Origin of the sequence: Elizabethkingia sp. YR214 (assembly GCF_003058195.1) — a bacterium.
Taxonomy (GTDB): Bacteria; Bacteroidota; Bacteroidia; order Flavobacteriales; family Weeksellaceae; genus Elizabethkingia.
The window spans coordinates 57672-115342 of sequence record NZ_QBUH01000010.1; the positions used below are offsets into that span (position 1 = coordinate 57672).

Here is a 57671-nt window from a genome sequence, read left to right on the forward strand (position 1 = left end):
GCACCACCAAGTTCAGGATCGGATCCTGTTCCGAATTCATCAATTAACAATAATGTATTATCATCTGCCTCACGGATAATACCTGCCATTTTCTTCAAACGCGAAGAATAGGTGGATAGATGATTTTCAATAGATTGATTATCTCCAATATCCGTACGTATTTTATCGAAGAAGAACATCTCCGATTTTGGATGTACAGGTACCAGGATTCCACTCTGAATCATTAATTGTAATAATCCTACAGTTTTTAATGTAATGGACTTTCCTCCTGCATTTGGTCCGGAGATACAGATAATTCTGTTTCTCTCGGAAAGTTCCAGTGTCTGTGAGTAGATAGGCTTTTGCTCTTCCTGATTTCTCATCCATAATAATGGGTGGAAAGCATTGATAAGTTTTAGTCTCTTCTCCTCATTAATTTCAGGAAGTATACCATTCACTTTATGTGCGAATCTGGCTTTTGCCTGTGTAAGATCAGTATCAAAAATATAAGCCTGGTATTCTTCCAGCAAAGGTTGGAACATAGCGATCTCTGCAGTAAGCTGGCGCAGAATTCTGTCTATTTCTTTTTTCTCTTCTTCTTCATTCTCACGGAGACGGAACTGATGTTTCACAACACTTTCCGGCTGTATATAAGTAATAGAACCCGTTTTGGATACTCCAAGTGTTCTGCCCGGTATTCTTTTCTTAAATCCTGACTTTACAGCTAATACTCTTTGATCGTCTATAATAGTTTCACGAATGTCATCCAATAGATCCGATTGTCCGTACATTGTTAATGCCCGGTTGAAATTTTCCTGAATGGCTTTTCTTGCATGGCTGATCTCTTTACGGATAATTTCCAAATCCGGAGAGGCATCAGACTTCACCTCACCATAGCGGTTAAATACATTATTAATCTTCTCAATAATTTCTTTAGTCAGTTCAATTTCCTGAGACTCACTAAAAAGTACAGGATAATATTCATTGAACTTTTTGAAGTAAACCACCAGTTTTCCTACCATCATCGAGATATTCTTTATCTTCATGAAAGATGCAGCATCCAGGCGATAATTTTCTATAGCCATTACCTTTAGTTCAGCTTCTATATCCTCATATTCATTGAAGGGGATTGCATTGTCATTCTCATATGACGATGCATATTCCGATACCTTAGTAAGACTTATTCTGGCCTCATCCAAAGGCATAGGCAGTATATGGGTAATCTGTTCTGCTATTTTCGGAGAAAATGCAAAAGGAGTGATTTGTTCTAAGAGTTGCGGAAATTCTAATTCCGATAAATTGTCTTTTGTTACTTGCACAATGCAAAGATAATCAATGATAAAAGAAATTTCACTAACTTGCTTCAAACTAATTAACCGAAAACCTCAATATGAGAAAATTATTTTTTTTCATAGCCTGTGTTGTATGTATCAGCATAAGTAAGGCCAATGAAATAGATCTTATTAAGCACAGGATTGCCGAATGGCACTGGGAGAAAGGAGTGGATAAAGCTGCAACAGTACGAAATGCACAAAAATGGCAGCAAACACTACAAGATAATCAGCAGTGGAAAGATGTAGATTATGTAGATCCATCTCCAAGTGTGTGGAAAGGCATAGACCACTTGAAGCGCATCCATGACATGACGGTTGCTTATACTGCACCGTGGAGCAGTCTGAAGAATAATCCGGAAGTTTTCAAAGCCATTGAAAATGCTCTTGTCTACTGGAACAGAAATAAGCCTAAAAACAAGAACTGGTGGTGGAATGAAATTGAGGCACCTAGGGTATTGGGTGTCATCCTTATTATGCTTAGTGAGAAGGATAATCAAAATAAGCTTTCCGGTGAGCTGTTTGCAAATCTGGTAAAGCAAATGGAATATAAACGCTATAAAGGCGATACAGGAGTAAATATGGCGGATTATGATACGCACATTTTCTACAGTGGATTAATCAATAATGATGAATCTCAAATCCAAAGCGGACTGAATAATATATTCTCTATTAGTAAGCCAACAGTAAAGGAAGGAATCCAGTTCGATAATTCTTATGCACAGCACGATATCATGCTGCATATCTTTGGCTATGGAACCGAATATCTGAAAGTAGAAACCTATATCGGTGCTATGGTTGCCGATACAAAATTTGCCATGAAAGGCGAACACTTACGAGTATTCACTGATTTTATCACTAAAACTTTAATTCCACAGATTCGTGGTCGCTATACCAATTCAACATCCTTTGGCAGACAAATTTCACGGGAAAGCTTTACTGATCTGGAGTGGCTGGTTCCTTATCTGGAAAGCCTTATTCTGATGGATAAAGCCAATACTCAGATTTATAAAGATGTTATATTACGTCTTAAAGGCAAGAAGAAACCGAATTATCATATTGCAGAACTTCAGAAACATTACTGGAATACTGATTTTTCGTTTTATCAGGATAAAAACTATCAGTTCTCAGTTAGGATGTCTTCTAAATTTACAGAACAGGCAGAGACCAATCTAAATGGAGAAAACAAACTTGGAGGTTACCGTTCTATAGGCTCTTATTCAATATTACAGGACGGGACAGAATATTTCAACATATACCCTGTGTGGGACTGGAAAAAGATTCCGGGAACAACCACTTTGGATCAATTACCGATTCCGGATACCTATTGCCTTACACCCGGAGTTTCTGGTTTTGCAGGCGGGGTAAGTAACGGTAAGATAGGTGCATCTGCATTTATGCAAAATCAGTTTGGTGTGAGCGCTGAAAAATCATGGTTTATGTTTGAAGGTGCAGTTATTTGCTTGGGCAATAATATTTCTGCTGAAAGAGAAGGGAAAGTCTTCACGACTGTGGAGCAAAGTTTTTTCAAAGATCAACTGGTTTATCAGAATAATGAAGAAACTAAAAAAGTTGCAGCCGGACAGCTTATGAATAATACTGGAGAGCAGGTACTTATTCATAATAATATAGCTTATCTTTTTCCACAAAAGACAAATCTAAATGTCAGTACACAGGTTCAGAATGGCCGTTGGAAAGACATTAACGATGTAGGAAGTAATGAAGAACAGAAAAATGCAGTATTTAAAGTGTGGATAAATCATGGTGAAAAAGCCGATAAAGCAGCTTATCAATATCTTATTATGCCTGGGATACACAAACCTGCAAAAGCAAGAAAACTGGCGAATAATTTTGTGATACTTAATCAGACAAATGTACAGGCTGTGTATAGTAAATCTGCTAATAAGCTAATGTTGGTTTTCTTCAGACCTTCGGAAACAGAGATTGAAGGAATAAAGATAAAAGCAGATCAGGCATGTATTATACTAATTGAAAATCCGGGATCCGGTAATCCGGAGCTATATGTAGCAGATCCTTCCCGGAAAGTAAAAGAGGTGAATATAGAATTAGGAACTGAAAAAATTAATATTCAGCTCCCAATTACATTAGATTATGCAGGTTCGTCCGTTCACTATAAAAAAACTAATCCATAATTATAACTCAACATGAAAAAACTCTTACTAATACTATGCTGCTTTGTTTTTGTGGGATTTTATAAAGCTGACGAGATAGAGGTAATAAAACAAAGAATTGCGGAATGGAACTGGTCTAATGATATTAACCGAACCGAGATAATCCGAGATGCACAGAAGTGGGAGCAGACACTACAGGCGGATCAACAATGGCAGGATGTAGACTATAAAAATCCTACACGTGCTATTTGGACAGCATTTCAGCACCTGAAAAGAGTAAAGGAGATGACCATTGCGTATACGGCTCCCTGGAGTTCATTGAGAAATGATGAGAAAACTTTCGAAGCTATTCAAAATGGATTGTTATTCTGGAATAGAGCCAAAATAAAGAATATTAACTGGTGGTGGAACGAGATAGAGGCTCCGAGAACTATTGGTGTAATATTGATTATGCTGGAACGAAATAATGGAAAACAGTTGCCCGGTGAACTTTTCAGTAGTTTGGTAAAACAGATGGATTATAAACGTACGAACGGTGTTACAGGTGTTAACCTTGCCGATTTTGATACCCATATTTTTTATAGTGGCTTGTTGAATAAGAATGAAGAAGAAATTCGGAAAGGATTAGAAAATATATTCTCAATTAATAAAGCAACGGTAAAAGAAGGAGTACAGTTTGATAACTCGTATGCCCAGCACGAAATTATGCTGCATATTTTTGGTTACGGAACAGAATACCTGAAAGTGGAAACTTACATCGGTGCTATGGTGGCTGATACCAAATTTGCGATGAAGGGGGAACAACTGAGAACTTTCAGCAACTTTATTGCGAGAACATTGATTCCGCAAATCAGAGGACGTTATACCAACTGGACATCATTCGGGCGACAGATTGCCCGTGAAGATTTTACAGATATGAAATGGCTGGCTCCTTATTTTGAAAAGCTAATCTTAATGGATAAGATGAATACAGGTGTTTATCAGGATGCAATTGAGAGGATTAATCAAAAGAAAAAACCAAATTTTCATATCGGAGAACTCCAAAAGCATTATTGGAATACAGATTTTACCTTTTACCAGAATCCTGTTTATCAGTTTTCTGTAAGAATGTCATCTAAATATACACAACAAGCGGAAACAGACCTAAATGGTGAAAACAAAAAAGGCGGAAACCGTTCTATTGGTTCTTATGCATTATTGCAGGATGGCACAGAATACTATAATATCTATCCTGTATGGGACTGGAAAAAAATCCCGGGAACGACTACGCTGGAAAATTCCCCTTTACCGGATACTAAATATTTAACTCCGGGAAAATCTGTATTTGCAGGCGGGGTAAGTGATGGTAAAACCGGAGTGTCTGCATTTTTGCAAGATCAGTTTGAAGTAAAAGCTCAAAAATCGTGGTTTATGTTTGGAAGAGAAGTTGTTTGTGTAAGTAGCCAGATTTCCACGGATAAAGATGATGAGGTGCTAACAACGGTAGAACAGAATTTCTTTAAAGATAAAGTTACTTATCGGAATTCTGTTGGTAAGTACGAAGTAAGAGAAGGGCAGTTGGTCAATAGCAATGATCAGCAGATCCTTTTACACCGGAATACAGCTTATATATTTCCGGAGAAAACTAATCTGACTATTTCTTCTCAGATACAAAAAGGAACCTGGAAAGAACTGACGGAACTGGGAAGTACAGAAGAAAAACAATCAGCTGTATTCAAATTATGGATTAACCATGGTAAAAAAGTGAGTAATGGCAGTTACCAGTATTTTATTGTACCCGGCATCCGCAATGTGAACAAAGCGAAGAAAATTGTTGCTGATTTTACCGTATGGAATCAGAAAGATGTACATGCAGTGTATCAAAAATCTTCTAAAAAGCTAATGTTGGTTTTCTTCAGACCGGCAGAGATTGAAGTGATGGGGCAGGCGATTAAGGCTGATCGTGCTTGTACGTTATTAATCGAAAATTTGGATGCACAAAGCCCTGAAGTTTTCGTTTCCGACCCTTCAAGAAAAGAAAAAGAAGTAAATTTGGGGATCGGAAAAGAGAATATTCATATTAATCTGCCTACCGACAGAGCTTTTGCTGGCTCTTCGGTACACTATAAAAATAAATAAGAAAAATGACGTGGTCTGAGGTTTTAGCTCCTATTAAAAGTTCTGAATACTTTGAAACCTTATGGAAAAAGGTGAATGAACAGTATAAAACACAAAAATGCTTTCCGCCGAAGAATCAGATCTTCCGGGCACTGGAGCTTACTCCGTTCGATAATGTAGAAGTGGTAATTATAGGGCAGGATCCTTATCATAACGATGGTCAGGCGAATGGTTTGTGCTTTTCCGTATCCGAAAGTGTAACTGCACCCCCTTCTCTAAAAAATATATTTACAGAGCTGAAAGATGATCTTGGTATTACCAGAACCAAAAAGGAACTGGATGACTGGGGACAGCAAGGGGTTTTGCTGCTTAATGCAACACTTACCGTACAGGCGCATCAACCCAATTCGCATAAAGACTTAGGATGGGAGAAATTCACAGACTATGTAATTCGTCAGATTTCTGAGAAAAAAGAAAATGTGGTTTTTGTACTCTGGGGAGCTTTTGCACAGAAAAAAGCTACGCTGATAGATACTTCAAAACATCATATTCTGGCATCGGCACACCCTTCGCCTTTTTCAGTATACAGAGGTTTTTATGGAAGCAAGCCTTTTTCTAAAATCAATGAATATCTGGAAACAAAAGGGAAGAAACCCATTGTCTGGGGATAGTAATCAGTAGTTTTCTGAACTTAATATATAAACCTCATAGATATTAGAAATCTATGAGGTTTTTTAATGCTTGATTAATAAGTTTTTTTCTTATTTATTTCCACTCTTCTAATGGTTGTACTTTAGTTTCGAAGCGTTTTTTCATTTTACCTTTTGGAATTAGTTGTACAGCAAAAGTACTTTTAGTATTGGCAGGCAACTCAGTTTCAAACCCTACAAGTACAGTTCCCGGATTAGGAGCGTCATAAGAATTTGTCGGGGCTGTGCTCCATGTTTTAAGTGTAATAGAAGTGGCGGAATTGACTTTTAAGAGTAACTTCTTATTATCTTTCTTTAATAAAATTTCAGTTGGAGAAATAATTTCTGCATCAGCAGGAGTCAGCATTCTCCAGCGCACTGTTGTAGGGGAACTTCCTGTCTGCACTTCATCCTGAATAAGTGCATAATCCTGATCTTTGAGTGCGACACCTCGGACAACCTTAGGAACTTTGTTTTTGTATATATCGGAAAGATCTGAGGTTGCGAAGCTGAAGTTTTTATTATCTGATTTTTTCAAAAATGTAGCTTTTCCTTTTGAATATTGTTGATCGTTGTCAAACGTAAGCATGTTATGAGACAGGCTGTTGTAACGGAAGACTGTCCAGCGTTGTGCATTTTGTCCATAACTCCAAAGGTCAATGTTCTTAGATTCAAGAGATTCATATTCTTGTTGTCCAAAGTCCATAGCCCATCGTATGCCATCGGAATCAAAAACAAAAGAACCTACATCCATATGTCCATGTTCAACACTGGGAGACCCTAGTTTGAAACCCAGGAATAAAGCCTTAGGATTTTTCCAGCTGCTGCGCATCATAACTACAGGATTATCACCCTCTCCGGACCAGAATAATTTTTCCGGGCGCTGAGGTGATAATTTTTGTATATCTTTTCCCCAAATAGGAATAAGAGGAAGAAAGCGATCAGAAGCAAGTTGTTTAGCTTTATCAGGATTTCTTATGTACTGAAGATCGTTCCATACCAATGACGGATTATTAAGATTTTTAGCGAACCAGAAAGTTGCGGAACTCATTTCCGGAGATGACATGCTGTCGGAATAATTAAAAGATAGTCCGGATGTACCCATTAAATGCTGGAAATATTCTGCTGTAGCTGTAAAGCCAGGAGCATGTCCTAAGCCATAATCACTTTTGGTTAATTTTTTCAGTACATCCAGAAATATAACATTGTACGTCGTTCCGTAAGCCCAATAAGAATAACCTTCCGGGTAAGTTCCGCTAGGCTCATATCTTTTCATAGGAACTTTGATAGATTCTATTGCTCGTGAAATAATTTGAGAAGCCATTGCCGGATCATTTTCATATACAGCCATAGCACCTAAAGAAACTCCGGCATTGCAGACCTGATTCCAATTGTTTTGTACTTTTAACCAGCTGTTGTATTTTTTATCCAGAGAAGGTTTTAATCCTTTTTCTATGATAGCATTTCTTATTTTCTCACGCGAGGTGTCCGACAATTTATCATACAGCCAATCGTAGCCTATAGATACAGCGAGTGTCATTTCTGCTACATCCAGAAAATGAACAGGGTTCCAATCTGTAAACGATGACAATTGTAACAGCTCTTTTTCAGCAGCATCAAAATACTTTTGTTCTTTAGTGGTACGGTATAAATAAGAAAGAACAAAAACTCTTCTCAATGCTTCTCTGGAAATATGTAACAGCCTTTTGCCTATTTTATTGTGCTCCAGCACAGGAAGGTTTATTATTGAATTTCCGGATTTTTTCAGGGCAAGATCTACCGTTTTTAAATCGGAATTGTGAGTAATAGCATTGATTAATGTTTTTTCTTCATCCTTTTGCATAAATAGCCGTGGATGAGAAACAGAAGTAATTATATCAAAGCTTTGCTGTGCATTTACACAGCCAAAAGACATTAACAATGTAAATACAATAGAAGTAATATATTTCATGATTAATTAGTTTAAAGTAAAAATAATTAAAAAGAAACGTGATACTCATTTTTAACGAAAACTATAGCGAAAACGTTTTCACTGATAAGTATTTACACTATAATACTGCCGTAGCTTTTGTCGCTTGCTGAAGGTGTCTTTCGTTGTGGTAAATAAAAAAGCGAAAAGTATCACCCAGTTTTAATTTTAAATGTTTGGAGATGCTGATAGAAACCTTGGTTTTGCTTAAGCTTACCGCTTTTGATTGCTCCAACAAGGTTAATGTTTGATGAAGTTGCTCAAGAAAATTATCCAGAGTAAAGCTATCCAGCTTACTGCCCAAGGGGTTCATGTTTTTGGGAGATTTCATTTTATTTAGCTTCTCTTTAGGCTTTATAAGATTAGTGAAATAGTTGCCTAGTATTCCGCTTTTGAATGTGTTTTCAGGAGGATAGGAAGAGTTTTTTATTCTATTTTCAATTTCCGGTAAATAGAAGTTACCATAACGGTTGAGATGTTCAATACATTCCAAGGCACTCCAACTTTCAGCAGAAGCTTTCTGATTTAGTTTGGTTTCTGTTTTCGATTTCAGCTCTTCTGTAATCTGGATATGCGATTGTACGAGTGTGGTTAATTCATTGTAAAACTGATCAAACTGAATTTTCATTTCTTATTTTTTAATACGATTTTGGATTAACACAAAGCCACAAAATAATTCATACTATACTAACTGTTTTTATGGCACAAAGATTTTATCTTACGATAAAAATTGTGATTTTAAGCAGGGAAATCAGAGATTTTCCCTTTGCGCCTTAAAAAAAGGATTAATATTCTAAGCTAAATTGTGCCATTGTGTTAATTGATCTAATGACTGTATATAGAAAAGAATAGTCCTACATGGGCTTTGATACTTTTAGCAAAATTCAGCAATTGGTTCTTTTAAATCCTTGATTGAGATCAAGATTTTTTAATGCGTGAGAGGGTCTCTGGGGTCATACGCAAGTAATTGGCAATATGCTTATTTGGAATCTGTTGGAAAACCTGTGGACTTCTTTTTAGCAGGCGATGGTAACGCTCGCGGGGAGATTGGGTGAGAAGGTCTATTTCTCTTTCGAACTGCTGCAGATTCAAATCTTCCAGAATACTATTCCATAGTTGAAGATGTTGCAAATCTTTACTAATTATTTGCATAAAGGAGCCTTTGGAAGCTACAAGAATTGTAGTCTTTTTTAGAGCCTGAATATAGAGTGGTGAAGGTTTATTACTTAAAAACGAATCAAGAGAAACAATAATGTTTCCTGAATAGCCAAAACGAACGTTGCGTTCTTCGGCATTGTCGGAAATAAAGATTCTTACACTGCCTTCCCGTATGAAGTAGATATTGGTATCAGTGCTGCCTGCCTCTTTCAGGTACTCATTTCTATTTAAAATAATAACCTTCTCAAACAGATTTTCATCTTTGAGAAGGCTATTAATATCTGGCTGGGATGACATTTATATTGTTAGTTTGTTTTCGAAACTTTTTCGACTCTTACGCTAATGTTGTAATCACTCTTTTTAAGCTCGATATTGGTGACTCTGTCTGGCTGAATGCTTTCCAAGGTGTACAGATATCCACCCAAAATCTGAGTTTTTGCATATTTTCTGTCCGGCATATCCTGGGTGTCCAGTATAAGAGTCTGATTATTTACTTTCAGCTTTATTCTGGCATTGCCAATCCATACGCATCTGGCATTCATAGGACAGCGGGAATCTTCCGGAACGTCCACAAATTTTATTTTTAACTTCTCCTTTTGCAGAGATTTTTCCTCACCCATTTTCAGGGTGATAACTGGTCCTTCTGTATAACTGGTATTAGATGTTGCTTTACAGGATGACAAAGCACTTAGTCCTAATAAAGCGGTGAAAAGATAAGCTTTCATATGATGTAATTTGGTTTGTTTAAAATAAATCAATTATTACTACAATAAGCATAGCACAGCCTACTACAAAACTAAACCCGGTTCCGTAAAGAAAACCGATTAAAGCTCCTTTAGTAGAGTTCCATGCTTTTTTATAATCTTTACGATCGTAGAGTAATTCACCAACAAAAACACCGATTAACATCCCGATTAAAAATCCGAATATTACCGGTATAAAAAACATACCCAATATAGTGCCAATAAATGAACCGATACTTCCCCAGCGGGTACCACCGTATTTTTTATTTGTTTTGGCAGGGATCACATAGTTGAGTATTGCCGAGAGGAGAGTCAGTATTCCGAAGATCCAGATATATCCCATGGACATATCGGAATTGGTGCCGAATTTATAAATCAGAAGTCCGGCATAACTAACAATAAGTCCGGGTAATACAGGTAGAAAAGTTCCTAGTATTCCAACGATCAGTAAAATAATACAAACAAATGCTATAAGCCCATCTTCCATATCGCAAATATCTGGTTTAAATGTAAGGAATTTAAAGAAAGTGAAAAATAAATTGTTAATTTTGTGTACTAAACGAAATTCACATTCCGCTACATGAACAATGATTTACAGGAAACAAGAGATTTTCTACAACAAATCAGTTATGACATTAATGTATTCTTTGCCAAGTACTTTGATGGCAGCGTTGCGTGGATATTTCAGGTAACCAGCAAGATTATAGTTCTTCTTGCATTTTACTTTATTGTAGACATAGGGATAAGGCTTTTCTTTAACTTTCTCTATAAGATTATAAAGAAAAATAAGTATCCGTTTGTAGAAGCCCTTTATCAGTCCAAATTTCCCCGCGCTATGGCACATGTTATTGCATTGGGACTCTGTAGTTTTGCACTGGACTCTATTTTCTATAAGAATATGCATCCGGCTACCAAATCTATACTGGATATAATCGTTCAGATTGGGCAGCTAATTGTAATTGGGAGTGCGGGACTTCGTTTGTATAAATCTGTAGAGATCTATTATATCCTGATCAAGGAAAATTATAAGCTTATTGCTTTCAAAGCAGTATCCCAAACACTAAAAATCTTCGGTGGTGTTATTTTGTTTTTTATTGCCATCAAGATTGTCTTCAAAATTAATAGTGGTACTATTCTGGGAAGTCTTGGGGCTATAACAGCTGTAATGGTATTGGTTTTCAGAGATACCATTTTGGGATTTGTTACCGGGATTCATGTGGCTACTTCCAAAAACCTGAAAGTGGGTGACTGGATAGGAATTCCGAAATACAATATTGAAGGGAATATCACAGATATTAGCCTGCTGACTACCAAAATTATAAATTTTGATAAAACAGTATCTACAATTCCTACCTACGATCTGATGTCTACGGAGATCCGGAATTATCAGGTAATGACTGAAGGTAACCTGAGAAGGATAAAGCGTTCCATGATTTTCAATATCAAATCCTTCCGGTTTCTGACCAAGGAAGATTATGAGAGATTGGAAAAAGTAAATCTAATCTCTGATTATATCATTACCAAAAAGAATGAGATTGATTCCGAAAAGCTGGATCTTCATAATGCAGATAATATGCTGAATGGTCAGCAGTTAACCAATATCGGAGTTTTTCGAAAATATGCTGAAAATTATCTGCGCAACAATCCCAACATAGAACAGAAAGAGATTATATTGGTACGCCAGCTGGAAATTACACCACAGGGAATGCCATTAGAAATATACTGTTTCACCATTTACTCTAATCTTGAAGATTACGAAAGAGTACAATCCGATATTTTCGATCATTTGTTAGTTGCTACACAAGACTTCGGTCTGGAAGTAATACAGGTGAACAAAGTTTAAGAAAGTAAATTACATACAATAAAAGAACATGACTAAATTAAGCGTCAATATTAATAAAATAGCAACATTGCGAAATGCGAGAGGGGGTGATGTACCGAGTGTAACACAAATAGCTGTTGATGCACAAAAATTTGGAGCACAAGGAATAACAATACATCCGAGACCGGATGAAAGACATATTACCAGGAAAGATGTTTATGATCTTAAACCTTTGGTAACCACAGAATTTAATATAGAAGGAAATCCGCACCGCTCATTTATCGATATGGTATTGGACGTGAAGCCAGAGCAGGTAACATTAGTACCGGATGCAGACGATGCAATAACTTCTAATGCTGGATGGGATTGTAAAACTCATCTGGATAAGCTAACTGATATTATTGCGGAATTTAAAAATGCGGGTATCAGAACTTCCATTTTTTTAGATCCGGATCCGGCGATGGTAGAATATGCCGCTAAAACAGGAACAGACAGAATAGAGTTGTATACCGAAGCTTATGCTACAAATTATCCAAAAGATAAAGAGGCCGCTATAAAGTCTTACTATGAAACAGCACTAAAAGCAACGGAATTTGGTTTAGGCATCAATGCCGGTCATGATCTAAGTCTTGATAACCTGAAATATTTTGCAGATAAGATTCCTAATTTATTGGAAGTTTCTATTGGACATGCACTAATTTCTGAAGCCTTATATTTGGGATTGGAAAATACAATTCAGTCTTATCTGAAGCGTTTAGCGCAGTGGTAGATTCTGAACACTGAAGGTTAGAATAATGTTGAGAATTTAAATTTTATTATTTAAAATTAAAGAAGTGGAAATTTTACATTCAAAAATATACGGACAAGATAAAACCGGAACACCATTATTGGTGTTTCATGGTTTATTTGGAATGCTGGACAACTGGGGATCTTTCGGACGAGAATTTGGCGAACTTATGCCGGTACACCTTATCGATCTTCGTAACCATGGGAAAAGTTTTCATTCCGAAGAGATGACGATAGATACAATGGTGAACGATATCCAGGCTTATATGGATCATTACAGAATGGAAAAAGTGTATCTGTTAGGACATTCTTTAGGAGGAAAAGTAGTGATGCAGTATGCGATCACCAATCCCGAAAAAGTAGAAAAGCTTATAGTAGCTGATATGGCACCAAAAGCATATCCGCCACATCATCAGGGGATTTTTAAAGCACTGAATAGTGTGGATTTGACTCAGGTAACCAGCAGACAAGAGGTAGAAGAAGAGCTGAAGAAATATATCCCGGAGATTGGTGTTATCCAATTCCTTCTGAAAAACCTGTATTGGACAGAAGATAAGAAACTAAACTGGAGGTTTAACCTTCGGGTACTTACGGATAAGTATACTACTTTTGTAACTAATGCTGTAAAGTATGGAGTTTATAACGGACCTGTTTTATTCTTAGCAGGAGCAAACTCCAATTATATATTACCACAGGATGGACTCCTGATCAGACAACAGTTTCCGGATTCTGAAGTCAAAAAAATCGCAAATGCCGGACATTGGGTACAAGCAGAAAACCCAAAAGATTTTAATGCGGCAGTAAAAGAATTTTTAACACAATAACATGGTTTTAGTTACCGGAGCAACAGGGATATTGGGAAGAGTCATTGTACTGAAACTTTTAGAAAAAGGATTCAGTGTAAAGGCCACGAAACGTCCGTCGAGTAATATAAACGATGTGAAGCATTCCTGGTATGCCTATACAGATAAGGTAGAAGAATATTTTAATAAAATCCAGTGGGTTGATACTGATTTTGATGATGCAAATTCTTTGCAGCACGCATTAGAAGGTGTTACAGAGGTGTATCACTGTGCCGCAAGAGTCAGCTTTAACCCTAAGTTCAGAAAAGAACTGTACCACACCAATATTGATGGTACCAAAAACCTGCTTTATGCCTGTGAAGGTTCTTTGGTAAATAAATTTTGTTTTATCAGTTCTATAGCTGTTTTAGACGGATTTAATGAAAATGGAGAATTAGATGAAGAGTCCGATTTTAAACATGCTTTGGAGCACTCTGCATATGCAAAGTCCAAACATTTTTCGGAAATGGAGGTATGGCGCGCTTCGGCAGAAGGACTAAACACCGTGATCCTGCTTCCGGGAATTATTCTGGGAACAGGAAATTGGGAGGCAAGTAGTGGCAAGCTATTTAGCTCTTTCGAAGTAACCCCTTACACATTTTCCGGCAGTTCTGCCTATGTAGATGGCAGAGATGTTGCGAATATTGCGATAGAGTTAATGGAAAAAAATATTTTTGGAGAACGCTTTATTACAGTAAGCGAAACCCGTACTTATAAGAGTTTCTCTGAAAAAGTACGCAGCAAATTAGGCCTTTCTGCTCCTAAGATTATTCCGGATGGTTTGTTACATTTTTCCAGAATTTTCGGAAAACTAGGTTTCCTTATTCCAACTCTTAAAATGCTCAATAAGGCCAATATAGAGGCAATAACGGCACATAATAAAATATCTAACAAAAAAATAAAGGACCAACTGGGATATCAGTTTATCCCGCTTGACGAAAGTATAGACTTTCACCTGAATAATTATATTAAAGACAAAAAACTGAAGTCTTAACGAATGAATTTAGCACAATCAATTATAACCCGAAACCTGGAAAAGCATGCGCTGAAGGCTGCTATTGGTTTTAAAAAAGAAAACCAATGGAAAGAACTTAGCTGGAAAAAATTTAGCGAAATGATTGCTAAAACAGCTAATGCACTTAAAGCAGCCGGGGTTCAGGAAAATGACAGAGTCGCTATTTATTCAGAAAATTCAGCTGAATGGATAATTTTTGATCTGGCTATATTATCTATAGGTGCTATTACTGTTCCTATTTATTCTACTAATAATGCGGAGCAAGCTGGATATATTATCAACGATTCACAGTCTAAAGTTATTCTGGCAGGTAATCAGGAGCAGTATAATGCTTGTTATGAGCTGTTACAGCGAAATGAGTACCTGAAAACGATTGTTGTTGCCAAGAATAAAGTAATCGGAAAAAAAGAGAATACTGTTTTTCTTCGTGAGTTTATTGCGGAGCAATCTTCTGTTTTTGAATTCTGTCCGAAAGAAGATGACGATACTGCTACGCTTATTTATACTTCCGGAACAACAGGAATACCAAAAGGTGTAATGATTACACATGGGAATTTTCGTAAAGAATTCGATGCTCATTTTGAATTTTTCAAATTCAAAAACTTTGAAGACGAACTTTCATTGGCCTTTCTTCCGCTAACACACGTTTTTGAGAGAAGCTGGTCGCTTCTAAGTTTGTATGGCGGTGCAAAAGTTTATTTTCTGGAAGATCCTAAAAATATTGCCCATGCATTAACGGAGGTAAAGCCGACGATGATGTGTACAGTTCCAAGGTTTTTCCAAAAAGTATACGCAGGTATTCATGATGTAGTAGAGAAAAGTTCTCCGACAAAGAAGAAAATCTTTAACTGGGCTGTAGGTGTTGGTAAGCAACATGCAGAACTAAGAAGAACTGAAAAAGAAATTCCTTTTGGATTAAAAGCCAAATACGGATTGGCAGATCTTCTGGTATTCAGTAAAATGAAAGAAAAATTGGGTGGAAGATTATGGTTTACACCTTGTGGTGGAGCCTCTATTTCACCTGAGGTTACAGAGTTTTTCGATGCTTTAGGACTTCATCTTACTGTAGGCTATGGTCTTACAGAGACTACGGCAACGCTTTCGCTTTTCCCTTTTACAAAATACAAGTATGGAAGCTGCGGTAAAATATTACCGGGAGTAGAGATAAGGATTGGAGCAGAAAGCGAGATTCAAGCCAGAGGAAGCGGTATTATGAAAGGCTACTTCAACAAACCCGAAGAAACAAAAGCTGTCTTTACAGAAGATGGATGGTTTAAAACAGGTGATGCCGGAAATATTGATGACCAAGGAAATCTTACAATTACAGAAAGAATAAAAGATTTATTAAAAACATCCAATGGAAAGTATATAGCACCTCAGCAGGTAGAAAATATATTATCCAATAACAATTATATCCAGCAGGTAATGGTAATTGCAGAAGGAAGACAGTTTGTTTCTGCTTTAATTGTACCAAATTTCGAATTTCTGAAAGGTGAGCTGAGTAAAATGAATATTCCTTTTACCAACTGGAGTGAGATTGTGAAAAATGAAGAGATTAATAAGCTGTACAAAGCTAAAATAGAAGAATTTCAGACTTCTTTGGCATCATTTGAGAAAGTAAAGAAATTTACACTGATGTCGGCAGAATTTGAAATCGGAAGTGGTGAGATAACGCCAACATTAAAGATTAAAAGAAAGGTTGTTTCAGAGAAATATAAAGACCTTATTGAACAGATGTACAGCTAAAATGAAGTAATTATGGAAAAAGAATTTTTAGGAAATACAAATTTTAATATCAGCAGTCAGACTGTTACAGAAAGCTGCCCTTCTAATATAGCATTGATTAAATACTGGGGAAAATATGAAAATCAGATTCCTGCCAATCCCAGTATCAGTTATACACTTAATCACTGCAGAACAAATACTACAATGGAATTTTCGGAAGGAGAGGGATTTTCTGTACAAACATTTTTAGCCGGAAATGAAGAGCAAAAGTTTGCAGAAAAAATTGAAAAATACTTTAAAAATATTGAACAGTATTTACCATGGATTCTGAAAGGTAAATATGTCATCAGAACCGAAAATACTTTCCCACATAGCTCAGGTATTGCAAGTTCGGCTTCAGGATTTGGTGCGATAGCAAAATGTCTGATGCAGTTGGATGCTACTTTTTCAGGGAGTATATCAGAAGAAGTATCACTGGAAAAAGCCTCGTTTTTAGCAAGACTGGGAAGCGGAAGCGCATGCCGTAGTTTATACAATGGACTGGTGGTATGGGGAAATACAAAAGAAGTAGAAGGAAGTTCTGATTTGTATGCGGTACAATATCCAAACGATGAAATTCACCCCGTTTTCAAAAATTTCAACGACTGGGTATTATTAATTCATGAAGGAGAGAAAAGTGTTTCTTCCACAGTAGGACATGGACTAATGAAAACAAATCCATATGCTGAAAGACGTTTTCAGGAAGCACATGAAAACTTTGCTACGCTTAAGAATATTCTGAAAACCGGAGATCTGGAAGGTTTTATAAAACTGACCGAACACGAAGCGCTTACCCTTCATGCAATGATGATGATGAGTGATCCTGCTTTTATATTAATGAAAACCGGAACTCTGGAAGTTATCAACAAAATATGGGACTTCCGCAGAATTACAGGGCTGCCATTGTTTTTCACACTGGATGCAGGAGCTAATGTTCATTTACTGTTCCCGAACGATATAGAAAGTGATAAAATAAAAATATTTATAAAGCAGGAGCTTTTACCGTTTACTCAAAATGGAGGAGTAGTGAAAGACGAAATGCACTTCTAAAACTGTTATCCAATGAAAAGAATAACGACTTTACTTTTTCTACTGGTTTGTTTTGGCTGGAATGCTCAGGTTGTAAAAGAACCTGAAAATACACCAAAAGAATGGTCTCAGAATTATGAACCATTCAGAATTGCAGGTAATCTGTATTACGTAGGAACTTATGATTTGGCTTCTTACCTAATCGTTACAGATAAAGGAAATATTCTGATCAATACAGGACTAACAGGCTCTCTTTCTACAATAAAAGAGAACATTGCTAAATTAGGATTCAATTATAAAGATATCAAGATTCTGCTTCTCACACAGGCTCATTATGACCATACAGGTGCATTAATGGACTTTAAAACAGAAACAGGTGCAAAATTTTATGCAGATGCTGCAGATGCAGATGTTCTGAGAACAGGCGGGCAGTCTGATTATGAAATGGGAAAATATGGTGCAACTTTTAAACCTATTATCCCGGATCGAACGTTGAAAAATCTGGATAAAATAAAATTAGGAAATACAACGCTTACGATGCTCCATCATCCTGGGCATACAAAAGGTTCCTGTAGTTTTGTGTTTAATACAAGAGATGGAAAAAGAAAATACAGAGTGCTTATAGCCAATATGCCTTCCGTAATTGTTGATAATAAATTTTCTGAAGTTACGGCATATCCAAATATTCAGTCCGATTATGCTTACACCTTTAAAGCCATGAAAAAGCTGGATTTTGATATTTGGGTAGCATCGCATGCAAGTCAGTTCGATCTGCATGAAAAACGTAAGGAAGGGGCTCCCTACAATCCACAATTGTTTATGGATAAACAAAGCTATTTCCAAAACCTTAATGATCTGGAGAAAAGCTATCTCGACAAAATTCAAAAAGATTCACAGGATAAATAATATGAAAACTATACCTTCCTTTTCTGCATTAATTAAGCAGAAATTTGATTATACCGACGTTTATTTTCAGGAGGTGAAAACTGAAAAAAATATTCGTCCGGAAGATTTAGGAAAAGCTTTCTTTACAAGCAACATTCCTTGGGTTAAAAAACTTTTTACACTGCGCAATAAGGTGGTTGCTGTATTTGGACTGAAAGGATCTGATAAGAAAAGTAAAATTATGCAACAGGCAGAACAGTCTGATTTTGCAGTGGGGGAAAAATTCGGATTGTTTAAAGTACTGGATAAAAAAGAGAAAGAAATTATTCTGGGAGAAGATGATAAGCATCTGGATTTTAAAGTATCCCTATGTTACAATAAACCAGAAAATAAAATCTACATTTCTACTGGTGTGCAATATCATAATTTCTTCGGAAGACTTTACTTTTTCTTTGTTAAACCTTTCCACAGATTAGTTGTAAGATCGATGCTGAACTCTATGGTAACAAGTTTTGGCTAATATTAATAGAATCTATAACTATCCTCCGCTACCAGATAAAAAAGGATGGAAAGAAACAATAACGGAAAGAAGACTTCTTCGCAAATTAAGGTTCAACTGTATGGATCAGTTCCCGGAAAAAGCAGTATTTAGAAAAACAAATATTCAAATCTGGTTTATTCTGATTGTGGCAGTAGTTATTATTCCTGCTGTACTAATGATGGATAAACAAAGTCAGAAATATGTATTAAGTATAAGGCTTTTTGTGGCAGCTATTTTTGTTATTGGAGCCCTTATAAGACTAATTCTAGGTTATATATTTCCTGAATTGACATTGAGTGATAAAGGTGTGAAAATCTTCGGTAGAGAACTAATTGTCTGGAATGATATCAAAAGAATCAAAACCGCCGGGCTATATGCCGGAAATATGCAGCTAATTATTATCAAGAAAAATAATAAAAGGATTACAGAAGACTTTAAGCATCTTAATACAAATAGCTATAATCTGGCATTGATAGTTCGCTCTTTTGCCAAGAAGTACAAAACAAGGGATGTTCTTTTGCCTCTAAAATAATACTAAACAATAAAACCTGCCCGAAAGCTTACAGGATGAAACCAAAAAACATCCCATAGTTTTCAGGCAAGTTTGTTTATTATAAATTACCGTTAACTTTTACCAGTCTTTAGAATATGGTGTATTGGAATATACCAGTTCATCTCCGTATAATTCTTTTGCGATAAGCTTAAGTGCTGGAAGCTGACCAGAAGTAAAGTTACTGCGGTTAGGATCCATTGCGAAGATCATATGACCTCCATAACCTTTTGTCACGATATTTCTCAATGCCTGAGCTGAGGCATATCTGCCCAGGTTAAATTCCTGAGAAGACATAATCATCCCTGACTTTGAAAGTCCCGGATAGTTACTTGCCAAGTCATAGCTATTACCATAATCATGAATAGCGTAGTCTACATAACTGCCAGCATTTACACCATCAACAGCAGTAGGGAAAGAAGATGTTCTGCTGTATACATATACAGTTACCAACTTATTTGGCATAGCTTGTTTAGTTTCGTAAGCCAGGCGCGCAGCGGCATTATTGGACGGTGTTACAAAGCCGGAAGGAGGTGGAGTTTGATATGCAGAATATTCATCATCGAAAAATACACCATCCAAATTATACAGATCACATGTATTCTTAAGCTCCTGCGCGAATGCTTTTGCCCGTGTTGTTGAAAGGTTGGCAATTCCCGATCTATCATGGTTTCCTAATATACTTAGTATAACTTTTATGCCTTTGTCCTGTAAAGGTTTCAGGTATTTTGAACGGTTGGTTAGTAGATGTTGTACATTGGGATTGTTGCTTACAAAAACTTTATCAGTAGCAGCATCATAATTGATATTAGCAGAAAACAAAACAACCATGTCTACCAATGGTTTTCCACTATTTTTTAATGTGAAATTCAGATTATTAAGAGGATTTGTGTCATTTACTTCTGTAAAACTGAATAATTTAATATTCGCTTTTGTTGTACCAGTTACCGCTGCTCTTACTGCAGCATTTGGTGAGATGTTACTATTTTCAGAAGAGAGTGAATTGTCTCGTGCACACGATGTCCACACAAGGGGGAAAGCCAGGAATACTAAAATATTATTCTTCAGGCTGGCCGAAAATTGGTTAATAAATTTTTTCATAGTGATATATTTTATGTTAATTTGGTTTTTATATTTTGACGGGTGTCATAATATTTATTCCCTTGTTTAGGAATTTTAATATAGATTTACAAGTGTTTAATGTAAAATTATAAATTAATCGTAATATTGAATCTGAATCAGTGTTAATTTTTTAATTAAAATAAATATTTGTTGAATTTGTAGTATCTATGTACGATGTGATTCTTGTAAATAATCAGAATTAATCATAAAAATTTTAAAATGCATATTCATCATATTGCTATTATTTGTTCGGACTATCAGGTTTCCAAAAAGTTTTATACAGATATTTTAGGACTCAATATTATCCGGGAAGTTTACCGTGAAGAAAGAAAATCTTATAAATTGGATCTTGCAATAGGAGATCTCTATGTTATAGAATTGTTTTCTTTTCCCGATCCACATAAGCGTCCGTCCAGACCAGAAGCCTGCGGTTTGAGACATCTAGCCTTTGCGGTAGAAGATATAAATTCCAAAAGAGAGGAATTAATAAAAAAAGGATTGGTATGTGAAGACATCCGGGTTGACGAATTTACCGGTAAAGAATTCTTTTTCACACAGGATCCGGATCAGTTACCGTTAGAATTTTATCAAATCTGATTTTCAGAGAAGCAGAATATTTCACTATTTTTGCAAAGAAAGAGCTATGAAATTATTCTATGTAATCCTGGGTGCTACTCCTGAAGGAAGAAATATCGAACAACACGACGTATTTTTCGGAATTGCAGAAACACTGGATGAGCTTATTCCTGAAATGAAAGAGTTTTGGAAAGAAGCTAAAATTCATATCGATTGTCATCAGGAAGTAAAATTTGCAGATGGTTACGAAGTGAAAATAGTGGAAAGAGGTACTCAGAAATCCGAAGATCAGTTATACTTTATTAATCTGGGAGGCTATAAGCCAGGCTTCTTCGAGGAATTTCATGAGCAACACCTGATGGTAGGAACTTCGATGGGTGAAATTGTGAAAAGAGTGAAGCAAACCGAGTTTTATCAACAAATGGGGTTTGAAGGAGCTGTAAGCCATATCGATGATAAACATGGTGTAGATATCGACGATATCTTTAATGTTAGCGATATTCTTCCGAAGAAAATGAAAGAAAAGTATACCATTGTTCTGGAAAAAAGTGACGCTGAAGTCCAGGAAAATGAAATGCATTTAGGCTATTTTAAACTTAAATAATATTATGCGCAGCAGCTTCATACTTATACTAGGACTAAGTTTTAATTTATTTTTCTCTCAGGTTTCAGAAACCGAAGCTGTGAAAGCGGGAGTTAATAAACTCTTTACAGCAATGAAGAACTCTGACTCGGCAGGTGTCAAATCAAGTTTTACCAAGCAGGCAATTTTACAGACTATAATGAAAAATGGAGAGGTAAAAACGGAAGATATTTCTGCGTTTGCCAGAACCATAGCAAAAACTGAAAAAAATACACTGGAAGAAAGAATCACTTTTTCAGCCATTCATATTGATGGAAATTTGGCATCTGTATGGACTCCGTATCAGTTTTATTTTCAAGGGAAATTCTCGCATTGTGGGGTAAACAGTTTTCAGATGATTAAAGAAAATGGAGACTGGAAAATACAGTATATTATAGATACCCGAAGAAAAGATGGCTGCATTCAGGATGGTAAAACTGAATCTGTAAAATAGAAATATCAATCTTCGCATTGAAGACTTAATATAAAAGTAAATCTAATAAAGTAAATAATGAAAATAGGAATTTTAGGAGGCGGACAGCTTGGAAGAATGTTGATCCAAAGTGCTCTGAAATACGATGACGAATTTTATACACTAGATCCGGCAGCCGATGCACCATGCCATAATATATCCTACTTTACGCAAGGGAACTTCAATGATTATCAGACAGTCCTGGATTTTGGAAAAGATAAAGATGTTGTAACTATTGAAATTGAACATGTAAATGCAGATGCACTGGAAACATTAGAAAACCAAGGTGTAAAAGTTGTTCCTAACTCAAGAATTATTAAAATCATTCAGCAAAAAATTCTTCAGAAAGAATTTTACAAAGAAAATAACATTCCAAGCCCGGATTTTCAGACCGTACAAAGTAAATCAGAAATAAGCTTTCCTCTTCCTTTTGTACAAAAAATGAATACAGGTGGCTATGATGGAAAAGGAGTACAGGTAATCCGTACAGAAGAAGATCTTCAAAAGTTGTGGGATGCTCCGTCTGTATTGGAAAGTCTGGTAGATATAGATAAAGAGCTGGCAGTAATTGTTGCCATAAATGAAGATGGTGAAACCAAAACTTTTCCGGTAACCGAAATGGTGGCAGATCCTAAACTTAATTTATTAGATTTCAATATCTGTCCGACGATACTAAGTGAAGATATACAAAATCAGATTTCAGCAATTACAGACAAATTTCTGCAGACAGTTAATTCTCCGGGTTTATTTGCTATCGAATTATTTTTGGATAAAGAAGGTAAAGTTTGGGTAAATGAAACTGCTCCAAGGTTGCACAATTCCGGACACCAGAGTCAGGAAGGAAATGCTAATTCCCAGTTCGAACAAATGTACAGAGTTGTAAAGAACCTGCCATTAGCAGATACAGATGCTGTTGCCTTTAGCGGAATGCTGAATTTGGTAGGAGCAGAAGGCTTTTCCGGAAAGGTAGTATATGCAGGGTTGGACGAAGTGCTGAGATTACCTAAAACATATATCCATTTGTATGGTAAAACTGAAACCAAACCGGGTAGAAAAATGGGACATATTAACGTATTAGCGAAATCCCGTGAAGAGCTGATGGAGAAGCTGGTGAAAATAAAAGAAATGGTGCAGGTAATTGCAGAATAATACAGAAAACTAAAGATTTGGAAAAAACACGTATCAATAAATACCTGTCAGAAGTAGGCTATTGTTCCAGAAGAGCAGCAGACAAACTACTGGAAGAAGGCAGAATTACGATAAACGGAAAGCTTCCGGAAATGGGGACTAAAGTTTCGGATGAGGACGAAATTTTTGTGGATGGAGTTTCTATTCGCAAAACGGATGAGGAGCATGTTTATATAGCTTTCAATAAGCCTGTGGGTATTGTTTGTACAACCGATACTAAGCGTGAGAAGAATAATATTATTGATTATATCAACCATCCTAAACGTATTTTTCCGATTGGACGACTGGATAAGCCGAGTGAAGGATTAATCTTACTGACATCGGATGGTGATATTGTTAATAAAATCCTGAGATCGAGAAATAATCACGGTAAAGAATATCTCGTAAGAGTAAACCAGCCAATAACATCTAAGTTTCTGGATAAAATGAGAAATGGAGTGCCTATTCTGGATACGGTTACTAAGAAATGTGAGGTAGAGCAGATTGATAATTTTACGTTTAGAATTGTTCTTACACAGGGGCTTAACCGTCAGATTAGGAGAATGTGCGAGTTTCTAGGGTATGAAGTTAAAAAGCTGAAACGTATCCGTATTATGAATATCAGACTGGATCTACCGATTGGTAAATGGAGGGATTTAAGCATACAGGAATTAGCAGCACTCAATAACCTGCTGGAAGATTCCCAAAAAACAATAGATTAATGATAAAAGAGCACTTGCGGAATTATGCCCAAGTGCTCTTTTTATAAATATAGCGAAGCAATTTGTGTCCTAAAACCAAAAGAAATTAAATATAATTTGTGTATTGGTGTTAATATGTTATGCCAATCTGCGTTCAGATTTTGGTTTATAGTTCGTAATGAATACACCACAGATAATCAAACATGCTGCTATAATAAACTTTGCAGAAATTTCTTCGTCCAAAAGCAGCCAACCCAGGAATATAGCAATAATTGTATTGATATAGGCCAGTATGGAAACCTGTATTGGGGTAATTTTTGTAAGTGCATAATGAAAAGCAAAAAAAGCAGTTACAGAGCCAAAAACAGCAAGATAAACCATAGCCGATATGCTTTTTAGTGTCCAGTTTCCAAAATTGTAATCGTCTGAAAATATGAAAGCCAGTATAATTTGTACAATTCCTGCAAAGGCGAATTGATAAAACAAATTCAGAGAAATATTACCACTCTGTATATTCATTTTTTTAGTGAAAATAGTCCCTGAAGCCCATCCGGAAATAGCACAAAACATCAGGATAATGCCATTCCTGTAGCTTGGATTAGCCAGATCTTTTAATCCGTCCCAGAAAATGAAGATAATTCCGCAAAAGCAAATCAGGATTCCTGTCATTGCCCGGAAACTGAATTTTTGCAATCCTACAGCAAGACTTCCCAGAAAAACAAGAATAGGAGCACAGGCACTAATCAGAGAAGCAAGACTACTCGTTACATTCTCTTCTGCAACTGTAGTTAGTCCATTAGCACCTATCAGCATAAGGGTTGAGAAAACAATTTGGTATTTTAAATTTTTCCAGCCAATCCATTTCAGTTCCTTACGGAACATAAGGATAGTTCCCATTATAATTGCTGCCAAAAGCTGACGTATACCTGCCACAAACCATCCGGGAATGCTTTCCACAGCAACGCGTATTCCCATAAAAGTAGTTCCCCAGACGATAGCCACCGTCAGAATAGCAAATAGTAATTTATAGTCTCTCAAAATGGATTGGAATAAAGTATTGCAAAGATATTATTAGTTTTTATATTTTAGCCTGTAGCAAGGAAATACAAATGCTGAAAAAATAATTTTATATGTGGAATCCTTTCCGGAAAAAAATAAAACAGAATAGGTGCAATTTTAATTTTCCCTATATACAGAAAGCTTTGGCAGAAAAAGATATTGAGTTGATGAATATGAATACTCTTGGCGATTCCTATGGCTTCTTTATTGTTAAAAAAGAAAATGTGGCACCTCTGCTCTATCTTTCCACTAAAATGGCTTTAGGAATAGAACAATTACGATAGGCTTTCCTTTCAATTTCATTATCTTTGACCATCTAAAAAAAGTAAACATGATCGGAATTATTATGGGAAGTCAGAGCGACTTACCAATTATGGAACAGGCAGCCAATTTCCTTAATGATTTAGGTATTCCGTATGAACTAACGGTTGTTTCTGCACACAGAACACCAGAACGTATGTTCGAATATGCTAAGTCTGCAAAACAGAGAGACCTGAAAGTAATTATTGCCGGAGCAGGAGGAGCAGCGCACCTTCCGGGAATGGTAGCAAGTTGTACAACCCTTCCGGTAATCGGAGTTCCAATTTTATCCAGTAATTCTATAGACGGATGGGATTCAGTATTGTCTATTCTGCAAATGCCGGGTGGTATTCCGGTAGCAACAGTTGCATTGAATGGAGCTTTAAATGCTGGTATCTTGGCCGCTAAAATAATAGGAAGTGCAGATGAGCAGGTTGCAGAAAAATTGCAGCAATATCAGGATACATTAAAAGATAAAGTTTTAGGAACTGTGGATGTAATTAAAGCACAGCATCCTAACCACTACGATCTGTAATTTTTTTGTCCTTTTTCAAAAAAAATAATTCAAATTGGACTTTTTAGCACGGTTCTTGTCTTTAAGGCCGGAAATATAAATTCTATGAAAAAAATACTTGCAGTTAGTAAACTATTTGTGGTCGGATTAGGACTTTTTGTTCTTCAGCAGTGTAATGTACAAAAGACAGCTAAAGGAGACAATGCCGAAACATTTGTGGTGGCCTCAAAACAAGTTGACTGTACTGGTGTAGGAAAGCAAAAATGCTATTTGGTAAAAGAAGGAGATGCTAAAATCTGGAGTTATATGTATCAGTCCGTTGAAGGGTTTACTTATGAGCCAGGATATGAATACGTATTGAAAGTGAAAAAAGAAAAAGTAGCTAATCCACCTGCGGATGCTTCTTCTATAAGATATATTCTGGAGAAAGTAGTTTCAAAAAAACAGAAAATATCAGAGGATTTACCTCAATAAACAGAAAAACAACATCAATAATTATGGCGTACTGTGTAAAATAGTATGCCATATTTTTTTCTTTTTAAACTCAACTCCCTAACTTCGTAGGGTTTTTTACAAAAACTAATATTTATGAGAGTTGGAGTTGAGGCGGCTTCTTATTATGTGCCGCATTTGTATTTGGAAATTAAAGATTTAGCAGAGAATAGAGGTATCGATCCATTAAAATTAGAAAAAGGACTCGGGCTTCATAAGATGGCTTTTCCGGATGTACATGAAGATGCTGCGACATTTGCTGCAGAAGCTTTGTTGAGGCTGATTAATGATTACAATATCAATCCGAAAGAAATATGCAGAGTATATCTGGGAACAGAAAGTGCTCTGGATGCTGCAAAACCTACGGCTACTCTTGCTGTACAAATGGTGGAACAGGCTTTAGAAGAAGAATATGGAAGCCGTAGTTTCAAAAACTGTGATGCCTTAGATATGACCTTTGCCTGTATTGGTGGGGTAGACGCTTTGCAAAATGCTATTGATTTTGTAAGAGTAAATCCTAATAAGAAAGCAGTTGTTATAGCATCAGACTATGCAAAATATGAATTGGCTTCAGGAGGTGAATATACACAAGGAGGTGGAGCTGTAGCTTTATTAGTCTCTTCCCAACCAGATTTGCTGGAGATAGAAAATCACTGGGGTGTAGGTATGGAAAGTGTTTTCGACTTTTTCAAGCCAAGAAGACATTATAAGAAAGAAGAACTGAATAATGCTCCGGAAAGTTTTCCTGATAAAATTGAAGTATTCTCCGATGAGCCTGTTTTCGACGGACAATATTCAAACGAATGTTTTAAAGACAGAATCCGTGAAGCTTACCAGCACTTTAAAGAAGAGAAAGGTGTTTCCGGAAATGCATTTGCAGACTGGAGATTCCTGATATTCCATTTGCCTTACGCATTTCACGGTAAAAGAATTTTCAGTGAGATTTTTGCAATGGAAAACAATTTGCCCTACGCAACAAATGACGATTTGAAGGCTGTTGCCGGGAGCGATGTTTATAAGGCACTTGTAAATGAAAAAATAGAAACATCCCAAAGGGCTTCCTCGGAAATAGGGAACATGTATACTGCTTCAGTATTTATGGCGTTACTTTCTGCACTGCAGGTTTCTTCTAATGATGGTGAAGATCTTAGCGGAAAGAAAGTAGGTTTCTTTGCTTACGGGAGTGGTTCCAAGTCAAAAGTTTTCGAAGCCACAATAGGCGCTAACTGGAAAAACATAGTTGAAAAGTGGAACCTGTTTGATCATCTTAAAGAGCGTCAGGCTATTGATTTCCCTACTTATGAAAAGCTTCACCGCAAACAGACTGAAAATTCTGTTGCAGCTGATAAAAAAGGATTTAAGCTGGATTATACAGAAACTGAAAATCCGGTTCTGAAAGGAGCTCGATATTATGAATATAAAAAATAGTTAAAGAAACCGCAGTATATCTGCGGTTTTTTATTTGTCTATACTGCAAAGTATTTATCTATATTTGTTAGGATATAGAAATATTATAGTTAAATTTTATTACTTCTGAATGAAATCAGCCCGCTATTACTCCTTAGATGTATTTCGTGGTGCCACGGTAGCACTAATGATTTTAGTAAATAATCCCGGAACTTGGTCTGCTATATATCCACCTTTAGAACATGCTAAATGGCATGGTTGTACTCCTACAGATCTGGTTTTTCCGTTTTTTCTTTTCGCAGTGGGAAATGCTATGACCTTTGTAATACCAAAGTTTCAGCAGCAGGATAGTTCTGTTTTCTGGAAGAAAGTAATTAAAAGAACATTATTAATCTTTGGTATAGGCCTGTTTCTTAACTGGTGCCCGTTTTTACAATGGGATCATGACAGCCTAAGCTTTATGAGCTGGAAAAGCTCTGAAGAAAGTGGAGTCCGTATTATGGGAGTTTTACAGAGAATTGCAATAGCCTATTTCTTTGCCTCGGTTATTGCCTATTATTTCAAAGAGAAAATGGTTTTATGGATTAGTGGTGCATTATTAATTATTTACTGGTTTCTCACATCATTATTGGGCGGAGCAGATCCATACAGTATAGAAGGTTTTATTGGTGTACCAATAGATCATAGCATACTGGGAATAGCACATGAATATAAAGGAGAAGGAGTTCCTTTTGATCCTGAAGGTTTATTCAGTACTATTCCTGCAATTCCACAGGTTTTATTTGGTTATCTGATTGGTAATTATATTCAGAAGAAGGGAAATATTCAGTGGTTTGGAAAAACTCTGAAAGAAAATAGTATCTACTCTATGCTGTCGGGGCTTTTTGTTCTGGGCATTATAGCAGTTTTTATTTCTTATGTATGGCAACTGGATTTCCCGTACAATAAGAAAATATGGAGCAGTTCCTATACTTTACTGACCACAGGGCTTGCTATAATAGTTCTGGGAATATTAATATGGTTTATAGAAATTCTTGAAATAAGAAATGGACTGATGAAGTTCTTTGATGTATTTGGAAAAAATCCTTTATTTATCTATGTTGTAAGTGGAGTAGTACCAAGGTTATTCAGTCTTATCAGAATTGAAAATGGTTTGGATGATAAAGGAAAAATCAAATATTTATCCCCATTGGGATGGTTTCACAAACATATATGTGATCCGATATCCTATTCACTAGAGTTTGGATCCTTTTTATATGCACTTATTTTTCTTGGATTCTGCTGGTTATTGGCCTATTGGCTGGATAAAAGGAAAATCTACATTAAAGTATAAGATATTAGTAAGCTCCTAATATTATAGAATCCTGAAATATTTTAGGAGTGATTCCCTCATGCTGCCGAAAAATTCGGGTAAAATAATTGGTGTCCGAAAAACCAGTCTGGAAAGCAACTTCTTTTATGCTTTCATGTCTGGCCAGAAGTTCTTTTGCTTTTTTTATGCGCTCCGCCAGAATAAATCTGTTAGGCGAAATTCCCAGCTCTTCTTTAAACATTTTGAAGAAATTAGATTTGCTTACATAGGCCATGTTTGCGATCTGATCTATTGTGAGCTTTTGGTGCAGATTCTTTTTTATAAATTCAATAGCAAATCCTATATGAGACTTACTTTTCATAAGGCACTTTTCAACAAGATTTCTGCCTTGTGTCTGCATCAATCGGATCAATAACTCTTTCAATGCAAAATCAGCCATAACATCCTTCTGAGGATTATCATCCATAGCTATGCGGATAATATTATTGGTTGTAAGTGCTAAAGCAGGAGTATTAAACAAATAGAATTCATCCATAGAAATATTCCAATTAGAAGCCTCATCCACTTTTGGGGTTCGGAAATTAAGTTCATTCAGAGAGTTTTCCACAAAGTCAGGATTAAAGCTTAGTGTAATACATTGGGATGGAGTTTTATCTGCCTCTGGAAAATCAATAATCATAGTTTCACCGGGAGCTACCAAAACACTTTCCCCGGGAAGGTATTCGAAATAATCCGTTTTTCCGTCCAGCTTCATTCGTTTTTTTCCCTGAAGCATTCCGGTAAAAGTAAGATTTTCAAAGTTCAGCTTCACATCAGAAGCACTTCTGTGGGTCTCATAAATACTGAACTCACAGTTTTGCATACCAAATGTTGTCTTATTTTCTATAAAATTAGAAAGCTGATCTTCTTGTAAGAGTGTAAGCGTATTTACTAAAGACTTTGCATTTTTCATGACTTCTTTTTTTACTGTGACTTATAAAAGTATTAAATAAAAATCAAACAGATCCATAAAGCACTGTTAATGAAATGATAAAATTATCCGGTGAAGATTATTTTGCTATAAAAATGGAATATTATGCTATGTGTTTGGTTTTAGAGTAGATAACTTCGGTTGAAGGAGATTTAAAAAAAATAATTATGAGTACTACAGAAGCTGTGCTTGCAGAAGACAAAGCACTAAAAAGACCTGAATTCAAGGCAAAATATGATAATTATATCGGTGGAAAATTTACGGCCCCTGTATTAGGTGGTTATTTCGATGTGGTTTCACCAATAGATGGAAAAGTTTTTACTAAAGTAGCACACTCTACTAAAGAAGATACTGCGCTGGCAGTTGATACAGCTTATGAAGCTTTTAAATCGTGGAAAAATACATCTGCAACAGAACGCAGCATTATGCTGAACAAAATTGCGGATCGCATAGAACAGAATCTGGATTATATTGCTGCTGTGGAAACAGTAGATAATGGAAAAGCTGTTCGGGAAACACTGGCTGCTGATATTCCGTTGGCAATAGATCATTTTAGATATTTTGCAAGTGTTATAAGAGCGGAAGAAGGTTCTCATAACGAACTAGATAAAGATACTGTTTCATTAATAGTGAATGAACCTTTAGGAGTTATCGCTCAGATTATTCCTTGGAATTTCCCGATTCTTATGGCGGTATGGAAACTGGCTCCGGCATTGGCTGCAGGAAACTGTGTAGTTCTGAAACCTGCAGAAAGTACACCTGTATCTATTATGGTTTTAATGGAGCTAATAGGAGATCTTATTCCTGCCGGAGTGGTCAATATTGTCAATGGTTTTGGTGCAGAACTAGGCCGTGTACTGGTTACGAATCCTAAAGTTTCTAAAGCAGCATTTACAGGATCTACAACAACAGGACGTATGGTAATGCAATATGCTACGGAAAACATTATTCCTGTAACATTGGAATTAGGAGGTAAGTCGCCAAATATATTCTTCAATTCAGTAATGGATGCTGATGATGAGTTCCTGGATAAAGCAATTGAAGGAGCAGTTCTGTTTGCTCTTAATCAGGGTGAGATTTGTACTTGCCCATCTAGATTATTGGTACAGGAGGATATCTATGATGAGTTTATAGAAAGAGTAATAGACCGTGTGAATAAGATTAAAGTTGGAAATCCATTAGATCCAACGGTAATGATGGGTGCACAAGCTTCCCAGATTCAGAAGGATAAAATATTGTCTTATATCAACCTTGGAAAAGAGGAAGGAGCGGAGGTTTTAACAGGGGGAGATGTGAATAATGTGGGAGAAGGACTGGAAGATGGTTTCTATATCCAGCCGACATTGTTCCGGGGAAATAATAAAATGAGAATTTTCCAGGAGGAGATTTTTGGACCAGTACTGGCTGTTACAACTTTTAAAGACGAAGAAGAAGCTATTGCTATTGCAAACGATACCATCTATGGACTAGGTGCCGGTGTGTGGACAAGGGATGCACATCAGTTGTACCGTATTCCGAGAGCTGTTGAGGCTGGTAGGGTATGGGTGAATCAGTATCATTCTTATCCAGCAGGAGCACCATTTGGAGGCTACAAACAATCCGGAATTGGAAGAGAAAATCATAAGATGATGCTCGATCATTACCGTCAGACCAAAAATATGTTGATATCCTATAATAAAAACAAATTAGGCTTTTTTTAAATAGTGTGTTTGAGCAACTAAACCTGAAGGATGATATAACGATTCTGAAAGGTTTAGTTGTTAATTATCCATCAGTATAATCCGGGTATGGTATAAGAAAAGAATAATGCATATCATTATTTTTTAATCGCCTGTTTCTGGTAACATAATGGTGCGATAGCTTATAGCATCTTAAACTCGCTTTTTGGAAACAAAGAAAGATCATTGATGTTTATGCATATCAAATTCAAGCTAAAATAAAAGTAAATATGATTTCCAGACTGGATATAACAGATAAGGCGCTGACCGTAGTAGAAGAATTAGGGCAAAAGCATGGGCCATTAATGTTTTATCAGGCCGGAGGCTGTTGCGAAGGAACACAGCCACAATGCTTTGAAAAAGGAGGCTTCTTTCCGAGAATGAATGATGTTCTCCTTGGGCATGTAAAAGAATATGAATTTTGGGTAGACAGAGATTTGTTTGAATACTGGCAGTATTCACATTTTACGTTAGATGTTCTGGATGGCTTTGGACCCGGTGGGTTTTCTCTGGAAACACCGTTGGGGAAAACTTTTAAAATACATTACAGATTATTTACTCCTGAAGAGCTGGAAAATCTGGAACCTATAAAGAGAAATGATATTTAAATTTAAAATAAAAAAGTGAGCTGTTAAGAGACTCACTTTTTATTTTATCATATTAGTTGGTTCCTTTACGCTTAGGCTCTTTTACCTCAGGCCAGGTTTGTCCTGCCGGCAAAGTACGTTTTTGTCTGCTTACAAGTTCCGGTTCTTCCGAAGCCATATAAGCCATAACTGCAGCCGCAATTACGTTATTTTTTACCTCATCGAACATAATTTTGTCATAAGTATCTCTATTGGTATGCCATGTATAACCAAAGTAGCCCCAGTTAAGAGAACTTAATGATATACCCGGTACACCAGCTGCTACAAAAGAAGCATGATCAGATCCGCCACCACCAGGCATCCCCGGGAACGAAGTTTCAATATGCTTACCTACATTTTTAGGAAGAGCTGCCATCCAACGGGTAAGGTAGTCATAAGAATCTACAAAGCCTTGTCCTTGGATATTTACAACACGGCCTGTTCCGTTGTCCTGATTAAATGCAACCTGTGTATTTTTAATAATTTCAGGATTATCCATTACGAATGCTCTGGAACCGTTTAGCCCTTGCTCTTCACTTCCCCAGTGTCCTATAATAATGGTTCTTTTGTTATTAGGGTAGAATTTTTTAAGGATTCTAGCAGCCTCCATCATAGTAATGGTACCAGTTCCGTTGTCAGTTGCTCCCTGTGCTCCGTCCCATGAATCGAAGTGAGCAGAAAGGATTACATATTCGTTTGGTTTTTCTTTTCCTTCAATTCTTGCAATTGTGTTGAAAGACTTAGCTGTTCCCAAGTTTTTAGATTGTGCATTTACTTTAATTGTTGGTTTTTTACCATTCAAAGCAAGACGATAAAGCATTCCGTAGTCTTCTACAGCAATATCTATCATTGGGATATTTTTGGTTTTAGCTCCAAAAATTCTGTTAGCCCCCATAATGCCAGTCCAGTTAGAAATGGCAATACCAGCTGCACCAGCTTTTTCTAATGCTTCAGGAAGGGTATTGTTATCATAACCAGTATTTTTAATTAAAGTTCTGAAATCTTCAGCATCTTTATCTCTTTGTGCTTTAAACTTCTCGTACAATTCCGGAGTAGCAAATTCTTTTAGCTGATAGTCAGGGCGGCCAGATCTTTGGTATTGTGCCATTAATACAAATTTACCCTTAATTCCTTTTAGCCATTCTGTAAACTCAGAAGGATTATTCACCTTAGGAAGTATTACCACCTCGGCATCTATTGCCTTTTTTGTAGCAGGAGACCATGCCAACTGCATAGATTCCAGACTTTTTACACGTGGCGAAGTCATTTCAACCTGTGTAATTCCTCTTTGCCAAGAAGCCCATTCGCCAAACTGTTGGTTTTGCGCATCGATTCCCCAGCCTTTATATTTTTCTACAGCCCAATCGTTAGCTTGCTTCATTGCAGGTGAACCTACCAAACGCGGGCCAATAACATCTAATAACTCAAATGCTAAATTCTCTAACTGAGAATTGTTATTAGCTTCATTTACAATGTTCTGAACTACAGGGTTTAATTTATCCTGTGAAGTTTGCTGGGCCGACCAGAATTGCGTTGAAATAACTAACGCAGAAAGCGTAATTTTTTTGTACATATTCATACTCTTTTCATTTATATATTTCGGAGTCTAAATTAACGAATAATAAAAGTTTTACCAAGTTTATAGTCTTTTGTTTTAAAATTATTTTTGATATGGTTGATAAATTATAGTTATTTTTGGCTAAAGTTTATAAAATAGATAAAAATAGTAGTAGTTTATGTTTCCAGTATTGTTTACCAATAGGTTAGTGCTTAACCGTATTGAAGACGCAGATGTTGAAAGTATTTTTTCTCTTCGTTCCGATAAAGAAGTGGCTCGTTACGTCAAAAGAGGACCTGACCATGATATCCAACAGGCTTATGATTTTATCCGGTTGGCCAGAGATCGATATGAAAATAAAAGTGCAATAAACTGGGCTATTCGCAAAAAAGAAAATCCGGAGTTAATTGGAGGTATATGCCTGTGGAAAATCTCTGCAGATTGTAAAACAGCAGAGATAGGTTATGATTTAAAGCCTCTCCACCATGGCAAAGGAATTATGTCAGAGGCTATGGTTGCAGTAATTGAATATGGTTTTTCAACACTTGGCATGGATAACATCGAAGCTTTCACAAGCCGATATAATGAAGCTTCCAAAAGCTTATTGTTAAAACATAATTTTATACCGAATCCTGAGCGTATTGATGAGGACAATATGGATAATCTTATTTTTGAGCTTAAAAGAAATCCTACTCTTCAACAGGCGGATTAAATTTCTCTCCCACCAGCCGTGTAACGACCATTGCTGCTACAGTATCTCCTGTTGAGTTAAGTATCGTTGCCAATGGGTCTACAAGTGTACCAATAATTATCACTGCCGGAATAGCTTCCTGCGGAAGGTTATACGCGGATATCATCAGCATTTCGCCAATGTAGCCTCCGTTGGGAATACCTCCGGCAACAACGCTTACAAAGACAGTGATTCCTAAGGCTATAATCAGGTTGTTGAAATCGAAGAAGTCCCATCCTAATAAGAGAAAAGCTACATATATTTTTACAATAGAAGAAATGGATGATCCGTTTTTATGAATGGTTGTTCCGATAGGGATTACAACATTGGCAACCGAATCGGGGATTCCAATTTTTCTCGCAGCATCCAGATTGGCCGGCATAGTTGCCAAACTGCTGCACGTACTGATAGCTGTAAATGAAGGTACAATATTATTCTTCCAGAAAAGTTTGATGCCCTTAGTCCCGTTAGCAACAAAAGCATACAAACTGAAAAATATAAAGAAGTAAACGATTCCAGCTCCGTAATACACGCCCAAAGGCTTTGCATAGAATCCGAAAAGCTGAGGTCCCAGTGTACCAACCTGGTAAGCAATATAAGCACCAAGCCCTATAGGTGCCGCTTTCATAATCAGTATTAATAATTCCTTCATCACTTCGTTTCCACCTGCCATAAACTTGCGGAAAGTTTCAGTTTTTTCAGGAGCAGACTTACGGATAGCAATCCCCAAAAGGAAAGAGAATATTAGCATGGCCAACATATTCTGTCGGGAAAGAAGCATATAAAATTCACCAACGGTAAAGAAACGTACAATTCGGTCACTCCAGGTTTCGGTACTGGTAATGTTTTCCGCAATTGTTACGGCTGCATCAGTTGAAGGCCTCGCAGTAGGGAAAAGATATACTGCTCCTATACTGAAAATAGCAGCAATAATAACAAAACACAGAAAAGTAAACATCATGGCGAAAAGTATTTTTCCCAATTTTCCTTTTTGTTCAATCGCCGATACAGAAGTTACAATGGCAAAGAATACCAAAGGAATAACGGTAACGAAAAGCAGATTAAGGAAAATGTCCCCAACAGGTTTAAGATAGTCTACAACATTTGGAAAAAAAATACCGATAATACTACCAACGGTAATACCTATCAGTAGGAGTATGATATTGGAATAACTCTGCCAGAAAGAGTGTTGAGTTGTTGTCATCCGAAAAATTATAAAAGTAAAAATACAAATTAATAGAATTCTTTTTTAACAAATAATTGGCCATACTTTTCTTTCAGATTCATTAAATTTGAGAAAACATATATTCTATGGCGTTTATTGATTATTATAAAACTCTGGGAGTCAATAAAAATGCAACCCAGGATGACATAAAAAAAGCTTATCGAAAACTTGCCCGAAAAATGCACCCGGATCTTAATCCGGATGATAAAGAAGCGCATCATAAATTTCAGGAACTGAATGAAGCTAATGAAGTGCTGAGTGATCCGGAAAAGCGTGCGAAGTATGACAAGTATGGTGAACACTGGAAAAATGGTGAAGAATACGAGAAGTATGAACAAGCCAGACAACAACAGCAAAATTCACAGCGGGCCTATTCATCGGGAGGCTTTTCGGGTTCTGATTTTGGTGAAGGCGAAGATTTCTCAGACTTTTTCCAATCTATGTTTGGTGGTGGTGGCGGTGGATTTAGTTCTTCTTCCAGAGGAAGAAGCTCTGGTAAGTTCAAAGGTCAGGATCTGCATGCAGAATTGCAGCTTTCTTTACATGAAGCAGCAGAAACACACCAGCGTACATTAGATATAAATAATAAAAAAGTAAGGATTACTATTCCTGCAGGTGTATACGACGGACAGCAGATAAAACTGAAGGGTTATGGTACAGAAGGACATAATGGCGGGCCAAACGGGGATTTGTATATCACATTTATTATTCCTGAAGATGCCCATCTTAAACGTTCAGGAGACGATCTGAAAACAACTGTAAAGATAGATATGTATACAGCTTTATTGGGAGGAGATGTTGAGCTAAAAACACTAAGCGGAAGTGTAAAACTGAAAGTGAAGCCTGAAACGGCTAATGCTTCTACAGTACGCCTGAAAGGAAAGGGATTCCCTGTTTATAAAAAGGAAGGACAATCCGGAGATCTGTATGTTACTTTTAATGTTCAGCTGCCAAAGAACCTTTCGGAAAAACAAAAAGAATTATTAAAAGAAATGCAAAAATCCTAAGTCATGGAAGAGAGAATTTCACGAGAAGAACTGATTAAACTTTATAATATAGAAATGTCATTTTTGGAGTCTCTGGAAGATTCCGGATTATTACATCTTCAGATAGAAAATGAAGTCAAATATGTTTCATACAACGATCTTCCGGCATTGGAGCGCTTTACCAACTGGCATTATGATTTGGATGTTAATATGCCCGGAATAGAGATTATCAGCAATCTGCTTCAGAAGATAGAAACGATGCAGCGGGAAAGAAGAAAGATGATTGAACAGTTTCATTTCAGAGGTATAGTCTGGGAAGATATAGAATTATAGGAAGTAAAAGTTTATAAAAAACCTTTTGAAGGTTAATAGCTAAGGTTTTATTAACCTTCAAAAGGTTCGTACTATATTAACAGAGTAAATCTAAATTCACGTTACATTAATGTGCTAACAGATAAAATTAATAAGAATCACTGTCGTGCAACGAGCGCTTTACCGTAATTTTGTTTTATGAATATTTATGACCTTGTAATTATTGGCGGAGGGCCTATAGGATTGGCATGTGCGTTGGAAGCTGAGAAAAAAAAACTTTCCTATATTATTCTGGAAAAAGGTACTATAGCTAATAGTCTTTATCATTATCCGTTATATATGCGTTTCTTTTCGTCGGCAGACAGGTTGGAAATAGACGGAGTTCCGTTTATTACAACTGCGCCCAAGCCAGGTCGGCAGGAAGCTCTGGAATATTATCAGGGTATTACAAGACAAAGAAATATCAATATCCGTCTTTATGAAAAAGTAACAGATGTAACTAAGGATGGTGAATTGTTTAAAGTAATTTCCTCTAAATCTGAATACACAGCCAAAAACGTTATTTTGGCAACAGGTTTTTATGATATTCCGAATCCAATTCAGGTAAAAGGAGAGGAGTTACCAAAGGTTCAGCATTATTATTCCGAGCCTTATCCATATGCAAAGCAGAAAGTTGTAGTCATTGGAGCCAGTAATTCTTCTGTAGATGCTGCTCTGGAAATCTACCGGAAAGGCGGTGATGTTACGATGATTGTGCGCGGACCGGAAATCGGGCGGAGGGTAAAATACTGGGTTCGTCCTGATATTGAAAACCGAATTGCTGAAGGTAGTATTAAAGCTTATTTTAATTCTGAACTTACAGAAATTAAAGAAGAAAGCGTGATCTTCAGAGATGGAGAAGGTAATATTCGCGAAATTGAAAATGATTTTGTTTTGGCTTTAACCGGTTATTTACCTGACTTTGATTTTCTTGGTAAGGCTGGTGTTTTGTTGGAAGGAGAAAGTATGGTTCCACATCATAATGATCATACAATGGAAACTAATATACCCGGACTTTATCTTGCAGGAGTAGTTTGCGGTGGGAAAAATACCCATTTATGGTTTATTGAAAACTCCAGAATTCATGCCCAGATTATTATGAATGCTATTGTAACCAAGAAACTAGGGGTTGCTTAAAAGAGAATATAATCCGGAATAGATAATTAATGTTTGCGGATTATTTAAAATATAATAGAGGGAGAGCGTCTTTTATAAAAAAGAAAGCTCTCCTTTTGTTTTAACTTATAATGTCTAAGGTAAATAAGCGGTCAAAATTCCTTGTTTGTGTAGATTTTGGTGTCTTGCGTAATACTAAATTTCTCAAACCAATCAGCAGCTTATTTTCCAGTTGTGCAATTTTTCCAATTTTCCAACTGGTATTTACTACATGATGCGCTTTTTCCTGTCTTATTAACGGATAATTTCTAAAGGTTATTTCCAGATTATTTTCTTCAAGTAGTTTGAATAATACATAGGCGTCTTCTATTGCCTGACATGCACCTTGTCCCATATTAGGTGTGGTAGCGTGTGCAGCGTCACCCAAAAGTATGACCTCATCTTTTTGCCATTCTGTAATGGGTTTTAGGTCTTGTAGGTTTGCTGTAAACCACTTTTCTTTAGGGGTATTGATAATCATTTCCCGAATAAAATCCGGAGCATCAGTAAGATATAAGCTCAGATCAGGATGCTTTTGATAAAGATCATCATTGACAAGAAAGTACCAGTAAACAATTCCTGCTGAAATTTCTACAAAACCAAACCTTTTTCCTTTCCCCCAACCTTCTGTCAATTCGTTTCTGTACTGGGTCGGCAGATTAAAATGTGTAACTCCCCGAAAACAAATTTGATTTGCATTTCTTAGCTGAGTGTCCGGGAAAAATATTTTTCTGATTTTTGAATGAATACCGTCAGCTCCTATTATAAATGCATGGTGTGCTTTTTCCTTATTTTCAAAGCTTAGTTCATAATCATTATTGCTTGTTTTTACAGCATTCGCAAGTCTGCTGTTTAGTATTATATTTTCCGGGCCGACTTCATTTACCAGAATGTGATGAAGATCTGCCCGGTGTATAGCAATACTGTTATGTCCATATTTTTGCTCAAAAGGGGAGAGTAGAGTTTCTGTGAGGGGTACTAATCCAAAGTCGGTCACATTAATGCTTTCTACTTTTTTTCCAACTTGTAATATTTTGCTTTCTATCTGCAACTGGTGGTATACCTGCATTGCGTTAATACCCAGAATAATTCCGGTACCAACAGGCTTTAATTCTTCAGCAGCTTCATAAACTTTGAATGGTATATTTCTTCTTTTCAGGGCCAAAGCTGTTGTTAGCCCTCCGATTCCGGCTCCTATAATGGCGACATCCATAATAATGTTGTATTAGATTAATACAGCAAATTTCGCTGCCAAAAATAGCAAAAACGTTCACTTATGTTAATAAAATACGGCTTCTAATCCGGGAAAGAGACTGTGTTGTAATTCCAAGATAGCTGGCTATATATTTTTGTGGTATTTTTTCAATAACCTTAGGTCTGTTCGTAATTAAATTCAGGTAGCGTTGTTCGTAAGTGTAAAATAGCAGTTCTTCAATTCTGCGTTTGGCTTCCAGAAAACAAACATCTGCAATCTGTTTGTAGAAGCTTATCCAAAATGGATCTTTATCCATTAGGAGGTGTAAGTGTTGCTTGCTTATTAACACAACCTCTGTTCCCATTGTTGTCTGTAATTGCCAGTTGGATTTTTTTCCATTAAGAAAGCATTCATAATCACCAAAAAAATCACCATCCACCTGCAATAAGAAGCTGATATCTTCCCCTTCCTGATTGATTGTGAAAGTTCTGAGTGCTCCTTTAATGATAAAGCCTAGCTGGTGAGACAATTCACCATGATGCATTAGGAAGCTTCCTTTTTTGTATTTAACAACTGAAGAGTCCTGCATCAGTTCTTGCAGGCGGTCAGCAGATAAATTTAGTTTTGTTGCCAGTACCTGCAGTTTTTCGTTCATAATTGTTGGTTATATTAAGGTTGCCAGTTAGTAAATCAGAAAAGGTTGATTAATCAGAATCTATGAACGAAGATAAGGCAGAAAAACGGATTATCCTTTTTTATGTATAGAAAATGGCTACCTTGTGAGGTAGCCATCTTTATTATTCTTTATTCTGATTCCTTATGGTTTGTAAGAATCTTTTAAAGTTACTGTTCTGTTGAAAACCAGTTTCTCATCAGAAGAATCGCGGTCCTTAGTAAAGTAACCAATTCTCTGGAACTGTAATGGTTCTCCGATTTCTACATCTTTAAGACTTGGCTCAGCAAAACCGTGAGCTGTATTTAATGACTCAGGATTAATGTACTGTAGGAAATCAGCGTCCTTCTCTGCATCCGGCTGTTCTACAGTAAACAAACGTTCATACATACGTGCCTCTACAGGAATAGCATGTGGTGCAGATACCCAGTGAAGAGTACCTTTTACCTTTCTTAAACTTTCCTCAGTGCCACTTCCAGATTTACTCTTTTCATCGTATGTAGCATAGATGGTAGTGATTTCACCATTTTCATCCTTTTCTACACGTTCTGCCTTGATAATGTAAGCAGATTTCAGACGAACTTCTCCACCTAGTTTCAGACGGAAAAATTTATTATTAGCTTCTTCTTTGAAGTCTTCTCTTTCAATGTATATTTCTCTGGAAAAAGGAATTTGTCTGGTTCCGGCATTTTCATCTTCCGGATTGTTCTCAGTTTCTACCCACTCTTCCTGTCCTTCCGGATAGTTTTCAATGATCAGTTTTACCGGATCTACAACAGCCATTACCCTTTTTGCCTTTTTGTTCAGGTCTTCGCGTACAAAGAATTCCAGTAACTGAATGTCGATAAGGTTTTCGCGTTTTGCAACACCAATACGCTCGATAAAGTTACGGATAGCTTCTGCAGTATAACCTTTTCTTCTCAATCCGGAAACAGTAGGCATTCTCGGGTCATCCCAGCCAGTGACTACATTTTCTGCAATAAGCTTTTGCAGCTTTCTCTTAGATGTAATCATATATGTAACATTCATTCTGGCAAATTCTCTTTGCTTTGGTGCTACTTTTTTTTCATCTCTTACCTGCTCCAGATACCAGTTGTATAATGGTCTGTGGTTTTCGAATTCCAAAGAACAAAGCGAGTGCGAGACTTGCTCCAGATAATCGGATTCACCATGTGCCCAGTCATACATTGGATAAATTTTCCATGTAGTTCCGGTTCTGTGATGTGGTTTATTCAGAATACGATACATAACAGGGTCACGCATGTTCATGTTTGGCGAAATCATATCGATTTTTGCACGAAGTGACATTGATCCGCTTTCGAACTCTCCGTTCTTCATTTTTTCAAACAAATCCAGAGACTCTTCTACAGGTCTGTTTCTGTATGGTGATTCTACTCCTGGTTCAGCAGGATTTTTACGTTGTTCTGTGATTACCTCAGAAGGCTGCTCATCTACATAAGCTTTTCCTTCTTTAATCATTTGTACCGCCCAGTCATATAGCTGTTGGAAATAGTCGGACGCATAAAGTTCCTTGTCCCATTTAAAGCCAAGCCACTCTACATCCTTCTTAATAGAATCTACAAATTCCTGCTCTTCCTTTTCAGGGTTAGTATCATCAAAACGCAGGTTAACCGGAGCATTATATTTTTCACCCAAACCAAAGTTAATACAAATAGCCTTCGTATGGCCAATGTGTAAATAACCATTTGGTTCCGGTGGGAAGCGGAAACGAATTTTGTCTTTTTCAAGACCGTTTGCCAAATCTTCCTCTATAATTTGCTCAATAAAATTGAGAGATTTTTTTTCTTCTTCCATTGAGATATATTCTAAGAGTGCAAATTTAACCATTTTAATCGGTTCTTCCGAATCTTTATAAAATGTCCGGTTATGAACATAGATGTATGAAAATGAACACTGAAATTCTGTTGTTTATTTTTAAATAGCTGTTAGTCATATAGTTGATTAGTTATTTTTTTCTGGTACTAGTTATGTGTAATTAATTGAAGAAAAATGTTTAGTTAAATTTTTTATCACTAAAAAATTAGTTTAAAAGAAAATTAGAATATATTTGTATTACTAAATTCTTAGTTATAAAAAATAATTGCAAAATAAAACTAGTTAATATGAAAAATAAGTCAGGTCTTTGGGCAGTTGTTATACTTAGTTCTGTAGGTCCATTAATGCATGCTCAGAATACTTCGGGAAAAGCTTCTGAGAAAGAAATACAAACCGTTAATCTTAGTGGTAAAAAGAAACTTGTAGAAAGAAAAATTGACCGTATGGTATTTAATGTGGAAAACTCTATTGCATCACAAGGGACAGATGGAATAGAAGCTTTAAGAAATACACCATTGGTAAAAGTAGATGATGCCAGCGGGATATCAATTGTTGGTAAAAGCAACGTATCGGTGATGATTAATGACAGAATTGTGCAAATGTCAGGATCAGAACTACTGAATTATTTGAGATCTGTAAGATCTGAAAATATTGCAAAAATAGAAGTGATAACTACACCTCCAGCTAAATATGATGCACAAGGCAATAGTGGTATTATTAATATAGTCCTGAAGAAAAATTCCAATCTGGGTTGGAGTGGAAGTCTAACCACCGGATATGTTAGAAAGTCACGTGACGGATTTACAAATAACATTGGTTTGAATTATCAGTCTGCTAAGATTAGTAGTTCCCTGAAACTAAGACATTATGATACCAAAAAGAATTCTACAGAACAAAACGAAATTATTGCAAATAAGGGACTCAAAAGCCTTGACAGGCGAGTTGATATGCCGAACGGACTTGGACTGAATTATAGTCTGGATTATAAAATTTCGGACAAAGCGAATGCCGGAATTGTATATGACTTTGGTTCCGGTCATATGAATATGGATATAAATAATAGTTCGGAATACTTTACAGGAAATAAGCAAGATTCTCTTCTGACCACTTATGCAGAGCACCGTCAGAAAATTCCTACCCATACTCTGAATGCTTATTATGATTTGAAATTGGATAGCCTTGGCAAGAAAATGTCGGTAGGTGGTAATTATTTTTCTAATATTCCGGTGAATAATATTGGCTTCCAGACAACCAATCACAATATAAACAATACAGAAAGTTACAGAAGCTATAGCAAGATCAATTATACTATATGGTCCGGACAGGTAGATTTTACCTTGCCTTATAAATTTGCCAATATAGAAACCGGAGCTAAAATGGCTTATTTTCAAAATACCTCAAATCTGGAGTATTTCAGAATGGTGAATGGTAACTCTGTTTTAATGCCGGAAGGAAATAACCTTTTTGAATATAAAGAGCAAAATTATGCCGGTTATTTTAGTATAGACAAGAAGATAAATGAACAGTGGTCTGCAAAAGCAGGAATACGTTATGAATATTCTGTAATCGATGGCTTTAATCCGACTTCAGGAGAAAGGAACAAATATGAATACGGCAGATTTTTCCCTACGGCATACATCGCTTATAAAGCAGATGATAATAATACTTTTACAGCTAATTATTCCAGAAGAATCAACAGACCTTTTTTCCGGGCGATCAATCCCTACAGATGGTATATTAATCCCTATTCTTTTGCAAAGGGAAACCCTTATCTGAGACCTTCCTATAATGATAATATAGAATTGGGTTATTCCTATAAAAATAAATTAACAGCTACATTTTATTATCAGCAGGTTAAAGACTCTTATTCGCAGCTTGTAACTTTTAATAACGGAATTAAAATTATTGATTATGCTAATATGTTCAATCAGACCAATTACGGAATGAATCTGGGGTATAACGATATTTTATTTAAATTCTGGGAAGTGAGTGCAAGTGCTAATCTGTATTACTCCGAAAGTAACGGAATTATCCCGGAAGTTATAGGACAAAAAGCATTTAATATATATTATAATATCAATAATACCTTTACGCTGAATACACAGAAAACTGTAGCTATGTTTGCTAATTTTGCCCAGCAATTTCCAGGAAGTTTCGGAAACGTCAGATTGGATGGGTATTCTATTGTGAGTTTAGGAGCCAAGCTGTTTTTAATGGATAAGAAATTACAGATTAGCATCTCAGTGGATGATATTTTCAAAAAAGCATTAAGTAAAGGTGAATCGGTTTATTCAGATTCTGTTATGAAATTCAGGAACTATTATGATTACAGAGGACTCAATCTTAGTGTGAATTATACATTCGGAAACAATAAGGTAAAAGGGGTCAGTCGTAATGTGAAATTTGATGAAAAAAGCAGGGCTAATTAAATATAATAGTTAAATAAAAGTTAAAAATCTCCAAAATGTGATTTAAATGTGTAATTTAACTAACACTAAATAAATCAAGATATTATGAGAAAATTACTTAAGAAAGACTTGAAAAAAGTCAACGGCGGTGGCCCACCTTTAGGAGGAATGGCATGTGTCTATTACGATCCGTATCTGAATAAGACAGTGGAGGGTATAACAGACGCGAATGGTGTTTGTCAATGTGTAGTATGTGAATATTAAATAATCTGTTATGAAAAAACTTCAAAGATCACATTTAAAAACAGTAAAAGGTGCCGGAAATGTTTGTGATGAATTTCCAAAAAAATATCAGCACGTTTCATGCAGTGAATATTTTAATATTCCGCCAAAGTATTCACATTGTGTACTAGTTGATGTAGAATGCTTTCCTGAATAATCAACCAAATCTTAATTATTATGAAAAAACTCAATCGTAGCTTACTAAAGCATGTAAGCGGTGGCGGTCGTGTTGCATATGCGTTCTGCCTTATTGATGAGCCTTGTCCACGTCCTCCGGGGTTAAGGAATGTTGGCTATTGTGAAGGTGATTATTGCTATTATAATACTCCGGATGGTCCTGGTAATCCTGGAGGTTGTAACGAACCTACAAGGCTTTGTTCTGCAGATGAAATAGGTTGTGGATGCGTGTATATATAAGTCTGCATCTGAAAATTAGCAGTATGGAAAATGGAGGCGGTGGTGGAACTTGTAATGAACCTACAAGGACTTGTGCAGAAAGAGAGACTGGCTGTGGTTATGTTCATTAATAACTGCGTCCTAAATTTTAGTATAAAAACCAAATAAAAATATCATTATGAAAAAGTTAGAAAGAAAATCATTAAAGGAACTGAAAGGAGGTAATCCTAAAAATTCACCAGACGGAAACTGCCCTCCGGGATGGGGATATTGTAGTGACGGTATGTGTTACAGTGCATCACAATACTGGATGTGCGAAGATAAGTAGTATTATCTCTGAAAACATATAGTTATTAAATCAAAAAATAGAATAAGATCAGTCTGCAAACCACAACTGGTCGCCCTCTAGTTTCAGACTAGAAGGTGTATTATTCGTAAATAAATCTCCGGTGCCCAAACCTTGTGGCATCGGATTCTTTTTTGTGTAGGTATACTGTGCAATAGCATTCAGTCCGATATTGCTCTCCAATGCTGAAGTTATCCACCAGCCGATATTTTGCTTTTCTGCTAATGCTATCCATTCGTCAGAACCAGATATTCCGCCAACTAATGAAGGCTTTAGAATGATATATTGTGGCTTTATAGTTTCCAGAAGTCTTTGTTTTTCTTCCGATTCCGTGATTCCGATAAGTTCTTCATCTAAGGCTATTGGAGTAAGAGTATTTGCACAAAGTAAAGCCATTTCTTGTAGATTACCGGCTTTTATAGGCTGTTCAATAGAATGTATATCCAGGGCAGCTAATTCTTCCAAAACAATTTTGGCTTTTTCGGCAGAAAAGGCACCGTTGGCATCTACGCGAAGCTCTAGCTGTTTTTGGGGAAATGTTTTACGAAGTTCTTCCACTACTTTTTTCTCTTCATCCCAGTTAATACCAATCTTTAGTTTAATACAATGAAATTTGTCCTGAAGTTTCAATGCAATCTGCTCTTTCATGAAATCTACATTCCCCATCCATATTAACCCATTGATGGTGATGCTTTTTTTGGCTTCTGTAAATTCTCCCGGAAAGTAAATATGACCACCATGTTTTAAATTAAGCATTGCCTGTTCATAACCAAACCATATAGATGGATAATGCAACAGTTGTTTCTGTAGAAAGCCGTGCTCACTATTGATGTTATCACATAGCCACTGCAGCTTTTCTTCATAATTGGGGACATCGTCATAACTCAGTCCACGGAAAATACCGCATTCTCCTGTTCCTTTCTTTTCTCCATCAGAAATATGTAAAAAGTAAGTTTCCTTTTCGGTTAATACGCCTCTGGAAGTTCCCCCCGGACGTTTGAAGATAAGATTATGACGTTGATATTCTGCCTGCATGATAATGAAATAATAAAAACCTCAGCTTTACTCAGTTAATTCTGATAAAGCTGAGGTTATATGTTTTAATAGAAAAAATTACTTTCTAGATAGTTGCCTCAATAGCATTTTTCATAAACTCTTCAGCCTTTGTTACCATAGCTGCGCTACCGCAGAAGAATGGTACACGCTGATGAAGCTCGGTTGGTTCTATTTCCATGATTCTTTTGAATCCGTCAGAAGCTTTTCCACCAGCCTGCTCTGCTAAAAATGCCATTGGATTACATTCATAAAGTAAGCGTAATTTTCCTTGTGGAGACTGCGATGTTGAAGGATAAATATAGATACCACCTTTCAACATGTTTCTGTGGAAATCGGCTACCAGTGAACCTATATAACGGGAAGTGTAAGGACGGTCTTCTTCTTCTTTCTGACAATATTTAAGGTAATCTTTCACACCCTGAGGGAATTTGACGTAGTTTCCTTCATTGATGGAATATATTTTTCCTTTTGTTGGGAATTTAATATTAGGATGAGACAGATAATAAGTACCCAGTGAAGGATCCAATGTAAATCCGTTAACTCCATTTCCGGTTGTATAAACAATCATAGTAGAAGATCCGTAGATAACATAACCTGCAGCAATCTGATTAATTCCTTTCTGAAGGAAATCTTTTGGCTGCACAGGAGTTCCCGGTTCGGTTACTCTTCTGTAAATAGAGAAAATAGTTCCGACAGAAACATTAACATCTATATTCGAAGAACCATCTAAAGGATCGATAAGTACCACATATTTGCTCATATGTGCATTTTCACTGGCTTTGATTTCTATGAAATCGTCATTTTCTTCGGATGCGATACCACAAACGACTTCACGCTGCGACAAAGAGTTGATAAAAATATCATTTGCCAGTACATCCAGTTTTTGCTGATCTTCGCCTTGTACGTTTGTATTCCCGGCATGTCCTATAATATTGGCAATTCCGGCTTTATTTACTTCACGGTTTACCATTTTAGAGGCCAGTCTTATGGCACTTAACAAACGGGACAATTCACCTGTCGAGTATCTGAAATCCTCCTGTTTTTCAATAATAAACTCTCCAAGTGTACGAAATGATTGTTCAGACATTATATATTGGGTTTAGATTTTTCCAAATTTCGGAAAAATATAGCACATATACATTTTTTTTATTTTTGATTGATTTTTAATACTTTTGACAAATTTTACAGCAAAAAATAAACAGAAAAATATTCAATAATTTATTAATACCTGAGAGTCAATGAAAGTTTTCAAATTTGGAGGTGCTTCGGTTAAGGATGCCGAAGGTGTAATGAATGTTGCCAGAGTATTGAAAAACCAAGGTTTTGAGCAATGTATGCTTATCGTTTCAGCAATGGGGAAAACAACAAATGCATTAGAAATTGTTGTGGAAAACTATTTTGCCAAGAAAGATTATAAAGCTGAAACTGCGAAGATAAAACAAAGCCACATTGACACAGCAAAGGGACTTTTTAAGGAAAATCATAAAATTTATGAGGAAATTGAAGAATTTTTCTACGATATAGAATCTTTTCTCAGAAGGAATAAATCGCCTAATTATAGCTTTGTTTATGATCAGGTGGTAAGCTGTGGTGAGATGATCTCTTCTAAAATATTATCAGAATATCTGGTACAGGAAAAACTAGCCAATACATGGTTAGATGCAAGAGATTATATCAAAACTGATGCAAGCTACAGAGAAGGAAATGTAGACTGGAAGCTTACAGAGGAAAATTTTAAGAAATTAAATTCTGGTGAATCTTTTGTTACACAGGGTTTCATTGGTTCCGATGATAATAACTTTACAGTAACACTTGGCCGTGAAGGTTCCGACTATTCAGCGGCTATTTTTGCTTACTGCCTGAATGCTGAACAAATGACCATCTGGAAAGATGTACCAGGTGTAATGACAGGAGATCCACGTAAATTTGAAGATGTGGAGCTACTGGATAATATTTCATATGAAGAAGCTATAGAAATGGCTTATTACGGAGCTTCGGTTATTCACCCGAAAACCCTGCAGCCACTAAAACAAAAATCTATTCCTTTCTTCGTAAAATCATTTGTAGAAGATGATAAACCGGGAACAAAAGTTTCCGAAGATGAAAACTATCCGAGAAAGGAAAGTTACATTCTGAAAGAAAACCAGACATTAATGACTATTGCTACACGTGACTTCTCTTTTATTGCGGAGGATCACATGAGCTATATTTTTGCTGAGTTGGCTAAATTTAAAATTAAAGTATCTTTAATTCAGAACACTGCAATCTCTCTGGCTTTATGTCTGGAAGATAAATTTAAAAATAGTGAAAAACTGAATGTAACATTAAACGAAAAATTCGACACATCATTAGTAACAGATGTTGCTCTCTTTACAATAAGAAATGCCAATATGAATGATGCTGAGAAATTTTACAAAGACAAAAATGTATTAATGGAGCAGCTTGCTGCCAATACATTGCAAATGGTAACGAAATAAGAAATAATGAGCTTAGTAAGCAGGGAAGACCTTATTAAGGCCGTCGGATTGGATAAAATCGGATTTCTGAAGAAACCGGTAGCATCCACTATGATGAATATTGTCCAAATCAATAAACTGAATAAACTATACGATAAATTAAAAGACAAGGAAGGAAAAGATTTTTTTGAATCTTATCTGAATGAACTGAATGTAAAATATCTGGTGTTTGCTGAAGATTTGGCTAAAGTACCAAAAACAGGACCTTTTATATTGGTGTCTAACCATCCGCTGGGGGCATTGGACGGAATCCTGATGACTAAGATTATTTCTGAAATCAGACCTGATTTCAAAATTATGGGGAACTTTCTGCTGTCTAAAATTCAGCCGATGAGCCCTTATGTAATTCCCGTAAACCCTTTTGAGGGACGTAAAGAAGCTTTCAGTAGTCTGAACGGTATGCGTGGTGCTATGAAGCATCTGGAAGAGGGGGGATGCTTTGGGGTATTTCCTGCAGGAGAAGTATCTAACAGAAACAACAGATACAACGAAATTTTGGATAAGGACTGGGAGTCTCCAATCCTTAAACTAATTCAGAGAATGAATGTACCGGTAATTCCGATGTACTTTCATGCTAAAAACAGCCGTATGTTTTACAATATGGCAAAAATTCATCCTGATCTGCAAACAGTAATGTTGCCTTCAGAGATGATGAACAAGCGCGAAAAGCCCATTAAAATAAGAATAGGGAAACCTATTTTACCTAAAATATTAAAAGAGTACGAAACACCTGAGGAATTAGGTGAGTTTTTGAAGAATAAGGTTTACATGATGAAATCTTATTTTGACAAAAGAAAGCGTGTAACGGATTATCTGAAAATACCAAACCTTAGCAGTAAATTTCAGCTGAACCAGGATGAACATGTTGTTCATAATATTATCTCTGAAACCAGTAAAGAGCATCTGGTTGATGAGATTAAACATCTGAGAAATATAGATGGGAAATTGCTTTTTGCAAACGGCGATTATGAGATCTATTTTGCCAATGCTGATGAGATTCCTTTTGTAATGAGGGAAATCGGCAGACAGAGAGAGCTTACCTTCCGTGATGTAGGAGAGGGGACAAATATGCCATTTGACCTGGATGAATACGATAAACATTACCACCATTTATTCCTTTGGGATAAAGGCGAAGAGAAACTTGCCGGTGCCTACCGTATGGCGTTAGGAGTGGAGGTGATGAAGAAATATGGTATTAACGGATTCTACACCAGCTCACTTTTCGATTTTGATCAGGAATTACAGCCTTTCTTCCGTAAGGTAATAGAAATGGGAAGGGCCTATGTAATGAAAGATTATCAACAAAAACCTTTGCCATTATTTTTATTGTGGAGAGGTATTGTCCATGTATGTCTTAGAAATCCGGAACATAAATTCCTGATGGGAGGTGTTAGTATCAGTAATAAATTCTCTGACTTCAGTAAAACGCTGATGATAGAATTTATGCGTTCTCATTATTATGACTCTGTAGTAGCACAATATATTCATCCTAAAAACGAATATAAAGTTAGACTTAAAGAGCGTGATAAGCTAATGTTCTTTGAAGGTCTGGATAATGACCTGAACAAGTTCGATAAGCTTATGGATGATTTTGAACCAGAGATGCGTATGCCTGTATTGATTAAAAAATACATCAAGCAAAATGCAAAGGTTATCTCTTTTAATGTAGACCCTAACTTCAATGATGCTATAGACGGGTTAATGTATATCCGGATCAGTGATCTTCCGGAAAGCACTATTAAGCCTGTTTTAGAGGAAATGAGTGAATATTATAAGAATTTGGGAGAAAAAAAATGTACTGATAATCAGTAATGTCATAAGTCTCTTCAAAAAAAGTAATAAAAAAACTTGCATGGTATATATAATGTGTGTACTTTTGCATCACTAAAAAACAACGAGATAATCGGGGTTTTGAAGTGAATGGTTTCTTAGCTCAGTTGGTAGAGCAATGGATTGAAAATCCATGTGTCCCTGGTTCGATTCCTGGAGAAACCACAAAAGCCACCTAACAAGGTGGCTTTTTTGTTTCTATTTTTACAAGCCCAAACTTTCTCGGAAATTCCATGCCAATATTGACGTTGTTTGAATTTACTAAGTTTCGGGAATAAAAAATTAATTGATCTTGTGATTAAAAAAATAAGAGAAATCATTTCCCCCTTTTAAATCTTATCAATATCTTTTACAAAAAGGTTCAGAACCATATAACAGGCTCAAAAAAAGCATTGTAATGATAATATACAATGCTTTCCGAACTATTATTTCAGTTGTTTTTAATATGCAACCATCAGTTTTCCAAATGATTATTCTTTAAAAACTCTCCTATCTTATTCCATTCAATTTGCCCGGCAATAGAATTAGAATTAGCATCAAAAACGTGTTCACCATAAGGAATTTCAACATAGGAAACAGGAAGCTTCAATTCTGCTGCTTTTTTTGCAAATTTTCTTGTAGCTTCTACATTTACAACATGATCTATTTCTCCAGCAATAATAAATGTAGGAGAAATACCTTTGGAAAGCTGATCTATTAAGTTCAGCTGTGCATAGCGCTGCGGAAATTCGGCAGGCGAACCTCCAAGATATTTTCTTGCTGCATCTTTGAGGTCGATATTCTTTTTCTCATCTATTTTCTGCCAGATTTCGGATAAACTTACAGGCGGATAAATAGCAATAACCCCTGCCGGAACAGGAGGTTGCAGAGAATCATAAGATTTGGCAAAACCTTTCCTCAATCCTAAATCTGCCTGCATCACCAAAGCTGCCCCCGCAGAACCTCCTACCAAAACTATTTTGTTCGGATCAACATTGAATTTTTTTGAGTTTTTCACAATGAATCCCATTGAAGTCACTACAGAATTAACAGCAGATTCCCAATTGTGACGATTTTCTTTTCCCAAAGGATAATCAATAGAGAAAACTACATACCCATGATCTTTAAACCAGTTGGCTGCATAACCAACCTGAGTCCTGTCTCCCTCGATAAAAGCTCCGCCATGAACAAGAATAACGGGAATTGCAGGTACTGAAGATTTTGTTTCCGGACGGAAAACATCTATATGCTGTTCCTCATTATAAATAGTAAGATAAGAATAGGTTTCTGTAGGTTTTACAGGCTCCTCATAACTTTTTAATCCCTGAATAAATGAAACTTTGGTATTGTATTTTTTAGCCGTTGAAAAAAGAACCGCAGTGAAAAAAATCTGTGTAATGAAAAAAAGAACCGAAAGGATTAAATTAACTCTCAATAATTTTCGCCAATATTTCCCAGACCGATAGAAAAAGAAACAGATAACGGTCAATACCAGACTTAAAACAACGAACTGAGAATTGAACTGCATGGCAAACGAACTGCTGTAACCGCTCAGAAGCATTGGTGCTTTTAGATACACTGAAATCATGGGAATAACTAATGATACCAGGATAATGAAGAGTAAAACTGTAAAGAAAATATTTAAAAGCTTTTTCATTGTATTAAAATTTATAGGTTACCGTAATATATCCGGAAGTCGGAGGAATAGCAATTGTGAAATAAGGAGTATTGTTGGCCTCCGCAGATGTATATTCCGCTTGAGTGAAATTTTCGAAGCCGGCGAGCTGCTGCTGGAGAGTTCCCGGTCTCTGGTAGCTCATCACCCCATATTTATTAAATACATTATTCACATTAACAAGCATGCTGAGATTTTCATTTAAATTATACCCTATTCCAAGGTCAAACTGAGAAAATCCCGGTAGTTTGTAAACATTGGTATTGCTCCCTTCTCTTTTACCCATATAGCTCCAGGTCACAAATCCGAATGCTTTACCGATTTTCAGATTAGGCGTTATATTGGCCATAATCTTTGGTGTATAGGCAATGGTAGTTCCTGAATATGAAAATACGGTATCATCAGACGGCCCGGGTGCACTTCCCAGATTCCATAAATACCCTTCCTTAACTTTCGGGTCCTGTAAAGTAAGCACCGCTCTGATACTGAAATTATCGGCAGGTCTGATATTGGTTTCCAATTCAATACCATAAGTTTCATTTTTATTATATAATACCGGAGTTGTATAAAACCCTCCTTTCCCGTCGTCTGCCAGAAAGCTGTAAGGAACATTGCTCAGCAAACTGTAAAAAGGCGTTATAAAAGCATCAAAATAATTTGTTTTAGCTTTAAAGCCCATTTCCACCTGCTGGGTTTTCCTGGATTGAGGGTTGAGTAGATCTATGGTTTCCGGCATGTTGGCTGCAAAGAATATATCAAGATCCGGAGACTTGCTGCCTTTGGAATATCTGGCATATACAGCAATATTATTATTAAACTTATAATTTACTGCTGCTGAATAGGAAAAGTTCTCCAGCTGTCTGCTATAGACAACATTGGTAAGCTTTGCTAATGCATTATTATTGTACAGGGGGTAAAGATTGCCGTCCGTTCCTCCGTTTTTATCCGAAAACAGATATGTTCTGGTATTATTTCCTTTGATCCATACTTTTTCATACCGTATTCCCCAGTCCAGAGTCAGGTGATCCGTTATATCCCAGGTATGCCCGAAAAATAGGGACCCCTGCTGCTGTTTAGCCTTGAATTCCAGCAAAGCTCCCGTATTGCCTGCTGCCTGTGCAAAGCCATCACCATTAGTAAGCTGATAGACGCCTGGTTTTGTAAAATCTAAAGTAGTAACACCCGTTAAGCTCAGTGTCATCATTCTCGGCCTGTTCTCTAAAGTTGTAAGTCCAATTCCGGTAATACCTGAAAAACGCCATACATCAGAATAACCGTAATACCCTCCAAAGGAGAAATTCATATTGTTCCATTTTTTATTGATGGTCAGCTGGCTCATGGATTCTTTCACTTTATTTTCATAAAAATTAAGCGTAGACATTAAAAATGAATTATTCTGAATAGACTGTCCCGGCAATTGATTTTTGGTTATCTGATAAACAGGCAACCCTCCGGCTCCCAAAGTGGAATTCACACTTGCAAGCTCCTGCCCTGTGAGAGCATCCTTAAAAGAATATGTTCCTATTCCCACCCCACCAATCAGAAAATAAGGCGTCATATCATCCAGCGATGTGAGAAAAGAGTTTCCTACACTATTCTGTACCACATCATTATCAGCATATTTACTGGCTAAGAGCAGTTTCCATTCATTTCCGAGGTTGTGATCCCAGTTTAATCCTACGGAACGGTATTTATTGCTAACCAGACGGCCTGAATTATAATCTATATTACCTCCGTGAATAAAATCCGGAGAATTATACTGTAATTTCGGAATCAGTAAAGATGAACTGCTGCTAAAGCCTTCTGCCGGTTCAGGATCTGTATAGTTTCTTGTAGGAATCAATTGGGCATAGCCATTTTTGTCATCAAGGTATTTTAGAAATACTTTTAAACTTCCTTTATTATATTTTTTTACAATGTTTGCTTTTATCTGCCCTCCATTATTAAACGGATATCCGGCATATCTTGCTCCTAAGTCGTATCGGTAAAATCCGCCAATATTAAAAAACCAGTTATCCCCCAAAGGTCCTCCAAAATTGGCATCAATCCTATGATATCCGGAATTATTAGCGCCCTGAATACCATATTTTGCCCGAATTTCTCCTCCGAATTTGTTTCCGCCCGTTTTGGAGATATAGTTGAATATCCCACCCGGTGCGTTGGCTGCAGTAATAGAAGCAGGTCCTCCTCTCACAGCATCAATTTGGGAAATGGTAGCATCTGCCCTCAGAAAAAAATCCGGTCCGTAATTAAAATAAGTTGTATTGGTCACCGGTAATCCATCTTCCTGCATAGATATATATTCATAAGCAAATGTTCCATCTGAGGATCCAGCACTTATTCCTCTTGAACTTACATTATTTCTGATCTCTCCCAATGATGAATTGACATATACACCGGGAACGTTTTTAAGCAGGTCTGCAGCACTGTTTGGAACCTGCTTTTCAATGATATCACTTTTCAGAACAGAGATGGCAATAGGAGCATTCATTCTTGTTCTTTTATCAAATACCCCGGTCATGATCACTTCATCAATATCTTTTGTTTTTGCTGTATCAGCTTTTTTTTTCTGTGCCGTCATATTGGAAGATGCTGCCAGAAAAACTATTGCAACAGTGATTTTTGTATTTATAAGTTTAGTCTTCATATTTTTAATCATTAATTTGTGCCATATTTTTTAAGCCATTCTGCCACATTACTGAATACAACCTGCTCATCTTTTGGTAGTTTCGTAATAAGATGCCCTGCTTCCGGAACTATTACCAGTTTGTATTCAGCACCTTTTGCTTTCAGTGCTTTTTCAAGGATATAAGCCTGCTGAACGGGAACCACTTCATCTTTATCACCATGAATAATCATAATAGGAATCTGATTGACAAATTTTACAGGACTGGTTTTAGCATAAGCTTCCGGGACTGCATCGCCGGGATTCCAGACTGTTTTATTTCCCGACATTTTATCCAGAACATCAAAAAGATTAACTGCTTTCACATATTGTAACGTCTGAACATCCGTAAAATCTACAGGACCACACATTTCTACTATGGTTTTGATCTGAGGATTTTTTGTGTAGGCATACATCATCGAAACATGGGCCCCGGAACTTCCTCCTGAAATTGAAAAACCATTTTTTCTGGTATTCCATTCCTGAGCATGGGCAGAAAGATATTTTACCACCTGATCGATATCGTCCAGAAGCTCCGGAAGATGAGTGTCTGTAAAATTTGCATAACGGTAATCCAGATTGGCAACAGCAATTCCCTGTGAAAGAAGATATTCCGAAATTTTACCATCGTACTTTCTATTACCCTGCGTCCAGGCCCCTCCGTGAATATTAACAAGAAATGCGGTTTTAGGATTTCTATTGGCCGGAAGGTAAATGTCCATCACATTTCTTTCATGCGGACCATATTTTATTTCGGTGAGTTTTTCTTCTTTCAGATTTACAGAAACAGTTTGGGGACTTTCCTTTTTTTGTATAGAGCAGCTTACTGCCAATAATCCAATGGACAGAACTGTAATTTTTAAATAATTCATTTCAGTTAGTTTTTAAGTTCTTTTTAAGTATTTTTCCTGTTGCACTTAAGGGCATTTCATCAATAAATTCTATGATTCTCGGATATTTATATCTGGCAATTCTTTCTTTTGTCCATAGTTTGATATCTTCTTCGGTAACCGTACTTTCCTTTTTTCTCACTACAAATGCTTTAACCTCTTCACCCAGTTTTTCATCTTCGATTCCGATAATGGCAACCATAGATATATCAGGATTCCTCATCATCACTTCTTCTACTTCACGCGGGTAAACATTCATTCCGCCCCTAATGATCATTTCCTTTTTACGGTCGACAATGAAGAAGAAACCGTCTTCATCCTTTACTGCAATATCCCCGGAAAACATCCATCCGTTTCTCAGCGCTTCCTCAGTTTCTTTAGGTTTTCTGTAATAAGATTTCATCACATTGGGACCACGATAGATCAGTTCTCCTTTTTCACCTGTCGGGAGTTCCTTGCAGCGATCATCTACAATCTTTACCTCAACACCCCAGATCGGAGTTCCGATAGAACCGGGCTTCCTGCCTATTTTCAATTGATTGAATGTCACTACCGGAGAACCTTCAGACATTCCGTAACCTTCGATAATCGGAACTCCGAAACGGCTTTCGAACTCATCGATGATTTTTACAGGAAGAGAAGCTCCACCGGAAATACAGATTCGCAGTTTTTTAATACTGCTCCTATTTTCTTCAGTATTCTCTTCATTCAGAAGTGCCCAGTACATGGAGGGAACCCCTGCAAAAATTCTGATATTAAAATGGGGAATAAGCCGGTAAACTTCTTTTGCATCAAATTTTGAAAGGAGAATAAGATGAAGTGATTTCCGGATTCCTGCAAGCATCATTACCGTTAAACCAAAAATGTGAAATAATGGTAAAACCACGAGTTGGGCTTCAAATGCAGCCGAAGCAATTATAGTTGTGCTGGCTTCTGCATTCGTAAAAAGATTAATGTGTGAAAGTTCTGCTCCTTTTGGCTTTCCTGTGGTTCCTGAAGTATAAATAATGACAGCTGTATCTTCTGATGAGGTAATATGAGATTCAAAGTCTGTTTCTTCATCTGCAATTAAATCATCAAAATTCTGAATATCTTCTGCTATGTTTCCTATGCTGATAAAGTCCCTGCATGTCCCGCTGCTATCAAAGCCTTCTTTTCCAAATTTTCCTACAGGCATTTCCGAAGTTCCGGCAAAACACAGAAGCATTTTACTTTCGGAATCGGAAAGCTGATAAGCAATCTCCTCAGGCTTAAGAAAAATACTAAGCGGAACTACGACGGCTCCGGTTTTTAATATTCCGAAAAAAATAATAGGGAACTGGGGAATATTAGGACAGAGCAAAGCAATCTTATCCCCATAACCGATTCCTTTCTTTGTAAATGCATTGGCTGCCTGACAAACTTTTTCATGGAAAACTTTATAATTGATAGTAGTTTCTCCAATAGTTAAAGCTGGTCTTTCAGGATCTCTTCTGGCACTTTCTTCCAATAAAATTGATAAGTTCAGCATAGTTTTGTTCATATTAAGT

Annotated in this window: 56 protein-coding genes and 1 tRNA gene (1 of these 57 only partly in view); 37 read left to right on the plus strand and 20 right to left on the minus strand. The window is 36.6% G+C overall.

What is annotated here, in order from left to right; translation table 11 throughout:
• On the minus strand, positions 1-1298 hold the 5' portion of the coding sequence (locus C8J95_RS16640) for a DNA mismatch repair protein MutS (RefSeq protein ID WP_107809845.1). It extends 850 nt beyond the left edge of the window; the window shows 1298 of its 2148 coding nt (coding positions 1-1298); it begins with the start codon at positions 1296-1298; its stop codon lies beyond the left edge, outside the window.
• A 71-nt stretch (positions 1299-1369) separates the two neighbouring features.
• Here C8J95_RS16640 and C8J95_RS16645 point away from each other — a divergent pair, with 71 nt between their 5' ends.
• The 3 genes from C8J95_RS16645 to C8J95_RS16655 are packed head-to-tail and all read left to right on the plus strand — an operon-like array spanning position 1370 to position 6210.
• On the plus strand, positions 1370-3463 hold the full coding sequence (locus C8J95_RS16645) for a polysaccharide lyase family 8 super-sandwich domain-containing protein (RefSeq protein ID WP_107809846.1): 2094 nt from the start codon (positions 1370-1372) through the stop codon (positions 3461-3463).
• Positions 3464-3475: 12 nt separating this feature from the next.
• Positions 3476-5560 carry a polysaccharide lyase family 8 super-sandwich domain-containing protein gene (locus C8J95_RS16650; RefSeq protein WP_107809847.1) on the plus strand — a complete coding sequence of 695 codons (2085 nt, stop codon included), beginning with the start codon at positions 3476-3478 and terminating at the stop codon, positions 5558-5560.
• Between the two features lie 5 nt (positions 5561-5565).
• Positions 5566-6210, plus strand: a complete 645-nt coding sequence (locus tag C8J95_RS16655; RefSeq protein WP_107809848.1) for a uracil-DNA glycosylase — start codon at positions 5566-5568, stop codon at positions 6208-6210.
• A gap of 94 nt (positions 6211-6304) precedes the next feature.
• On the opposite strand, the gene C8J95_RS16660 is transcribed toward C8J95_RS16655, so the two are convergent.
• The 5 genes from C8J95_RS16660 to C8J95_RS16680 form a co-directional block, all read right to left on the minus strand.
• Positions 6305-8179, minus strand: a complete 1875-nt coding sequence (locus C8J95_RS16660) for a heparinase II/III family protein (protein ID WP_107809849.1) — start codon at positions 8177-8179, stop codon at positions 6305-6307.
• A gap of 97 nt (positions 8180-8276) precedes the next feature.
• Positions 8277-8825, minus strand: coding sequence for a DinB family protein (locus C8J95_RS16665; protein ID WP_107809850.1), 549 nt, complete (start codon positions 8823-8825; stop codon positions 8277-8279).
• 290 nt (positions 8826-9115) lie between these two features.
• Positions 9116-9652 carry a Crp/Fnr family transcriptional regulator gene (locus tag C8J95_RS16670; RefSeq protein WP_107809851.1) on the minus strand — a complete coding sequence of 179 codons (537 nt, stop codon included), beginning with the start codon at positions 9650-9652 and terminating at the stop codon, positions 9116-9118.
• A gap of 8 nt (positions 9653-9660) precedes the next feature.
• Entirely contained in the window at positions 9661-10080 is a 420-nt protein-coding gene (locus C8J95_RS16675) for a hypothetical protein (RefSeq protein WP_107809903.1), read from the minus strand.
• A gap of 19 nt (positions 10081-10099) precedes the next feature.
• The gene (locus tag C8J95_RS16680) at positions 10100-10585 is read right to left on the minus strand and encodes a DUF456 domain-containing protein (protein WP_107809852.1); all 486 of its coding nucleotides are present in this window, start codon (positions 10583-10585) and stop codon (positions 10100-10102) included.
• A gap of 93 nt (positions 10586-10678) precedes the next feature.
• Here C8J95_RS16680 and C8J95_RS16685 point away from each other — a divergent pair, with 93 nt between their 5' ends.
• From C8J95_RS16685 to C8J95_RS16725, 9 genes are all read left to right on the plus strand, one after another.
• On the plus strand, positions 10679-11941 hold the full coding sequence (locus C8J95_RS16685) for a mechanosensitive ion channel family protein (protein ID WP_107809853.1): 1263 nt from the start codon (positions 10679-10681) through the stop codon (positions 11939-11941).
• Positions 11942-11969: 28 nt separating this feature from the next.
• Positions 11970-12689, plus strand: coding sequence for a pyridoxine 5'-phosphate synthase (locus tag C8J95_RS16690; protein WP_059323085.1), 720 nt, complete (start codon positions 11970-11972; stop codon positions 12687-12689).
• Between the two features lie 64 nt (positions 12690-12753).
• Complete coding sequence (locus C8J95_RS16695; RefSeq protein ID WP_107809854.1) at positions 12754-13530, plus strand: alpha/beta fold hydrolase; 777 nt, start codon at positions 12754-12756, stop codon at positions 13528-13530.
• Position 13531: 1 nt separating this feature from the next.
• Positions 13532-14542, plus strand: coding sequence for an SDR family oxidoreductase (locus C8J95_RS16700; protein WP_107809855.1), 1011 nt, complete (start codon positions 13532-13534; stop codon positions 14540-14542).
• Positions 14543-14545: 3 nt separating this feature from the next.
• A complete protein-coding gene (locus tag C8J95_RS16705; protein WP_107809856.1) occupies positions 14546-16309 on the plus strand; it encodes a long-chain fatty acid--CoA ligase in 1764 nt (587 codons plus the stop codon).
• 12 nt (positions 16310-16321) lie between these two features.
• Complete coding sequence (locus C8J95_RS16710) at positions 16322-17377, plus strand: diphosphomevalonate/mevalonate 3,5-bisphosphate decarboxylase family protein (RefSeq protein ID WP_107809857.1); 1056 nt, start codon at positions 16322-16324, stop codon at positions 17375-17377.
• A 12-nt stretch (positions 17378-17389) separates the two neighbouring features.
• A complete protein-coding gene (locus C8J95_RS16715) occupies positions 17390-18262 on the plus strand; it encodes a subclass B3 metallo-beta-lactamase GOB-34 (protein ID WP_107809858.1) in 873 nt (290 codons plus the stop codon).
• A gap of 1 nt (position 18263) precedes the next feature.
• Positions 18264-18761, plus strand: a complete 498-nt coding sequence (locus C8J95_RS16720) for a DUF2867 domain-containing protein (protein WP_107809859.1) — start codon at positions 18264-18266, stop codon at positions 18759-18761.
• Positions 18754-19314, plus strand: coding sequence for an ABC transporter (locus C8J95_RS16725; RefSeq protein ID WP_107809860.1), 561 nt, complete (start codon positions 18754-18756; stop codon positions 19312-19314). Before C8J95_RS16720 ends, C8J95_RS16725 begins: the two co-directional genes overlap by 8 nt.
• A gap of 99 nt (positions 19315-19413) precedes the next feature.
• On the opposite strand, the gene endOF1 is transcribed toward C8J95_RS16725, so the two are convergent.
• On the minus strand, positions 19414-20433 hold the full coding sequence (endOF1, locus tag C8J95_RS16730) for an endo-beta-N-acetylglucosaminidase F1 (RefSeq protein ID WP_107809861.1): 1020 nt from the start codon (positions 20431-20433) through the stop codon (positions 19414-19416).
• A 240-nt stretch (positions 20434-20673) separates the two neighbouring features.
• Here endOF1 and C8J95_RS16735 point away from each other — a divergent pair, with 240 nt between their 5' ends.
• From C8J95_RS16735 to rluF, 5 genes are read left to right on the plus strand one after another with little or no spacing between them, the layout of a single operon-like run.
• The gene (locus C8J95_RS16735; protein WP_107809862.1) at positions 20674-21051 is read left to right on the plus strand and encodes a VOC family protein; all 378 of its coding nucleotides are present in this window, start codon (positions 20674-20676) and stop codon (positions 21049-21051) included.
• 46 nt (positions 21052-21097) lie between these two features.
• Positions 21098-21634, plus strand: a complete 537-nt coding sequence (locus tag C8J95_RS16740) for a DUF1543 domain-containing protein (RefSeq protein ID WP_107809863.1) — start codon at positions 21098-21100, stop codon at positions 21632-21634.
• 4 nt (positions 21635-21638) lie between these two features.
• On the plus strand, positions 21639-22106 hold the full coding sequence (locus C8J95_RS16745; RefSeq protein ID WP_107809864.1) for a nuclear transport factor 2 family protein: 468 nt from the start codon (positions 21639-21641) through the stop codon (positions 22104-22106).
• 57 nt (positions 22107-22163) lie between these two features.
• A complete protein-coding gene (locus C8J95_RS16750) occupies positions 22164-23273 on the plus strand; it encodes a 5-(carboxyamino)imidazole ribonucleotide synthase (RefSeq protein WP_107809865.1) in 1110 nt (369 codons plus the stop codon).
• Between the two features lie 17 nt (positions 23274-23290).
• The gene (rluF, locus tag C8J95_RS16755; RefSeq protein ID WP_107809866.1) at positions 23291-24013 is read left to right on the plus strand and encodes a 23S rRNA pseudouridine(2604) synthase RluF; all 723 of its coding nucleotides are present in this window, start codon (positions 23291-23293) and stop codon (positions 24011-24013) included.
• Positions 24014-24130: 117 nt separating this feature from the next.
• On the opposite strand, the gene C8J95_RS16760 is transcribed toward rluF, so the two are convergent.
• Entirely contained in the window at positions 24131-25030 is a 900-nt protein-coding gene (locus C8J95_RS16760) for a DMT family transporter (protein ID WP_107809867.1), read from the minus strand.
• Between the two features lie 92 nt (positions 25031-25122).
• Between C8J95_RS16760 and C8J95_RS16765 the strand changes: the two genes are divergently transcribed.
• The 5 genes from C8J95_RS16765 to C8J95_RS16785 all read left to right on the plus strand — a co-directional run bounded on the left by C8J95_RS16765 (position 25123) and on the right by C8J95_RS16785 (position 29097).
• Positions 25123-25335 (plus strand): hypothetical protein, encoded by a 213-nt coding sequence (locus C8J95_RS16765; RefSeq protein WP_107809868.1) that lies wholly within the window; start codon positions 25123-25125, stop codon positions 25333-25335.
• Between the two features lie 47 nt (positions 25336-25382).
• Entirely contained in the window at positions 25383-25886 is a 504-nt protein-coding gene (gene purE / locus C8J95_RS16770; RefSeq protein ID WP_107809869.1) for a 5-(carboxyamino)imidazole ribonucleotide mutase, read from the plus strand.
• An 84-nt stretch (positions 25887-25970) separates the two neighbouring features.
• Positions 25971-26339 (plus strand): DUF4377 domain-containing protein, encoded by a 369-nt coding sequence (locus C8J95_RS16775; RefSeq protein ID WP_107809870.1) that lies wholly within the window; start codon positions 25971-25973, stop codon positions 26337-26339.
• 114 nt (positions 26340-26453) lie between these two features.
• Positions 26454-27785, plus strand: a complete 1332-nt coding sequence (locus tag C8J95_RS16780; protein WP_107809871.1) for a hydroxymethylglutaryl-CoA synthase family protein — start codon at positions 26454-26456, stop codon at positions 27783-27785.
• Positions 27786-27894: 109 nt separating this feature from the next.
• A complete protein-coding gene (locus C8J95_RS16785) occupies positions 27895-29097 on the plus strand; it encodes an acyltransferase family protein (RefSeq protein ID WP_107809872.1) in 1203 nt (400 codons plus the stop codon).
• 4 nt (positions 29098-29101) lie between these two features.
• On the opposite strand, the gene C8J95_RS16790 is transcribed toward C8J95_RS16785, so the two are convergent.
• A complete protein-coding gene (locus C8J95_RS16790; RefSeq protein ID WP_107809873.1) occupies positions 29102-30028 on the minus strand; it encodes an AraC family transcriptional regulator in 927 nt (308 codons plus the stop codon).
• Between the two features lie 185 nt (positions 30029-30213).
• Here C8J95_RS16790 and C8J95_RS16795 point away from each other — a divergent pair, with 185 nt between their 5' ends.
• Positions 30214-31746, plus strand: a complete 1533-nt coding sequence (locus C8J95_RS16795) for an aldehyde dehydrogenase family protein (protein ID WP_059323898.1) — start codon at positions 30214-30216, stop codon at positions 31744-31746.
• A gap of 248 nt (positions 31747-31994) precedes the next feature.
• Positions 31995-32372, plus strand: a complete 378-nt coding sequence (locus C8J95_RS16800; RefSeq protein WP_107809874.1) for a DUF779 domain-containing protein — start codon at positions 31995-31997, stop codon at positions 32370-32372.
• Between the two features lie 52 nt (positions 32373-32424).
• Here the strand turns inward: C8J95_RS16800 and C8J95_RS16805 are convergent, their stop codons facing one another.
• A complete protein-coding gene (locus C8J95_RS16805) occupies positions 32425-33969 on the minus strand; it encodes a M28 family peptidase (RefSeq protein WP_185124628.1) in 1545 nt (514 codons plus the stop codon).
• Between the two features lie 157 nt (positions 33970-34126).
• Here C8J95_RS16805 and C8J95_RS16810 point away from each other — a divergent pair, with 157 nt between their 5' ends.
• Entirely contained in the window at positions 34127-34660 is a 534-nt protein-coding gene (locus tag C8J95_RS16810) for a GNAT family N-acetyltransferase (protein WP_107809875.1), read from the plus strand.
• Here C8J95_RS16810 and C8J95_RS16815 read toward each other — a convergent pair.
• Positions 34638-35882: a dicarboxylate/amino acid:cation symporter gene (locus tag C8J95_RS16815; RefSeq protein WP_107809876.1), complete on the minus strand. Its 1245-nt coding sequence runs from the start codon at positions 35880-35882 to the stop codon at positions 34638-34640. The genes C8J95_RS16810 and C8J95_RS16815 overlap by 23 nt on opposite strands.
• 107 nt (positions 35883-35989) lie before the next feature.
• Here C8J95_RS16815 and C8J95_RS16820 point away from each other — a divergent pair, with 107 nt between their 5' ends.
• The 3 genes from C8J95_RS16820 to C8J95_RS16830 all read left to right on the plus strand — a co-directional run bounded on the left by C8J95_RS16820 (position 35990) and on the right by C8J95_RS16830 (position 38377).
• The gene (locus tag C8J95_RS16820) at positions 35990-36910 is read left to right on the plus strand and encodes a DnaJ C-terminal domain-containing protein (protein ID WP_107809877.1); all 921 of its coding nucleotides are present in this window, start codon (positions 35990-35992) and stop codon (positions 36908-36910) included.
• A 3-nt stretch (positions 36911-36913) separates the two neighbouring features.
• Positions 36914-37222, plus strand: coding sequence for a chaperone modulator CbpM (locus tag C8J95_RS16825; RefSeq protein WP_107809878.1), 309 nt, complete (start codon positions 36914-36916; stop codon positions 37220-37222).
• A 177-nt stretch (positions 37223-37399) separates the two neighbouring features.
• Positions 37400-38377 (plus strand): YpdA family putative bacillithiol disulfide reductase, encoded by a 978-nt coding sequence (locus C8J95_RS16830; protein ID WP_107809879.1) that lies wholly within the window; start codon positions 37400-37402, stop codon positions 38375-38377.
• Between the two features lie 100 nt (positions 38378-38477).
• Here C8J95_RS16830 and C8J95_RS16835 read toward each other — a convergent pair whose 3' ends face one another.
• From C8J95_RS16835 to C8J95_RS16845, 3 genes are all read right to left on the minus strand, one after another.
• Positions 38478-39608: an FAD-dependent monooxygenase gene (locus C8J95_RS16835; RefSeq protein ID WP_107809880.1), complete on the minus strand. Its 1131-nt coding sequence runs from the start codon at positions 39606-39608 to the stop codon at positions 38478-38480.
• Between the two features lie 61 nt (positions 39609-39669).
• The gene (locus tag C8J95_RS16840; RefSeq protein ID WP_107809881.1) at positions 39670-40245 is read right to left on the minus strand and encodes a Crp/Fnr family transcriptional regulator; all 576 of its coding nucleotides are present in this window, start codon (positions 40243-40245) and stop codon (positions 39670-39672) included.
• 162 nt (positions 40246-40407) lie between these two features.
• A complete protein-coding gene (locus C8J95_RS16845) occupies positions 40408-42078 on the minus strand; it encodes a glutamine--tRNA ligase/YqeY domain fusion protein (RefSeq protein ID WP_107809882.1) in 1671 nt (556 codons plus the stop codon).
• A 308-nt stretch (positions 42079-42386) separates the two neighbouring features.
• On the opposite strand from C8J95_RS16845, the gene C8J95_RS16850 reads away from it, so the two are divergent.
• The 6 genes from C8J95_RS16850 (at position 42387) to C8J95_RS18820 (ending at position 45513) form a co-directional block, all read left to right on the plus strand.
• Positions 42387-44528 (plus strand): TonB-dependent receptor domain-containing protein, encoded by a 2142-nt coding sequence (locus tag C8J95_RS16850; RefSeq protein WP_107809883.1) that lies wholly within the window; start codon positions 42387-42389, stop codon positions 44526-44528.
• Positions 44529-44612: 84 nt separating this feature from the next.
• Positions 44613-44771, plus strand: coding sequence for a hypothetical protein (locus C8J95_RS18735; protein WP_158267959.1), 159 nt, complete (start codon positions 44613-44615; stop codon positions 44769-44771).
• A gap of 10 nt (positions 44772-44781) precedes the next feature.
• Positions 44782-44946, plus strand: a complete 165-nt coding sequence (locus tag C8J95_RS18740) for a hypothetical protein (RefSeq protein WP_158267960.1) — start codon at positions 44782-44784, stop codon at positions 44944-44946.
• 20 nt (positions 44947-44966) lie between these two features.
• Entirely contained in the window at positions 44967-45206 is a 240-nt protein-coding gene (locus C8J95_RS16855) for a hypothetical protein (RefSeq protein WP_107809884.1), read from the plus strand.
• Positions 45191-45316: a hypothetical protein gene (locus C8J95_RS19045; protein WP_255412852.1), complete on the plus strand. Its 126-nt coding sequence runs from the start codon at positions 45191-45193 to the stop codon at positions 45314-45316. The genes C8J95_RS16855 and C8J95_RS19045 overlap by 16 nt, the downstream gene beginning before the upstream one ends.
• 47 nt (positions 45317-45363) lie before the next feature.
• Entirely contained in the window at positions 45364-45513 is a 150-nt protein-coding gene (locus tag C8J95_RS18820) for a hypothetical protein (RefSeq protein WP_185124629.1), read from the plus strand.
• A 48-nt stretch (positions 45514-45561) separates the two neighbouring features.
• On the opposite strand, the gene C8J95_RS16860 is transcribed toward C8J95_RS18820, so the two are convergent.
• Together C8J95_RS16860 and fbp are read right to left on the minus strand one after the other, a co-directional pair.
• A complete protein-coding gene (locus C8J95_RS16860; protein ID WP_107809885.1) occupies positions 45562-46566 on the minus strand; it encodes an o-succinylbenzoate synthase in 1005 nt (334 codons plus the stop codon).
• A gap of 85 nt (positions 46567-46651) precedes the next feature.
• On the minus strand, positions 46652-47674 hold the full coding sequence (gene fbp, locus C8J95_RS16865; protein WP_107809886.1) for a class 1 fructose-bisphosphatase: 1023 nt from the start codon (positions 47672-47674) through the stop codon (positions 46652-46654).
• Between the two features lie 151 nt (positions 47675-47825).
• Here fbp and C8J95_RS16870 point away from each other — a divergent pair, with 151 nt between their 5' ends.
• From C8J95_RS16870 to C8J95_RS16880, 3 genes are all read left to right on the plus strand, one after another.
• Complete coding sequence (locus tag C8J95_RS16870; protein WP_107809887.1) at positions 47826-49064, plus strand: aspartate kinase; 1239 nt, start codon at positions 47826-47828, stop codon at positions 49062-49064.
• Positions 49065-49070: 6 nt separating this feature from the next.
• Positions 49071-50915: a lysophospholipid acyltransferase family protein gene (locus C8J95_RS16875; protein WP_059323883.1), complete on the plus strand. Its 1845-nt coding sequence runs from the start codon at positions 49071-49073 to the stop codon at positions 50913-50915.
• Positions 50916-51025: 110 nt separating this feature from the next.
• Positions 51026-51098: transfer RNA gene (locus tag C8J95_RS16880), tRNA-Phe, on the plus strand.
• A 289-nt stretch (positions 51099-51387) separates the two neighbouring features.
• On the opposite strand, the gene C8J95_RS16885 is transcribed toward C8J95_RS16880, so the two are convergent.
• The 4 genes from C8J95_RS16885 to C8J95_RS16900 are packed head-to-tail and all read right to left on the minus strand — an operon-like array spanning position 51388 to position 57652.
• The gene (locus tag C8J95_RS16885) at positions 51388-52569 is read right to left on the minus strand and encodes an alpha/beta hydrolase (RefSeq protein WP_107809888.1); all 1182 of its coding nucleotides are present in this window, start codon (positions 52567-52569) and stop codon (positions 51388-51390) included.
• A gap of 4 nt (positions 52570-52573) precedes the next feature.
• Positions 52574-55234 carry a TonB-dependent receptor gene (locus C8J95_RS16890; RefSeq protein ID WP_158267961.1) on the minus strand — a complete coding sequence of 887 codons (2661 nt, stop codon included), beginning with the start codon at positions 55232-55234 and terminating at the stop codon, positions 52574-52576.
• 11 nt (positions 55235-55245) lie between these two features.
• Positions 55246-56124, minus strand: a complete 879-nt coding sequence (locus C8J95_RS16895; protein ID WP_107809890.1) for a prolyl oligopeptidase family serine peptidase — start codon at positions 56122-56124, stop codon at positions 55246-55248.
• A gap of 1 nt (position 56125) precedes the next feature.
• Positions 56126-57652, minus strand: a complete 1527-nt coding sequence (locus tag C8J95_RS16900) for a long-chain fatty acid--CoA ligase (protein ID WP_107809905.1) — start codon at positions 57650-57652, stop codon at positions 56126-56128.
• Positions 57653-57671: the final 19 nt, after the last annotated feature.

Coding starts and splice junctions, on each gene's coding strand:
- C8J95_RS16645 (WP_107809846.1), top strand. CDS start 1,370: ATGAGAAAATTATTTTTTTTCATAGCCTGTGTTGTATGTATCAGCATA.
- C8J95_RS16650 (WP_107809847.1), top strand. CDS start 3,476: ATGAAAAAACTCTTACTAATACTATGCTGCTTTGTTTTTGTGGGATTT.
- C8J95_RS16655 (WP_107809848.1), top strand. CDS start 5,566: ATGACGTGGTCTGAGGTTTTAGCTCCTATTAAAAGTTCTGAATACTTT.
- C8J95_RS16660 (WP_107809849.1), bottom strand. CDS start 8,179: ATGAAATATATTACTTCTATTGTATTTACATTGTTAATGTCTTTTGGC.
- C8J95_RS16665 (WP_107809850.1), bottom strand. CDS start 8,825: ATGAAAATTCAGTTTGATCAGTTTTACAATGAATTAACCACACTCGTA.
- C8J95_RS16670 (WP_107809851.1), bottom strand. CDS start 9,652: ATGTCATCCCAGCCAGATATTAATAGCCTTCTCAAAGATGAAAATCTG.
- C8J95_RS16675 (WP_107809903.1), bottom strand. CDS start 10,080: ATGAAAGCTTATCTTTTCACCGCTTTATTAGGACTAAGTGCTTTGTCA.
- C8J95_RS16680 (WP_107809852.1), bottom strand. CDS start 10,585: ATGGAAGATGGGCTTATAGCATTTGTTTGTATTATTTTACTGATCGTT.
- C8J95_RS16685 (WP_107809853.1), top strand. CDS start 10,679: ATGAACAATGATTTACAGGAAACAAGAGATTTTCTACAACAAATCAGT.
- C8J95_RS16690 (WP_059323085.1), top strand. CDS start 11,970: ATGACTAAATTAAGCGTCAATATTAATAAAATAGCAACATTGCGAAAT.
- C8J95_RS16700 (WP_107809855.1), top strand. CDS start 13,532: ATGGTTTTAGTTACCGGAGCAACAGGGATATTGGGAAGAGTCATTGTA.
- C8J95_RS16705 (WP_107809856.1), top strand. CDS start 14,546: ATGAATTTAGCACAATCAATTATAACCCGAAACCTGGAAAAGCATGCG.
- C8J95_RS16710 (WP_107809857.1), top strand. CDS start 16,322: ATGGAAAAAGAATTTTTAGGAAATACAAATTTTAATATCAGCAGTCAG.
- C8J95_RS16715 (WP_107809858.1), top strand. CDS start 17,390: ATGAAAAGAATAACGACTTTACTTTTTCTACTGGTTTGTTTTGGCTGG.
- C8J95_RS16720 (WP_107809859.1), top strand. CDS start 18,264: ATGAAAACTATACCTTCCTTTTCTGCATTAATTAAGCAGAAATTTGAT.
- endOF1 (WP_107809861.1), bottom strand. CDS start 20,433: ATGAAAAAATTTATTAACCAATTTTCGGCCAGCCTGAAGAATAATATT.
- C8J95_RS16735 (WP_107809862.1), top strand. CDS start 20,674: ATGCATATTCATCATATTGCTATTATTTGTTCGGACTATCAGGTTTCC.
- C8J95_RS16740 (WP_107809863.1), top strand. CDS start 21,098: ATGAAATTATTCTATGTAATCCTGGGTGCTACTCCTGAAGGAAGAAAT.
- C8J95_RS16745 (WP_107809864.1), top strand. CDS start 21,639: ATGCGCAGCAGCTTCATACTTATACTAGGACTAAGTTTTAATTTATTT.
- C8J95_RS16750 (WP_107809865.1), top strand. CDS start 22,164: ATGAAAATAGGAATTTTAGGAGGCGGACAGCTTGGAAGAATGTTGATC.
- C8J95_RS16765 (WP_107809868.1), top strand. CDS start 25,123: ATGTGGAATCCTTTCCGGAAAAAAATAAAACAGAATAGGTGCAATTTT.
- purE (WP_107809869.1), top strand. CDS start 25,383: ATGATCGGAATTATTATGGGAAGTCAGAGCGACTTACCAATTATGGAA.
- C8J95_RS16775 (WP_107809870.1), top strand. CDS start 25,971: ATGAAAAAAATACTTGCAGTTAGTAAACTATTTGTGGTCGGATTAGGA.
- C8J95_RS16780 (WP_107809871.1), top strand. CDS start 26,454: ATGAGAGTTGGAGTTGAGGCGGCTTCTTATTATGTGCCGCATTTGTAT.
- C8J95_RS16785 (WP_107809872.1), top strand. CDS start 27,895: ATGAAATCAGCCCGCTATTACTCCTTAGATGTATTTCGTGGTGCCACG.
- C8J95_RS16790 (WP_107809873.1), bottom strand. CDS start 30,028: ATGAAAAATGCAAAGTCTTTAGTAAATACGCTTACACTCTTACAAGAA.
- C8J95_RS16795 (WP_059323898.1), top strand. CDS start 30,214: ATGAGTACTACAGAAGCTGTGCTTGCAGAAGACAAAGCACTAAAAAGA.
- C8J95_RS16800 (WP_107809874.1), top strand. CDS start 31,995: ATGATTTCCAGACTGGATATAACAGATAAGGCGCTGACCGTAGTAGAA.
- C8J95_RS16805 (WP_185124628.1), bottom strand. CDS start 33,969: ATGAATATGTACAAAAAAATTACGCTTTCTGCGTTAGTTATTTCAACG.
- C8J95_RS16810 (WP_107809875.1), top strand. CDS start 34,127: ATGTTTCCAGTATTGTTTACCAATAGGTTAGTGCTTAACCGTATTGAA.
- C8J95_RS16815 (WP_107809876.1), bottom strand. CDS start 35,882: ATGACAACAACTCAACACTCTTTCTGGCAGAGTTATTCCAATATCATA.
- C8J95_RS16820 (WP_107809877.1), top strand. CDS start 35,990: ATGGCGTTTATTGATTATTATAAAACTCTGGGAGTCAATAAAAATGCA.
- C8J95_RS16825 (WP_107809878.1), top strand. CDS start 36,914: ATGGAAGAGAGAATTTCACGAGAAGAACTGATTAAACTTTATAATATA.
- C8J95_RS16830 (WP_107809879.1), top strand. CDS start 37,400: ATGAATATTTATGACCTTGTAATTATTGGCGGAGGGCCTATAGGATTG.
- C8J95_RS16835 (WP_107809880.1), bottom strand. CDS start 39,608: ATGGATGTCGCCATTATAGGAGCCGGAATCGGAGGGCTAACAACAGCT.
- C8J95_RS16840 (WP_107809881.1), bottom strand. CDS start 40,245: ATGAACGAAAAACTGCAGGTACTGGCAACAAAACTAAATTTATCTGCT.
- C8J95_RS16845 (WP_107809882.1), bottom strand. CDS start 42,078: ATGGAAGAAGAAAAAAAATCTCTCAATTTTATTGAGCAAATTATAGAG.
- C8J95_RS16850 (WP_107809883.1), top strand. CDS start 42,387: ATGAAAAATAAGTCAGGTCTTTGGGCAGTTGTTATACTTAGTTCTGTA.
- C8J95_RS18735 (WP_158267959.1), top strand. CDS start 44,613: ATGAGAAAATTACTTAAGAAAGACTTGAAAAAAGTCAACGGCGGTGGC.
- C8J95_RS18740 (WP_158267960.1), top strand. CDS start 44,782: ATGAAAAAACTTCAAAGATCACATTTAAAAACAGTAAAAGGTGCCGGA.
- C8J95_RS16855 (WP_107809884.1), top strand. CDS start 44,967: ATGAAAAAACTCAATCGTAGCTTACTAAAGCATGTAAGCGGTGGCGGT.
- C8J95_RS19045 (WP_255412852.1), top strand. CDS start 45,191: ATGCGTGTATATATAAGTCTGCATCTGAAAATTAGCAGTATGGAAAAT.
- C8J95_RS18820 (WP_185124629.1), top strand. CDS start 45,364: ATGAAAAAGTTAGAAAGAAAATCATTAAAGGAACTGAAAGGAGGTAAT.
- C8J95_RS16860 (WP_107809885.1), bottom strand. CDS start 46,566: ATGCAGGCAGAATATCAACGTCATAATCTTATCTTCAAACGTCCGGGG.
- fbp (WP_107809886.1), bottom strand. CDS start 47,674: ATGTCTGAACAATCATTTCGTACACTTGGAGAGTTTATTATTGAAAAA.
- C8J95_RS16870 (WP_107809887.1), top strand. CDS start 47,826: ATGAAAGTTTTCAAATTTGGAGGTGCTTCGGTTAAGGATGCCGAAGGT.
- C8J95_RS16875 (WP_059323883.1), top strand. CDS start 49,071: ATGAGCTTAGTAAGCAGGGAAGACCTTATTAAGGCCGTCGGATTGGAT.
- C8J95_RS16885 (WP_107809888.1), bottom strand. CDS start 52,569: ATGAAAAAGCTTTTAAATATTTTCTTTACAGTTTTACTCTTCATTATC.
- C8J95_RS16890 (WP_158267961.1), bottom strand. CDS start 55,234: ATGAAGACTAAACTTATAAATACAAAAATCACTGTTGCAATAGTTTTT.
- C8J95_RS16895 (WP_107809890.1), bottom strand. CDS start 56,124: ATGAATTATTTAAAAATTACAGTTCTGTCCATTGGATTATTGGCAGTA.
- C8J95_RS16900 (WP_107809905.1), bottom strand. CDS start 57,652: ATGCTGAACTTATCAATTTTATTGGAAGAAAGTGCCAGAAGAGATCCT.